At 66.7% G+C, this 54,662-nt stretch carries 56 protein-coding genes (2 of these 56 only partly in view); 26 read left to right on the forward strand and 30 right to left on the reverse strand.

Translation table 11 applies throughout. From position 1 onward, the window contains the following. Together ABLE91_RS19115 and ABLE91_RS19120 are read left to right on the forward strand one after the other, a co-directional pair. Positions 1 to 1,313, forward strand: the 3' portion of a protein-coding gene (locus ABLE91_RS19115) for a xanthine dehydrogenase family protein molybdopterin-binding subunit (protein ID WP_348933389.1). It extends 1,009 nt beyond the left edge of the window; the window shows 1,313 of its 2,322 coding nt (coding positions 1,010–2,322); the start codon falls outside the window, past its left edge; the stop codon is at positions 1,311 to 1,313. A 97-nt stretch (positions 1,314 to 1,410) separates the two neighbouring features. Continuing rightward, positions 1,411 to 2,001 carry a TetR/AcrR family transcriptional regulator gene (locus ABLE91_RS19120; protein WP_348933391.1) on the forward strand — a complete coding sequence of 197 codons (591 nt, stop codon included), beginning with the start codon at positions 1,411 to 1,413 and terminating at the stop codon, positions 1,999 to 2,001. Between the two features lie 65 nt (positions 2,002 to 2,066). On the opposite strand, the gene ABLE91_RS19125 is transcribed toward ABLE91_RS19120, so the two are convergent. The 4 genes from ABLE91_RS19125 to ABLE91_RS19140 form a co-directional block, all read right to left on the reverse strand. After that, a complete protein-coding gene (locus ABLE91_RS19125; protein ID WP_348933393.1) occupies positions 2,067 to 2,771 on the reverse strand; it encodes an SDR family oxidoreductase in 705 nt (234 codons plus the stop codon). Between the two features lie 83 nt (positions 2,772 to 2,854). After that, complete coding sequence (locus tag ABLE91_RS19130) at positions 2,855 to 4,261, reverse strand: TRAP transporter large permease (protein WP_348933394.1); 1,407 nt, start codon at positions 4,259 to 4,261, stop codon at positions 2,855 to 2,857. 1 nt (position 4,262) lies between these two features. Next, complete coding sequence (locus tag ABLE91_RS19135; RefSeq protein ID WP_348933396.1) at positions 4,263 to 4,847, reverse strand: TRAP transporter small permease; 585 nt, start codon at positions 4,845 to 4,847, stop codon at positions 4,263 to 4,265. Positions 4,848 to 4,987: 140 nt separating this feature from the next. After that, positions 4,988 to 5,953, reverse strand: coding sequence for a sialic acid TRAP transporter substrate-binding protein SiaP (locus ABLE91_RS19140; RefSeq protein ID WP_348933753.1), 966 nt, complete (start codon positions 5,951 to 5,953; stop codon positions 4,988 to 4,990). A gap of 246 nt (positions 5,954 to 6,199) precedes the next feature. On the opposite strand from ABLE91_RS19140, the gene ABLE91_RS19145 reads away from it, so the two are divergent. Further along, the gene (locus ABLE91_RS19145; protein WP_348933398.1) at positions 6,200 to 6,823 is read left to right on the forward strand and encodes a glutathione S-transferase family protein; all 624 of its coding nucleotides are present in this window, start codon (positions 6,200 to 6,202) and stop codon (positions 6,821 to 6,823) included. 20 nt (positions 6,824 to 6,843) lie between these two features. Here ABLE91_RS19145 and ABLE91_RS19150 read toward each other — a convergent pair whose 3' ends face one another. From ABLE91_RS19150 to ABLE91_RS19200, 11 genes are all read right to left on the reverse strand, one after another. Next, positions 6,844 to 7,932, reverse strand: a complete 1,089-nt coding sequence (locus tag ABLE91_RS19150) for a 5-(carboxyamino)imidazole ribonucleotide synthase (protein ID WP_348933399.1) — start codon at positions 7,930 to 7,932, stop codon at positions 6,844 to 6,846. 5 nt (positions 7,933 to 7,937) lie between these two features. Then, positions 7,938 to 8,420 carry a 5-(carboxyamino)imidazole ribonucleotide mutase gene (gene purE / locus ABLE91_RS19155; protein ID WP_348933401.1) on the reverse strand — a complete coding sequence of 161 codons (483 nt, stop codon included), beginning with the start codon at positions 8,418 to 8,420 and terminating at the stop codon, positions 7,938 to 7,940. 73 nt (positions 8,421 to 8,493) lie between these two features. Beyond that, positions 8,494 to 9,420 carry a lipid A biosynthesis lauroyl acyltransferase gene (locus tag ABLE91_RS19160; RefSeq protein ID WP_510181980.1) on the reverse strand — a complete coding sequence of 309 codons (927 nt, stop codon included), beginning with the start codon at positions 9,418 to 9,420 and terminating at the stop codon, positions 8,494 to 8,496. A gap of 34 nt (positions 9,421 to 9,454) precedes the next feature. Further along, positions 9,455 to 10,477 (reverse strand): zinc-binding dehydrogenase, encoded by a 1,023-nt coding sequence (locus ABLE91_RS19165; RefSeq protein WP_348933403.1) that lies wholly within the window; start codon positions 10,475 to 10,477, stop codon positions 9,455 to 9,457. Positions 10,478 to 10,492: 15 nt separating this feature from the next. Then, complete coding sequence (locus ABLE91_RS19170; protein WP_348933404.1) at positions 10,493 to 11,248, reverse strand: SDR family oxidoreductase; 756 nt, start codon at positions 11,246 to 11,248, stop codon at positions 10,493 to 10,495. Positions 11,249 to 11,420: 172 nt separating this feature from the next. Next, a complete protein-coding gene (locus ABLE91_RS19175; protein WP_348933405.1) occupies positions 11,421 to 12,698 on the reverse strand; it encodes a beta-ketoacyl-ACP synthase in 1,278 nt (425 codons plus the stop codon). 104 nt (positions 12,699 to 12,802) lie between these two features. Then, entirely contained in the window at positions 12,803 to 13,981 is a 1,179-nt protein-coding gene (locus tag ABLE91_RS19180; protein ID WP_348933406.1) for a beta-ketoacyl-ACP synthase, read from the reverse strand. Continuing rightward, positions 13,974 to 14,447 carry a 3-hydroxyacyl-ACP dehydratase FabZ family protein gene (locus tag ABLE91_RS19185; protein ID WP_348933408.1) on the reverse strand — a complete coding sequence of 158 codons (474 nt, stop codon included), beginning with the start codon at positions 14,445 to 14,447 and terminating at the stop codon, positions 13,974 to 13,976. The genes ABLE91_RS19180 and ABLE91_RS19185 overlap by 8 nt, the downstream gene beginning before the upstream one ends. Before the next feature lie 15 nt (positions 14,448 to 14,462). Beyond that, positions 14,463 to 14,744, reverse strand: coding sequence for an acyl carrier protein (locus ABLE91_RS19190; protein ID WP_348933410.1), 282 nt, complete (start codon positions 14,742 to 14,744; stop codon positions 14,463 to 14,465). Positions 14,745 to 14,940: 196 nt separating this feature from the next. After that, positions 14,941 to 15,999, reverse strand: coding sequence for a histidinol-phosphate transaminase (hisC, locus tag ABLE91_RS19195; protein ID WP_348933412.1), 1,059 nt, complete (start codon positions 15,997 to 15,999; stop codon positions 14,941 to 14,943). A gap of 74 nt (positions 16,000 to 16,073) precedes the next feature. Further along, on the reverse strand, positions 16,074 to 16,805 hold the full coding sequence (locus ABLE91_RS19200; protein ID WP_348933413.1) for a cation efflux transmembrane domain-containing protein: 732 nt from the start codon (positions 16,803 to 16,805) through the stop codon (positions 16,074 to 16,076). A gap of 58 nt (positions 16,806 to 16,863) precedes the next feature. Between ABLE91_RS19200 and ABLE91_RS19205 the strand changes: the two genes are divergently transcribed. After that, positions 16,864 to 17,274 (forward strand): MerR family transcriptional regulator, encoded by a 411-nt coding sequence (locus ABLE91_RS19205; protein WP_348933415.1) that lies wholly within the window; start codon positions 16,864 to 16,866, stop codon positions 17,272 to 17,274. Between the two features lie 61 nt (positions 17,275 to 17,335). On the opposite strand, the gene ABLE91_RS19210 is transcribed toward ABLE91_RS19205, so the two are convergent. Together ABLE91_RS19210 and ABLE91_RS19215 are read right to left on the reverse strand one after the other, a co-directional pair. Then, positions 17,336 to 18,088 carry an SDR family NAD(P)-dependent oxidoreductase gene (locus tag ABLE91_RS19210; protein WP_348933417.1) on the reverse strand — a complete coding sequence of 251 codons (753 nt, stop codon included), beginning with the start codon at positions 18,086 to 18,088 and terminating at the stop codon, positions 17,336 to 17,338. Further along, complete coding sequence (locus ABLE91_RS19215) at positions 18,085 to 18,957, reverse strand: beta-keto acid cleavage family enzyme (RefSeq protein ID WP_348933419.1); 873 nt, start codon at positions 18,955 to 18,957, stop codon at positions 18,085 to 18,087. Before ABLE91_RS19215 ends, ABLE91_RS19210 begins: the two co-directional genes overlap by 4 nt. Positions 18,958 to 19,085: 128 nt before the next feature. Between ABLE91_RS19215 and ABLE91_RS19220 the strand changes: the two genes are divergently transcribed. From ABLE91_RS19220 to ABLE91_RS19245, 6 genes are all read left to right on the forward strand, one after another. Then, positions 19,086 to 19,832 carry a TetR/AcrR family transcriptional regulator gene (locus ABLE91_RS19220; protein WP_348933421.1) on the forward strand — a complete coding sequence of 249 codons (747 nt, stop codon included), beginning with the start codon at positions 19,086 to 19,088 and terminating at the stop codon, positions 19,830 to 19,832. Positions 19,833 to 19,916: 84 nt separating this feature from the next. Further along, the gene (locus tag ABLE91_RS19225) at positions 19,917 to 20,891 is read left to right on the forward strand and encodes a cyclase family protein (protein WP_348933423.1); all 975 of its coding nucleotides are present in this window, start codon (positions 19,917 to 19,919) and stop codon (positions 20,889 to 20,891) included. Positions 20,892 to 21,060: 169 nt separating this feature from the next. Further along, complete coding sequence (locus ABLE91_RS19230) at positions 21,061 to 22,074, forward strand: Bug family tripartite tricarboxylate transporter substrate binding protein (RefSeq protein WP_348933425.1); 1,014 nt, start codon at positions 21,061 to 21,063, stop codon at positions 22,072 to 22,074. A 143-nt stretch (positions 22,075 to 22,217) separates the two neighbouring features. Then, positions 22,218 to 23,237 (forward strand): Bug family tripartite tricarboxylate transporter substrate binding protein, encoded by a 1,020-nt coding sequence (locus ABLE91_RS19235; RefSeq protein WP_348933426.1) that lies wholly within the window; start codon positions 22,218 to 22,220, stop codon positions 23,235 to 23,237. Positions 23,238 to 23,376: 139 nt separating this feature from the next. Beyond that, positions 23,377 to 24,798, forward strand: a complete 1,422-nt coding sequence (locus ABLE91_RS19240; protein ID WP_348933427.1) for an FAD-binding oxidoreductase — start codon at positions 23,377 to 23,379, stop codon at positions 24,796 to 24,798. Between the two features lie 144 nt (positions 24,799 to 24,942). Continuing rightward, positions 24,943 to 25,941 carry a Bug family tripartite tricarboxylate transporter substrate binding protein gene (locus tag ABLE91_RS19245; protein ID WP_348933429.1) on the forward strand — a complete coding sequence of 333 codons (999 nt, stop codon included), beginning with the start codon at positions 24,943 to 24,945 and terminating at the stop codon, positions 25,939 to 25,941. Positions 25,942 to 26,114: 173 nt separating this feature from the next. On the opposite strand, the gene ABLE91_RS19250 is transcribed toward ABLE91_RS19245, so the two are convergent. Both ABLE91_RS19250 and ABLE91_RS19255 read right to left on the reverse strand, forming a co-directional pair. After that, entirely contained in the window at positions 26,115 to 27,272 is a 1,158-nt protein-coding gene (locus tag ABLE91_RS19250; protein WP_348933431.1) for an enolase C-terminal domain-like protein, read from the reverse strand. 4 nt (positions 27,273 to 27,276) lie between these two features. After that, positions 27,277 to 28,125: a fumarylacetoacetate hydrolase family protein gene (locus ABLE91_RS19255; RefSeq protein ID WP_348933432.1), complete on the reverse strand. Its 849-nt coding sequence runs from the start codon at positions 28,123 to 28,125 to the stop codon at positions 27,277 to 27,279. 181 nt (positions 28,126 to 28,306) lie between these two features. Between ABLE91_RS19255 and ABLE91_RS19260 the strand changes: the two genes are divergently transcribed. Together ABLE91_RS19260 and ABLE91_RS19265 are read left to right on the forward strand one after the other, a co-directional pair. Further along, positions 28,307 to 29,179: a polysaccharide deacetylase family protein gene (locus ABLE91_RS19260; protein WP_348933434.1), complete on the forward strand. Its 873-nt coding sequence runs from the start codon at positions 28,307 to 28,309 to the stop codon at positions 29,177 to 29,179. Between the two features lie 9 nt (positions 29,180 to 29,188). Further along, positions 29,189 to 29,911 (forward strand): GntR family transcriptional regulator, encoded by a 723-nt coding sequence (locus ABLE91_RS19265; RefSeq protein WP_348933436.1) that lies wholly within the window; start codon positions 29,189 to 29,191, stop codon positions 29,909 to 29,911. Positions 29,912 to 29,926: 15 nt separating this feature from the next. On the opposite strand, the gene ABLE91_RS19270 is transcribed toward ABLE91_RS19265, so the two are convergent. Next, complete coding sequence (locus ABLE91_RS19270; RefSeq protein ID WP_348933438.1) at positions 29,927 to 31,543, reverse strand: acyl-CoA dehydrogenase family protein; 1,617 nt, start codon at positions 31,541 to 31,543, stop codon at positions 29,927 to 29,929. A 62-nt stretch (positions 31,544 to 31,605) separates the two neighbouring features. On the opposite strand from ABLE91_RS19270, the gene ABLE91_RS19275 reads away from it, so the two are divergent. The 4 genes from ABLE91_RS19275 (at position 31,606) to ABLE91_RS19290 (ending at position 34,659) form a co-directional block, all read left to right on the forward strand. Then, positions 31,606 to 32,373 (forward strand): HXXEE domain-containing protein, encoded by a 768-nt coding sequence (locus tag ABLE91_RS19275; RefSeq protein ID WP_348933439.1) that lies wholly within the window; start codon positions 31,606 to 31,608, stop codon positions 32,371 to 32,373. A gap of 104 nt (positions 32,374 to 32,477) precedes the next feature. Continuing rightward, entirely contained in the window at positions 32,478 to 33,233 is a 756-nt protein-coding gene (locus ABLE91_RS19280) for an HXXEE domain-containing protein (protein WP_348933441.1), read from the forward strand. Positions 33,234 to 33,503: 270 nt separating this feature from the next. Next, positions 33,504 to 33,743, forward strand: a complete 240-nt coding sequence (locus ABLE91_RS19285) for a hypothetical protein (protein WP_348933443.1) — start codon at positions 33,504 to 33,506, stop codon at positions 33,741 to 33,743. A gap of 52 nt (positions 33,744 to 33,795) precedes the next feature. After that, a complete protein-coding gene (locus ABLE91_RS19290) occupies positions 33,796 to 34,659 on the forward strand; it encodes a hypothetical protein (protein WP_348933444.1) in 864 nt (287 codons plus the stop codon). Between the two features lie 196 nt (positions 34,660 to 34,855). Here ABLE91_RS19290 and eno read toward each other — a convergent pair whose 3' ends face one another. Then, on the reverse strand, positions 34,856 to 36,139 hold the full coding sequence (gene eno, locus ABLE91_RS19295; protein ID WP_348933446.1) for a phosphopyruvate hydratase: 1,284 nt from the start codon (positions 36,137 to 36,139) through the stop codon (positions 34,856 to 34,858). Between the two features lie 289 nt (positions 36,140 to 36,428). Here eno and queF point away from each other — a divergent pair, with 289 nt between their 5' ends. The 4 genes from queF to moaB all read left to right on the forward strand — a co-directional run bounded on the left by queF (position 36,429) and on the right by moaB (position 39,448). Then, complete coding sequence (queF, locus tag ABLE91_RS19300; protein WP_348933448.1) at positions 36,429 to 36,881, forward strand: preQ(1) synthase; 453 nt, start codon at positions 36,429 to 36,431, stop codon at positions 36,879 to 36,881. A 3-nt stretch (positions 36,882 to 36,884) separates the two neighbouring features. Next, entirely contained in the window at positions 36,885 to 37,892 is a 1,008-nt protein-coding gene (locus ABLE91_RS19305; RefSeq protein ID WP_348933450.1) for a DUF1835 domain-containing protein, read from the forward strand. Between the two features lie 120 nt (positions 37,893 to 38,012). Beyond that, entirely contained in the window at positions 38,013 to 38,885 is an 873-nt protein-coding gene (gene ypfJ / locus ABLE91_RS19310) for a KPN_02809 family neutral zinc metallopeptidase (protein WP_348933452.1), read from the forward strand. After that, positions 38,885 to 39,448 (forward strand): molybdenum cofactor biosynthesis protein B, encoded by a 564-nt coding sequence (gene moaB / locus ABLE91_RS19315; RefSeq protein ID WP_348933454.1) that lies wholly within the window; start codon positions 38,885 to 38,887, stop codon positions 39,446 to 39,448. Before ypfJ ends, moaB begins: the two co-directional genes overlap by 1 nt. Positions 39,449 to 39,614: 166 nt before the next feature. On the opposite strand, the gene ABLE91_RS19320 is transcribed toward moaB, so the two are convergent. Further along, positions 39,615 to 40,547, reverse strand: a complete 933-nt coding sequence (locus ABLE91_RS19320) for a diacylglycerol/lipid kinase family protein (RefSeq protein WP_348933456.1) — start codon at positions 40,545 to 40,547, stop codon at positions 39,615 to 39,617. A 66-nt stretch (positions 40,548 to 40,613) separates the two neighbouring features. On the opposite strand from ABLE91_RS19320, the gene ABLE91_RS19325 reads away from it, so the two are divergent. From ABLE91_RS19325 to ABLE91_RS19335, 3 genes are all read left to right on the forward strand, one after another. Further along, positions 40,614 to 41,015 (forward strand): hypothetical protein, encoded by a 402-nt coding sequence (locus ABLE91_RS19325; protein ID WP_348933457.1) that lies wholly within the window; start codon positions 40,614 to 40,616, stop codon positions 41,013 to 41,015. Positions 41,016 to 41,075: 60 nt separating this feature from the next. Further along, positions 41,076 to 41,285 carry a DUF1328 domain-containing protein gene (locus tag ABLE91_RS19330; protein WP_348933459.1) on the forward strand — a complete coding sequence of 70 codons (210 nt, stop codon included), beginning with the start codon at positions 41,076 to 41,078 and terminating at the stop codon, positions 41,283 to 41,285. A 112-nt stretch (positions 41,286 to 41,397) separates the two neighbouring features. After that, positions 41,398 to 42,504, forward strand: coding sequence for a polyamine ABC transporter substrate-binding protein (locus ABLE91_RS19335; RefSeq protein WP_348933460.1), 1,107 nt, complete (start codon positions 41,398 to 41,400; stop codon positions 42,502 to 42,504). Between the two features lie 54 nt (positions 42,505 to 42,558). On the opposite strand, the gene ABLE91_RS19340 is transcribed toward ABLE91_RS19335, so the two are convergent. The 4 genes from ABLE91_RS19340 to ispH all read right to left on the reverse strand — a co-directional run bounded on the left by ABLE91_RS19340 (position 42,559) and on the right by ispH (position 45,650). Further along, positions 42,559 to 43,110: a hypothetical protein gene (locus ABLE91_RS19340; RefSeq protein ID WP_348933462.1), complete on the reverse strand. Its 552-nt coding sequence runs from the start codon at positions 43,108 to 43,110 to the stop codon at positions 42,559 to 42,561. Positions 43,111 to 43,230: 120 nt separating this feature from the next. Then, the gene (gene rnhA, locus ABLE91_RS19345; protein ID WP_348933464.1) at positions 43,231 to 43,704 is read right to left on the reverse strand and encodes a ribonuclease HI; all 474 of its coding nucleotides are present in this window, start codon (positions 43,702 to 43,704) and stop codon (positions 43,231 to 43,233) included. Beyond that, a complete protein-coding gene (locus tag ABLE91_RS19350) occupies positions 43,701 to 44,666 on the reverse strand; it encodes a homoserine kinase (protein WP_348933466.1) in 966 nt (321 codons plus the stop codon). Before ABLE91_RS19350 ends, rnhA begins: the two co-directional genes overlap by 4 nt. Positions 44,667 to 44,669: 3 nt before the next feature. Beyond that, a complete protein-coding gene (gene ispH / locus ABLE91_RS19355) occupies positions 44,670 to 45,650 on the reverse strand; it encodes a 4-hydroxy-3-methylbut-2-enyl diphosphate reductase (RefSeq protein WP_348933468.1) in 981 nt (326 codons plus the stop codon). A gap of 263 nt (positions 45,651 to 45,913) precedes the next feature. Here ispH and ABLE91_RS19360 point away from each other — a divergent pair, with 263 nt between their 5' ends. After that, on the forward strand, positions 45,914 to 46,603 hold the full coding sequence (locus ABLE91_RS19360; RefSeq protein WP_348933470.1) for a DUF1013 domain-containing protein: 690 nt from the start codon (positions 45,914 to 45,916) through the stop codon (positions 46,601 to 46,603). A 129-nt stretch (positions 46,604 to 46,732) separates the two neighbouring features. Here ABLE91_RS19360 and ABLE91_RS19365 read toward each other — a convergent pair whose 3' ends face one another. Continuing rightward, positions 46,733 to 47,563: a universal stress protein gene (locus ABLE91_RS19365; RefSeq protein ID WP_348933472.1), complete on the reverse strand. Its 831-nt coding sequence runs from the start codon at positions 47,561 to 47,563 to the stop codon at positions 46,733 to 46,735. Between the two features lie 260 nt (positions 47,564 to 47,823). Between ABLE91_RS19365 and ABLE91_RS19370 the strand changes: the two genes are divergently transcribed. Next, a complete protein-coding gene (locus tag ABLE91_RS19370) occupies positions 47,824 to 48,888 on the forward strand; it encodes a glycosyltransferase family 2 protein (protein ID WP_348933473.1) in 1,065 nt (354 codons plus the stop codon). Positions 48,889 to 48,897: 9 nt separating this feature from the next. Beyond that, positions 48,898 to 49,713 (forward strand): ChbG/HpnK family deacetylase, encoded by an 816-nt coding sequence (locus tag ABLE91_RS19375; protein WP_348933475.1) that lies wholly within the window; start codon positions 48,898 to 48,900, stop codon positions 49,711 to 49,713. A 7-nt stretch (positions 49,714 to 49,720) separates the two neighbouring features. Here ABLE91_RS19375 and clcA read toward each other — a convergent pair whose 3' ends face one another. The 3 genes from clcA to ABLE91_RS19390 form a co-directional block, all read right to left on the reverse strand. Continuing rightward, entirely contained in the window at positions 49,721 to 51,073 is a 1,353-nt protein-coding gene (gene clcA, locus ABLE91_RS19380) for a H(+)/Cl(-) exchange transporter ClcA (RefSeq protein ID WP_348933476.1), read from the reverse strand. A gap of 532 nt (positions 51,074 to 51,605) precedes the next feature. Then, positions 51,606 to 53,351 (reverse strand): ABC transporter ATP-binding protein/permease, encoded by a 1,746-nt coding sequence (locus ABLE91_RS19385; RefSeq protein ID WP_348933478.1) that lies wholly within the window; start codon positions 53,349 to 53,351, stop codon positions 51,606 to 51,608. A 109-nt stretch (positions 53,352 to 53,460) separates the two neighbouring features. Next, positions 53,461 to 54,662: the 3' portion of an acyl-CoA synthetase gene (locus tag ABLE91_RS19390; protein WP_348933479.1), read on the reverse strand. 424 nt of this gene lie beyond the right edge of the window; 1,202 of the gene's 1,626 nt are visible here — the last part of the coding sequence; its start codon lies beyond the right edge, outside the window; the stop codon is at positions 53,461 to 53,463.

Raw genomic sequence — 54,662 nt, forward strand, 5'->3', positions numbered from 1 at the left:
TGGGCGGCGCGCGCATGCTGCCGGGCGTCTACGATATCCGCGCCTTCCACGCCCGTATCCGGGGCATCTACACCCACACCGTGCCCGTGGATGCCTATCGCGGCGCCGGCCGCCCCGAGGCGGCCTATGTGATCGAGCGCCTCGTGGACGCCGCCGCCCGCGAGACGGGTATCGCACCGGAGGAACTGCGCCGGCGCAACTTCATCGCGCCTTCCGCCATGCCCTACCAGACCGCCTCCGGCCGGCTCTATGACAGCGGTGAGTTCGACGGGCACATGACCCGTGCGCTCTCCGTCGCCGACCAGAAGGGCTTTTCCGCCCGCGCGGACGAGGCGGCCAAGGCCGGCAAGCTGCGCGGCTTCGGCTTTGCCACTTATATCGAGGCGTGCGGCGGCGGCCTGCCGGAGCCCGCCTTCCTGCGGCTGGAGAAGGACGGGCATATCCGGCTCAAGATCGGCTCTCAGTCCAGCGGCCAGGGCCACAAGACCGCTTATGCCCACCTTGCCGCCGCGCACCTGAAGGTTCCTTTGGAACAGGTGGAGGTGCTGCAAGGCGACACGGACGACCTGCCCGAAGGCCACGGCACAGGCGGCTCGCGCTCCATCCCCGTGGGCGGCGCGGCGGTGGCGGGCGCGGCGCGGCGGCTTGCCGAGAAGCTGCGCTCGCTGGGCGCCGACGCGCTGGAGGCGGACGAAGGCGATATCGAGTTGGTGGATGGTGGCGTGGAAGTGGCCGGCACCGACCGGCGCCTGGACTTCGCTGACCTTGCCGCTCTGCCCGAGGCGCGGGAGGACAGGATCTCTGCGCAGGACGCCTTCACCCCGCCCGAGGCCACCTATCCCAATGGTACCCATGTCTGCGAGGTGGAGATCGACCCCGCGACCGGCGTGGTGGAGGTCATGACCTATGTGGTCGTGGACGATTTCGGCGCGGTGGTGACGCCGGCCTTGCTGGAAGGCCAGGTGCAGGGCGGCATCGTCCAGGGCATCGGCCAGGCGCTTCTGGAGCGCACGGTTTATGACGAGGGCGGCCAGCTCCTCACCGCCAGCTTCATGGATTATGCGCTGCCGCGCGCCGAGGACATCCCGCACATCCATTTCGAGACCCGCAACGTGCCCTGCGCCACCAATCCGCTCGGCGTGAAGGGGGCGGGGGAGGCGGGGACCATCGGCTCCTGCCCGGCGGTGATGAATGCGGTGGTGGACGCGCTCTGGCGCAGCCACCGCATCGCCCATCTCGACATGCCCGCCACCCCGGCGGCAGTGTTCGCGGCCATTGAGGCCGCGGAAGGCCGGCCCGCCTCCGCGACCTGAACCGGCGTGCTTAACCTATCTTCCGGGCCGTGTTTGCGGCGTGTGCAAGCCTGGAATACATATGTCTCATATGAGATAAAAATCTCATGGGGGCATCGTGGCCGGTCAGAAAAAGTTCGAGCGCGTCGCGCAAAAGCAGAAAACCCGTCAGTCGCTGCTGGATGCGGCGCGCATCCTTCTGGATGAAGGCCATTCGCCCACGGTGACGGAGGCGGCGGACAAGGCCGGCATCTCCCGGGCCACCGCCTACCGTTATTTCTCCACGCCCGAGGCGCTGGCGCAGGAGGCGGTGCTGGAGCGGCTCGGCGCCGAGATGGACAGCATCGTCTTCGCCATGTCCAAGAGCGCCGAGCCTGAGGATGCGGCGGCGGAGGCGATCTCGCGCATCCTCGCCATGGTGGTGCGCAATGAGGCGCTGTTCCGCGCCTACCTCTCCCTGGTGGCGAGCGGGGAACGGGCGTCGAACCGGGATACGCGGCGCGTCCGCTGGCTCACCACGGCTCTGGCGCCGCTCGCGGGCGGCCTGCCCAAGGCCCGGTTCGAGCGGCTGGTGAATGCATTGTCGGTGCTCGCCGGCATCGAGGCGCTGGTGGTGCTGAAGGATGTCTGCGCGCTCGACCCGGAAAAGACCGAGGAGACGGTGCGCTGGATGGTGCGCGCGCTGGTGAAGACGACGCTGGACGAATAAGAGGGCGCCCGCGGATGGATCGGCGAAGCCGCCGATCCCGAAGCGCCGCATCAGACATCCGTCTCTCAAACGGACCGCGTGATGCCCCCGTCCACCCGGATATTCTGCCCGGTGATGTAGCCCGCCCCCGGAGAGGCGAGGAAGGCGATGGTCCTGGCGATCTCCTCGCTCCTGCCGTAGCGCCCCATGGGGATGCGGGAGCGGAATTCCGCTTTCTCCGGCAGGCTGTCGATAAAGCCGGGGAGCACGTTGTTCATTCGCACATTGTCGGCGGCATACTGGTCCGAGAACAGCTTGGTGAAGGCGGCAAGGCCGGACCGGAACACGCCCGACGTGGGGAACACGGGGTCGGGCTCGAAGGCGGCGAAGGTCGAGATATTGATGATCACCCCGGATTTCTGGCCCACCATGATGGGCGTGACCAGCCGGGTCGGCCTGATGACGTTCATGAGATAGACGTCCAGGCCACGGTGCCAGTCCTCGTCTGTGAGGTCGAGGATCGGCCCGCGCGGCCCGTGGCCGGCGCTGTTGACCAGCACGTCCACGCGCCCCCATTTATCGGCCGCCGCATCCACCAGCCGCTTCAGGTCGTCATTGGACTGGTTGGACCCCGTGACGCCGATGCCGCCCAGCTCCTCGGCGAGCTTTTCCCCTTTGCCGGAGGAGGAGAGGATGGCGACCTTGAAGCCATCGGCGGCGAGCTGGCGCGCCGCGTCGGCGCCCATTCCGCTGCCGCCAGCGGTGACGATGGCCACTTTTTCATCAGACATATCAATGCTTCCGTCAGATCATGCGCCGCCCGGGCACGGGGACGGCTACATTAGAGCAACCGTCCGCCGAGACCACCGTGCGCTCACTTCCCCAGCCCCGCCATGCGCGGCAGCCACAGGGTCAGCTCGGGAATGTAGGTGATGGCGATGAGCGCCAGCATCAGTGGCACCAGCCAGGGCAGGATGGCGATGGTGGTGCGCTCCACCGAGAGCTTCGCCACCCGCGCCAGCACGAACAGCACCATGCCGAGGGGCGGGTGCAGCAGCCCGATCATCAGGTTCAGCGTCATCACCAGCCCGAAATGGATCGGGTCGATGCCGAGCTTCAGCACGATGGGCAGAAGGATCGGCACCAGGATGGTGATGGCGGCGATGGTGTCGATGAAGCAGCCCACGAACAGGATGAGCAGGTTCGCCAGCAGCAGGAACACCCATTTGTTCTGGGTGAAGCCGAGGATGGCGTCCGAGAGCAGTTGCGCCGCCTGGCTGGCGGTGAGCAGCCACGCGAAGATGGACGCCGCGGTGACGATGAACAGCACCGAGGCGGTGGTCTCGATGGTGTCGAACGTCGCCTTGGCGAGGGCCTTCATGGTCATGGAGCGGTAGCGCACGAGGCCGAGGAAGAGCGACCAGATCACCGCCGCCACTGCCGCCTCCGTAGGCGTGAACCAGCCCAGCGTCATGCCGCCGATGAGGATGACCGGTGCCATCAGCGCCATCACGGCGGAGAAGTCGAAATACCAGTCCGCCGCCAGCAGCGCGGCGAGCGAGATCATCACCGCCTGATTGGTGGTGAGCCCCAAAGCGGTGAGGATGTAGACGCCCAGCGGGAAGCAGGCGACCACGAGGATCTCGACGCCCGCCCCGCCGAGCCTGCGCCAGGAGAATTTGGCATCGCTCCCCCAGCCGTTGCGATGGGCGAAATAGGCCACGGTCCCCATCATCAGCAGGGTCATGACCACGCCGGGGATCACGCCCCCTAAGAACAGCGCGCCGATGGAGACGTTGGCGAGCATGCCGTAGATCACGAACGGCAGCGAGGGCGGGATGATGGGCCCCAGCGTCGCCGAGGCGGCGGTCACGCCCACCGCGAACTCGGTGGAATAGCCATGGTCCTTCATGGCCTTGATCTCGATGGTGCCGAGCCCCGCCGCGTCCGCAATCGCGGTGCCGGACATGCCGGAGAAGATCACCGAGCCGATGATGTTCACCTGGCCGAGGCCGCCCCGCATCCAGCCCACGAGGGCCACCGCGAAGGAATAGATACGCCCCGTCACCCCGGCGATGTTCATGAGGTTGCCGGCAAGGATGAAGAAGGGCACGGCGAGCAGGGGGAAGCTCTCCACGCCCGCGATCATGCGCTGCGCGATCACCACGTCGGGCGCCGTGCCGGTGACGAGGATGTAGAGGAGCGATGAGCCGGCCAGCGCGAGCGCCACTGGCACGCCGATGAGCATGAGGCCGAGAAAGGCGCCGATCAGGAGCCACATGTCACGCCTCCGTCCCGTCGAAGGCTTCCGGCCGCTCAAGGGCCGAATAGCCGCGCCTGAGGTCGGCGATGGCGACCTGGATGGAGCGCCCCAGCATCAGCACGAAGCCGGCGAAGACGGCGTAATAGAGGATGCTCTTGGGCGCATCGACCATCACCATGGGCTCCTCGCCCACGAGGCCCACATAGCGCCACAGGAGCCAGACCCCGTAGGCGAAGAACAGGATGCGCACGATGTCCACGATGATCGCGAGGCCGCGCCCCACCGGGGCGGGGAGGAAGCGGTAGAGGAGATCCACCTGGATGTGGCGGGAGAGGCGCACGCACATGGACGCGCCCAGGAACACCACCACCACGAGGGAATAGCTGGCCAGCTCCTCGGTCCAGGCGAAGCTGTCGTTCAGCACGTAGCGGGTGAAGAACTGGGTGAAGACCAGCCCCGCCATGGCCCAGAACACAAGCAGCGTGATCCAGTCCTCCGGCGCATAGGGCGAGAGGTCGACGGGGGCTTCCTGATCGAAGGTTTCGGCGAGCTCGGCGCCGGTGACTTTGGTGTGGACCTCTGCGAGGTGCGCCTGTTCGGCCATGGCGTGTCCGGGTGTTGGGGGCATTGCAGGTGACTACAGGCCGTCATCCCCGGGCTTGACCCGGGGATCTCCCGGAGGCCCAGAAGATGGCCGGGTCAAGCCCGGCCATGACGATGTGAGGGCGCGGGGATGCCCGCCGATCACATGGTGCTCTTCAGCGCCTGGATGCGGTCCCAGTCCGCCTTGCGGTAGCCGAGGCTCTCGAAGGAGATGTTCTTCATCACCGTGTCCTTGAAGCCCTCTGTGTCCACCTCGACGATGGTGAGGCCCTTCTGCTTGAAGATGTCGAGCAGCTCCTTCTCGCGCGCGGCCACTTCGGCGGTCGCCTTCGCGGCGGCTTCCAGCGTCACCTCGGAGAAGATCTTGCGGTCCTCCGGCGAGAGCTTGTCCCACAGGCTCTTGGACATGATGGTGTTGAGGTGGTCCACGATGTGCCCGGTGAGAATGATGTTCTTCTGCACCTCGTAGAACTTCTTCGCCTCGATGGTGGTGAGCGGGTTCTCCTGCGCATCCACCGTCCCGTTCTGGAGCGCGAGATACACTTCGGCAAAAGCGATGGGGGCGATGTTGGCGCTGCACGCCTTGGGCATGGCGAGATAGGCCGGGGCGTCCGGCACGCGGATCTTCAGGCCCTTCATCTCCGCGCAGGTCTTGAACATCTTGTTCGAGGTGGCCTGGCGCACGCCGTAATAGGTCACGGCGACGATGTGGTTGCCGGTCTTGTCCTCATAGCCCTTGGCGAGGTCCTTGAAGACGTCGCTCTTGGCATAAGCGAGGAGATGGTTCGCATCCCGGAAGGTGTAGGGATAATAGGTCACGCCGATGGGCGGGTAGGCCTTCGCCGCAAAGCTCGACCCGGAAATGATCATGTCCACGGTGCCCAGCGTCAGGCCCTGGTTGATGTCGCTCTCCTTGCCGAGCTGGGAGGAGGGATAGACATCGATCTGGTAGCGGCCGTTGGTGCGCTTGGCGATCTCGCCGGCGGCCCAGACGGAGGCCGTGTGGAACGGCTCGGCGGGCTCGTAGACATGGGCCCATTTCAGCTTGGTCTGCGCCTCGGCGATCCCACTGAGCGAGAGCGCCGCACCGAGCGCAAGCGCAGCCATCAGGCCGCGATGAAGAGCGGTCATGGTTTTCCTCCACAGTTCCGGCTTTGAGTTTGGCGTGCCGGTTTAAATCGATTTGAACAGGAGCCGGGGGCCGCCTGTCAATCACTGCCATGGTACTATGGAGGGACGTTGGGGCAAGGGTGGAAAATCTGAAGGCACGCCCGCTGGAACAGCCTTTCGGGCGGGCTGGCCTGAGGCCGGTCGATCCGGCTAAGTTCGCCTCGGTTTGATTTCGGGGCGGAAATGATCACGGTTCATCATCTGGATTTCTCACGATCCCATCGCGTGCTGTGGCTCCTGGAAGAGTTCGGCCTCACCTATGAGCTGGTCCGCTACAAGCGCGACGCAAACTTCAAGGCGCCTCCGGCCCTGGCGGCCATACACCCTTTGGGGAAGTCGCCGGTGATCCAGGACGGCGCGCTCACGCTGGCCGAATCCGCCGTCATCCTGGAGTACATCAACACCCGCTACGGGGGCGGGCGCCTCGCGCCGCCGCCCGGAAGCGATGCCTATTTCGTCCATGAGGAATGGCTGCAATTCGTCGAGAGCACGGCGGCCTTTCCCATCATGATGACGCGGATCGGGGCGTTGACGGGCGGCCTCTCCGAGCGGATGGCGCAGTTTGTCAGCCCGGTGCTTCAGAAGACGCTGGATTATATCTCCAGTGCCGTGAGCACGGGCGCGTATCTGTCCGGCGATCGCTTCCAACTCGCGGACATCCAGATGGCCTATCCCCTGGAAATCGCCAGCTATGGCGGGATGCTGGGCGCGTATCCGCAGCTGACGGAATATCTGGATCGCCTGAAGGCGCGCCCTGCTTTTGAGCGGGCCGTCGAGAAGGGCGGACCCATGATGCCGCCGAAATAGAGCCGCGGCACGCGCGGCTCTCAGCAGCCGGAGGGTAGCCGGTCCAGCAGGCGGTTCACATGGCCCATCTTGCGGCCCGGCCGCGCCTCGTCCTTGCCGTAGAGGTGGAGGTGGGCGGCCGGGTCCGCCAGGAAGCGCTGCCAGTTGTCCACGTCGTCGCCGATGAGGTTGATCATCTCCACCCGGCCGAGCCGGGCGGTGTCGCCCAAAGGCCAGCCGGCGATGGCGCGCACATGCTGCTCGAACTGGCTGGTGATGGCCCCGTCCATGGTCCAATGGCCGGAATTGTGCACCCGTGGGGCGATCTCGTTGACGATCACCCGCTCGTTCATGCCGCGCTCGGCCACGAACAGCTCCACCGCCAGCACGCCCACATATTCCAGCGCGCCGGCGATGCGGCAGGCGATGCCGCGTGCCTCCCGGTCCGCGTCCGGCGTGAGGGCCGCGGGCACGGTGGAGGTGTGGAGGATGTGGTCGCGATGGACATTCTCGGTCACGTCATAGGCCGCGAACGCCCCGTCCTCGCGCCGCGCCGCCACCACCGAGACCTCCCGGCGGAAGGTGACGAACCCTTCCAGGACGGCGCTCTGCGCGCCGATGGCCTCCCAGGCGGCCGCAAGGTCGTCTCCGGGGCGGATGGTCATCTGGCCCTTGCCGTCATAGCCGAAGCGGCGCGTCTTCAGCACGGCGGGCAGGCCGATCCGCGCCACCGCGTCCTCGAGCCCGGCAAGGTCGTCCACGGCGGCGAAAGGGGCGGTCTCGATGCCGAGGTCGCGGATGAAGGTCTTTTCCGCGAGCCGGTCCTGCGCCACGGCCAGCGCCCGCGCGCCGGGGCGCACCGGCACCCGGCCTGACAGGAACTCGGCGGTGGTGAGGGGGACGTTCTCGAATTCGTAGGTGACGACATCGCTCATCCGCGCCAGCTCAGCGAGGGCCGCCTCGTCGTCATAGGCCGCGCAGATATGGCCGGCGGCCACCTGGAAGGCGGGGCTGTCCTCGTCGGGGCAGAGGATGTGGGTCTTCAGGCCGAGTTGCGCGCAGGAGAGCGCAATCATGCGGCCGAGCTGGCCGCCGCCGAGGATGCCGATGGTCGCGCCGGGTTTCAACATGAGTGTCAGGACGGCCGCTCCGCGACGCTTTCCGTGCGCGCCAGGCGCCAGGCATCGAGCCGGCTGGCCAGCGCCTCGTCGTGAAGCGCCAGCACGGCGGCGGCGAGCAAGGCGGCATTGATGGCGCCGGGCTTGCCGATGGCGAGGGTGCCCACGGGCACGCCGGCCGGCATCTGGACGATGGAATGCAGGCTGTCGACGCCCGAGAGCGCCTTTGATTCCACAGGCACGCCGAAGACGGGCAGGGGCGTGAGCGCCGCCACCATGCCCGGCAGGTGCGCCGCGCCGCCGGCACCGGCGATGATGACGCTGAAGCCAGCATCCTTCGCGCCCTTGGCGAACGCGAACATGCGCTCGGGCGTGCGATGAGCCGAGACGATGCGCACGTCGCAGGGCACTTCCAGCGCTTCGAGCATTTCGACAGCGTGGCGCATGGTCTCCCAGTCGGACTGGCTGCCCATGATGACGGCCACCGGCCGCGATCCCATTCGTCCTACCCCTGAAAAACGGAAAGCGCGGCTTTATAGGATCAGCGCTGCTACGGCAAGGGGAATGCCGCTTTCACCGCCACCGGCGATGCAACCACAGCCATTGGGCGGGATATTCACGCACCCAATCCTCGATGACCGAGGTGACCGCCTGCATGGCGCCCTGCACGTCGATCTTGCCCTCGCTGTCGCGGGGCAGGGGCACTTCCTCGGTGATCTCGATGCGGAACCGGCCCTTGGGCAGGCGGATCACCCTCATGCCGTGCACCGGGCAGTCGAACTGGCGGGCGAGACGGGCGAGGGTGGGGTTGGTGGCGGCGGGGCGGCCGAAGAAGCGCACCTCGACGCCCTGGCCCCAATGCTGGTCCACCAGCATGCCGATATGCTGGCCTTCTTCCAGCATGCGCGCCATCTGGCGGCCGGCATTGCGGCTCGCTTTCACGAGGCCGGGCATGGTGTCGGCGCGCATCTGGGCGATGAGGTCGGCCGCCTTCTTGATGTTGGGTGCGCGGTAGAGCACGCCGCCCTCCACCCCGAGCTTCCCGCCAGTGATGGCGTTCAGCTCCCAATTGCCGGTGTGGGCGGTGAAGAACAAAGCCGGGCGCCCGTCGTCCCTGAGGCGCGCCATGATGTCGGCGCCGACGATCTCGATGCGCCCGTCGTTCGGATGCTTGGGGTCATAGTCCCAGATGCGGTCGAGATGGGCGAACTCGGCCGCCATGCGCCCGAGATTGTCCCACACCCCCACCACGATCCACCAGATCTCCGCCGGGCTCTTCTCCGGGAAGGCGGCGCGCAGATTGCGCCGCGCGGTGCCGCTGACCACGAAGAACGGGCCGCAGAGCTTCGCGAGGGTCGAGATGATGGTGGAGGACCAGGAGATGGGGAACAGCCGCGACCACCAGACCAGCCCCCGCAGGGTGCCGACGACGATGGTCTCCCACACCGGCGCGAGCATTGCGCGCGCGCGGCGCGCGAACCGCACCCAAGTGGCCTTCAGCGGCGACACGGTCTAATCCCCAGCCCCCGCGCCGTCAGAAGCCGACGACGATCTTGCCGAACACTTTTCGGCTCTCCAGGCGCTCCAGCCCGTCGTTGAACCTTTCCAGCGGCACCACGGTGTCGATCACCGGCTTCACGCCCCGGCCCATCTTCTCCAGCCCGTTCGCCACATTGCGGATAGTGGCGCCGAACGAGCCCATGATGTGGTACTGGCGCTGGAACAGCTGCATCAGGTTCATGTTCACCGACACGCCTGACGTGGAGCCGCAGGTGACAAGCCGGCCGCCGGGCTTCATGCAGAGCAGCGAGCCGTTCCACGTATCCGCGCCCACATGCTCGAACACCACGTCCACGCCCACCTTCTTGGTGATCTTGCGGACTTCGTGCTCGAAGCGGTCGGTGCGGTAATTGATGACGTGGTCGGCGCCCAGCACTTCCGCCTTGATGGCCTTCTCGTCGTCGCCCACCGTGGTGATGACGGTGGCGCCCACATCCTTGGCGAGCCGGATGGCGGCCGAGCCGATGCCGGAGCCGCCGGCATGGACCAGCACCGTCTCGCCTTCTTCAAGCTTGGCATTGTCGAACAGCATGTGCTCGACAGTCGAGAAGGTGATGCCGGCGCAGGCCGCTTCCTCGAATTCAACGCCCGCGGGGGCGGGGATGACGAGGCGCTCGGGCATGTTGATCACGTCGCGGGCGAAGCCGTCGATGTGGAAGCCCAGCACGCCGCCCACGTTCTCGCACAGATTGTCGCGGCCCTTCAGGCAGTTCTTGCAGTGGCCGCAGGTCATGGCGCCGTACATGGCGACCGTCTGGCCCACCTTCAGCCCGCGCACGTCCGCGCCCAGCGCCACGATCTCGCCGGCGGCTTCCGCGCCCACCACGAGGGGCATCTTGCGCTTGGCGAAGGCCATGCCGCGCCAGCCCCAGACATCGATATGGTTCAGGGCGAGGGCTTTGATCCGGACCTGCACCTCGCCCGCGCCGGGGGCGGGGGGCTCGGGCATGTCGACGATTTCGAGCTTGCGGTCGGAGACGAGCTGGAGGGCGCGCATTTTTGTCCTTGGGTCTCAGCGATGGGCGGCGAGCTGGGCCGAAAGGCCTCCGTCCACCGGGATCACGGCGCCGGTGATATAGCCTGCCCCTGGGGAGAAAAGAAACGCCGCCACCTGCGCCACGTCGTCAGGCGTCGCGAATCGGCCGGCGGGAATCTGCGCCGCCATGCGGTCGCGGTGGTCGGCATATTTGGCCAGCATGGCCGTGTCGATGAAGCCGGGAGCGATATAGTTCACCGTCACCCCGCGCCGGGCCGTCTCCACCGCAAGGCCCCGCACATGGGCCAGCAAGGCGGCCTTGGAGGCGGCATAGGCGACATTGCCCTGGTTTGCGAGCAGCGCCGCCACCGAGCCGATGGCGACGATCCGGCCTTCTCTGGCGCGGGTCATGGGGCGCACCAAGGCGCGGGCGATGCGCACGAAGGTGAAGTGGTTCACCTGCATCACCGCCTCGGCCTTGTCCTGGTCCACCATGGCTGCGAGCGTGTCGTAGGACATGCCGGCATTGTGGCAGAAGCCGAAATAGGGGCCGTCCTCGGCCTCCAGTCCCTCGGCGAAGGTCTCCACCGCCGCGCGGTCGGCGAGGTCCACGGGCAGGGCGATGGGATTTGCGCCGGGACGGGCCGCGCGCAGCTCATCCACCAGCGCCTCGGCTTCGGCGCCCGCGCTGCGATAGGTGAAGGTCACGTCGAAGCCCGCCGCACCGGCCGCCCGCACGATGGCCGCACCGAGCCCGCGCCCGCCGCCGGTGACGAGGATGCGCTTGGTCATGCGGGCGCGTTCCCGCGGTGAGAGTTCCCTCCCCCCTTGCGGGGGAGGGGTAGGGAGGGGGGTGAAACGGGATCCGCTAGATCGCTGGCATCAGGAGAAGTGGAGAGGGCATACCCCCCTCCCCAGCCCTCCCCCGCAAGGGGGGAGGGGGAAACCTGATGGGAAACACCCCTCACGCCGGCTCCCCTGCCAGCACGAGGCTCACATTCTGCCCGCCGAAGCCGAAGGAGTTGGAGATCACCCGGCGCACCGTCGCATCGCGGGCGACGTTGGGCACCACGTCCAGCGGGATGGCCGGGTCGGGCACGTTGTAATTGATGGTGGGCGGAATGCGGCTGTTGGCGATGGTGAGCAGCGAGAAGGCCGCCTCGATGGCGCCGGCCGCCGTCAGGGTATGGCCGATCATGGACTTGTTGGACGAGCACGGGATGCCCGCCAGCACCTCCTCGCCGAACGCCGCCTTCAGGCCCACATACTCCATCTTGTCGTTTTCCGGCGTCGAGGTGCCGTGGGCGTTGATGTAGTCGATGTCCTCCGGCGTCACGCTGGCATCGGCGAGCGCATTCTTCACGCAGCCGATGATGGGCTTGCCGTCCGGGCTCGAGCGGGTGCGGTGGAAATTGTCCGCCATCTCGCCGCAGCCTTCCACCACGCCGAGAATGCGGGCGCCGCGCGCCGTGGCGTGCTCCAGGCTCTCCAGCACCAAGGCTGCCGCGCCCTCGGCCATCACGAAGCCGTCGCGGTTCTTGGCGAAGGGCCGGGCGGCCTCCGCAGGCTTCTCATTGTTGGTGGTGAGGGCGGAGAGCAGCGAGAAGCGGATCAGTGCCTCGGGATGCACCGAGCCGTCGGTGCCGAGCGAGAGGGCGACATCACATTCCCCGCGCCGGATCGCCTCGACGCCGAGCTGGATGGCTGTGCCGCCGGAGGCGCAGGCGGTGGAAAGCGAGATAGGCTGGCCCTGGGTGCCGAAGCGGTCGGCGAGCCGGTCCGCCACCGAGCCGAACAGGAAGCGCTCATGCCAGGGGCTGAACTTGCCCGAGGCGGCGGAGGTGAGAAGGTCGCGATAGGCCAAGGGCCGCTCGGGGGCGTTGTCCGCGAGCTTGAACTTTTCCGGCCATTCCATCTCCACCGGCGGAACGGCAGCGAAGAGCGGGCCGGGGAATGAGCCCTTGGAGCCGATTCCCGCCTCGCTGATGGCCTCCTCGGCCGCAAGCGTGGCAAGGCGCTCTGACAGATCAGGCGCGGGCACCCGCTCGTCGAACAGGAAGTCCACCGTGCCGGCGATGGTGGTGCGCATGCCCTCGATGGGGAAGCGGGTAATGGTGTGGATGCCGCTCTCGCCTGCCGTCAGCCGTCGCCAGTTCTCCGCCTTGCCCTGGCCGAGGGAGGAGACGATGCCGATGCCGGTGACGACGACGATGGGGCGTCCGTGCTTGTCCGTATGCGCCATGGGGCAACTCCTGATCCTGCGGCGCCCCGCCCGGCGCGTCCTTCCCGCTCTATTTAGTTTATCGCGCGGAAAACGCGACCCCGGCTAAGGGGTCAAACTTCAGCTCAGCTGATCTTCTCGACCAGCCCGGCACCTTCGCCGCGCCAGTGGCCCACGCCCGTCACGAGGACGCGCTCCACCGGGCCGGTACCGGTCTCGATGGGATCGCCGGCCAGCGCCGGGAACAGGCTGCCGCGCGAGACGGTGAGCGCGGCGAGCGCCAATGCGGCCGGAAACTGGGCCTCGAAGCCGTGGCCGATGCGGTTCGCCACCGCACGGACCGGCAGCCCGGATGCCTTCAGCGCCTTGGCCTCCGCCTCGGTCGCGCCCCGCGCGCCGGTGGCGCCGGAGAGCACGGCAGCATTGCCCGCCTTCTTCACGAAGCCGGCCACCTTCGCGGCGACGCTGCCTTCCTCATCCCGCTTTGCCCGCTCCGACCACACGCCGGAGAGCTTGGCGATGGGCGTCGCGCCACGTGCGGTGGCATGCTCGGGCGATTCCAGCACCAGGAAGGCGCCCATGGAGCCGGAGGGGATGCCCGGCGCGTCAGGTCCCGAGAAGACGGGGCGGAAGCTGCCGGTCATGCAGAAATCGTTGAGCGCGTAGAGGAGCAGCATGTCCTCGCGCTCGGCATTGTAGGCGCCGCCCACGAGGCCGATCTCGCTCTGGCCGGCGGCGATGCGGGAATAGCCGACGCGCACTGCGTCCACGCCCGAGCTTTCCTCGCCCATGAAGGTGCGGGACGAGCCGGTGACGCCGTGGACGATGGAGATGTTGCCCGCCAGCAGGTTGGAGAGCTGCGCCAAGGAGAGGGTGGGGCGCAGGTCCGAGAGCAGGCGCTCGTTCAGCTGCCGCCCGGCATCGTTGGAGGCGATGAGGTCGTTGAGGATCGCCGTGTCCACCTGATGGTCGCGCTCGCCGCCGCCCGCGCCCACCACCATGTCGGTGCGGCCGAGAATGTCGGCATTCTTGGAGATGCCGGCGCTATCCAGCGCGAGGCCCGCCGTATAGGTGCCGATGCGCTGCCAGGTCTCCATCTGGCGCTGGTCGCCCTTCTTGGGGATCTGGCTGTCATAGGTCAGCTTGACCAGCGGGTGCACCACGTAGGGCGCGAAGCGCTCGGCGTCGGTCACCGGCGCCTGGCCGGCCGAGAGCGCCTCCCAATGGGCGTCCAGCCCCTCGCCGAGCGAGGAGACGAGGCCGATGCCGGTGATCCAGACGTCGCGCTTTGTGCCCTCAGGCATCGACATAATCCGCGAGCGGGAACTGCACGTGCTCGGCCACCTTCAAAACGGTGCCCTTCATGCGGCCCTCGGGCCAGGAGAGCACGCGGAAGGTCAGCTCCGCATTGCAGATGGGCTTGCCGTCCAGCATGGCGTGGGTCTTGGCGACCACGAAGCCGGAGCCCTCGTGCAGGATCTCGGAATGCAGGTCGAGATTCTGCCCCGGCACCACGAAGGTGCGCAGCTTCGCTTCCTTCACGGTGGCGAGGAAGGGCATCTTGTCGAAGCGGTTGCGGGCGAGCACCAGCCAGCCGGTGGTCTGGGCCATGGCCTCGATCAGCAGCACGCCGGGCATGATGGGGTAGCCGGGAAAGTGACCTTCGAAGATCGAGCTTTCCTCGGGCACGAGCCCCTGGCAATGAATGGTCTTGAGCGCCGGGTCGATCGCCACGACCCGGTCCACCATCTTGAAAACTTCAGGACGCATTCGCTCCGTCCGGCCTCATGCCGTCTTCGCAGCGACCAATTCGTCGATGCGTGCGCAGAGATTCTTGAGCACGAAATACTGCTCGGTGGTGGCCTTGCCGTCGTTCACTTCCTGGGTCCACTGCTCAAGCGGCAGCTTGATGCCGAACGCCTTGTCGATGGCGAAGGCGATATCCAGGAAGTCCAGGCTGTCGATCCCGAGATCGTCGATGGCGTGGCTTTCCTGGGTAATGGTATCCCGGGGAATGTCGCACGTCTCGGCGATGATATTGGCGACCGTATCGAACGTCGAAGACATGCATGCGCCTCTATGGTGCTCGGCCATGTTGCGCGCGACCGGCTCGCGCATGCGAGGGCTGCGGGCACGGCCGAGGGACGGCCGACCGGCCCCTTCGGATAATCGAGCGCCCCTATAGCGAAGGTGGCCTGAGGTTTCAATGGCAAGGCGGCGCGGCCATTCGTCGAAACGTCACGCAAGCCTGCCGTTTCGGCATTCAGCCGCGCAGGATCTCCCCCAGCGCCTCCACCAGCCGCTCGCATTGCGCGTCCGTGCCGACGGTGATGCGCAGGAAGTCTTCGATTCTATCGCGGCGGAAGTGCCGCACGAGAATCGCCTTGTCCCGCAGCTTCTGGGCCAAGTCCGCTCCTGCGGTGCCGGGATGCCGCACGAACAGAAAGTTGGCGGTGGAGGGGAGAACCTCGAAACCCAGTGTTTCCAAGCGTTCGGCAAGCTTCTCGCGCGAGGCGATGACGTGCGCGCGCGTCTTGTCGAACCAGGCCGTGTCCTCGATGGCGGCGGTGGCCCCCACCAGCGCGAGGCGGTCGAGGGGGTAGGAGTTGAAGCTGTCCTTCACCCGCACCAGCGCCTCGATGAGGTGTGCCTGCCCGATGGCGAAGCCCACCCGGAGGCCCGCCAGGGAACGGGATTTCGACAGCGTCTGGACCACCAGAAGATTGGGATGGCGCGCCACCAGCGGAATCGCACTTTCACCCCCGAAATCCACATAGGCCTCGTCCACCACCACCACCTGGTCGGGGTGATCGGCGAGCAGCGACTCGATTTCGGCGCGGGAGAGACCGATGCCGGTGGGGGCATTGGGATTGGGCAGGATGATGCCGCCGCAGGGACGGTCATAGTCCGAGACGCGGATTCGCAGGCCCTCATCCAGCGGGATTTCCCCATGGGAAATGCCGTAGAGGCCGCAATAGACCGGGTAGAAGCTGTAGGTGATGTCCGGGAACAGCAGCGGGGCGTCGTGCTTCAGCAGCGCCTGGAAGGCGTGCGCCAGCACCTCGTCGGAGCCGTTGCCGACAAACACCTCGTCCTCTCCCACCCCGAAATGGCGCGCGATGGCCGCGCGCAGCACCGTGCCGGTGGGGTCCGGATAGAGCCGCAGTGATTCGGCCTCGCGGGCGATGGCCTCGGCGACGCGCGGGGAGGGGGGATAGGGGTTCTCGTTGGTGTTCAGCTTGACCAGCCCCTCGATCCGCGGCTGCTCGCCGGGGACGTAGGGGGTCAGCGTGTCAACGACGGGGCTCCAGAAACGGCTCATCTTTGGACTCTGAACTTCGCGTGCGCCGGGGGTTTAGCACGGCGCACGCGAAGGGGTGAGGGGCCGCGAGACGACTATTCAGCCGGAACCGAATGCCTCTGGATGCCTTCCGTGCGGTATTCGCCCCACGCCTGCCGCAGGATCTGGACCGATGACGTGAGGAAGATGCCGGCCATGATGGCTGCCACCAGCAAATCGGGCCACGCCGTGGTGGTGCCCCACACGCCTAGGGCCGCAACCACGACGATGACGTTGCCGATCGCGTCGTTGCGCGAGCACAGCCAGACCGAGCGCACATTGGCGTCGCCGTCTTTGTAGGGCCGCAGCAGCAGGACCGAGGCGAGGTTGGCCGCCAGCGCCAGCAGGCCGACCGCGCCCATCACCTCCGCCTTCGGGAGGCCGAGGATAAGAGTGTGATAGAGGGTCGAGCCGAACACCCACAGCGCCATCAGCGACAGCGAGAGGCCCTTGGCGAGGGCCGCGGTGGCGCGCGTCCTCTCGCTGGCGCCGATGACGGCAAGCGAAAGACCGTAGGTCACGGTGTCGGCGAGGAAGTCCAGCGCGTCGGCCTTGAGCGCCTGCGAGCCCGCAAGCTGCCCCGCCAGCATTTCGCCGAGGAACATGGCGCCGTTGATGCCGATGACAGTCCAGAGGATGGCCTTGTACCGAGGGTCCACGCCGTCGAAGACCGGCACGCCCTTGGCGCAGCAGGAATCGACGTGCACGGGCGGCGCGGACTGCTCCGGCAGTTGAAGCGCCGGCGGGGCGCAGCACGTGTCTTCTCTCTTGCAGCAGCTATCAGCCATCGGGTGACGTCCTCCTGTCCAGGAGATACACTCTCTAGTGACTAGAGGTTCAAGGGCCATGGCAGACATTTCCATTGGCGAGCTGGCACGGCGCACGAGCGTGAAGGTGCCGACGATCCGCTTCTACGAGCAGGTGGGCCTGCTTCCCGCTCCGGTGCGCACCGAGGGTCGGCAGCGCCGCTATGGCGCGACGGCGGTGGCGCGGCTGAACTTCATCCGCCATGCGCGCGAGCTTGGCTTCGAGCTACCGGCCGTGCGCGAGTTGCTGTCGCTGAGCGAGCAGCCGGAGCGCTCTTGCATTGAGGTGGACCGCATCGCGCGCCGCCATGTGGAGGACATCAACCGCCGCATTGCCCGGCTCGTCGCCCTGCGCGGCGAGCTGGAAAGCTCGCTCGATGCATGCGGGCACGGGCGGGTTGCCGAGTGCCGGGTGATCGAGGCTTTGGCCGACCAGACCGCGCAGCCCTGACACCAATGAAAAAGCCGCCCGCCTGAGGCGGACGGCCTTGGACGCGAACGCCTGAGGCGTCCTAGAGCGCCCGCCCCCCGTCCACCATGATGATGGAGCCGGTGGAATACTTGAGCGTGGTGGCGCAGGCGATGATGGCGTCGGCCACGTCGCCGGCGGTCGCGATGCGCTTCAGCGGGATGGTGGCGGATACCTTCTCGTTGAAGGAGGCATCGCGGCCGGGCACGAAGTCCGTGTCCACCACGCCGGGGGAGACCGCCATGACACGCACGGCCGGGGCGAGCGCCCGCGCCAGCGACTTGGTCATGACGTCGATGCCGGCTTTGACCGCGCAATAGGCGATGTTCGAGCCGACGCCGTTGGTCCCGGCGATGGAGGAGACGTTCACGATGAGCCCGTCGCCGCTCTCCTTCAGGAGCGGGGCGAAGGATCGCACGGCGGCGAAGCTGCCGCGCCAGTTCACCGCGAACATGCGGTCGATGAGTTCATCGTCCAGCGCGTCGAGGTCCACATGCTTGACGGCCTTGGTGAAGCCGGCGGCATTGACCAGGATGTGGAGCGCGCCGTGGCGCGCCTTCATGGTTTCCGCAAGGCGGGCGAGGGAGGCCGAATCCTCCACCGCCGCCTCTTCCGCGGCGTGACCCGCGCCGGGCAGGCGCGCGACCAGCGCCCGCGCGTCTTCGGCGCGCGAGCGGTAGGTCACGGTCACGCTGGCGCCGAGCGCGGCGAGGCGCTCGGCGGTGGCCGATCCGATCCCGCCGGAGCCGCCCACCACGAGGGCGATGCGGCCGGCAAGGGGGAGGGCGTCGCTCATTTCTTCAGGCCGAGGATGGCGCGGGCCTCATCGGGGGTGGCAAGCTCGCCGCCCAGATCGTCGATGATGCGCGCGGCCTTCTCCACCTGCTGGGCATTGCTCTTGGCGAGCTCGCCGCGGCGGATCTGCACGCCGTCCTCGAAGCCGCAGCGCACATGGGCGCCGAGCGTCCAGGCGGCGGCCACCATGGGGAACATCATGCGGCCGATGCCGAAGGCTGCCCAATGGGCGTTCTCGGGCAGGAGCGACTTGGCGAACACCAGGGTCTCCACCGTGCCGGGGAAGCCGTAGCGGATGCCGGTGACGATCTGGAACAGCGCGGGCTCCTCGAGCACGCCGTCCTTGATCAGCTGCTTGGCGAGCTGGATGTCGCCCGTGTCGAACACTTCCAGCTCCGGCTTGGAGCCGGCTTCCTTCATGGCGTTGGCCATGATGGTCACGTTCTTGGGGGAGTTGATGACGCAGCTGTCGCCCGACCACATGGTGTTGAGGTCGAGGGTGCAGATCTCCGGCTTGAGGGCCAGGATGTGCTCCACGCGCTTCTCGGGGGCCATCAGCGTGGTGCCGGGGCCGAACACCTTCGGGTCTTCCGCGCCGGGCACGAAGCGCTGGCCGGGGCCGGTGGTGAGGTTGATGACGAGGCCGCAGCCGGAATCGCGGATGCGGTCCACCACCTCGCGATAGTGCTCCAGCTCCATGCTCGGCTTGCCGTTGTCGTAGCGCACATGGATGTGCGCGACGGCGGCGCCGGCCTTGCACGATTCGATGGCGGCGTTGGCGATCTGCTCCGGCGTGCAGGGCAGGCCGGGATGCTGAGCCAACGTCGTCTGGTTTCCAGTCACCGCGACGGTGAGGATTGTCTTACCCACTTCCAGCGTCTCCTGCTGAGCTGCTGCCGCGAGGCGTACGGCAGCTTGACATATGTAAACGACTGTTTACGGTAAACATACGTTTGAATACGTCAAGGCCGGATCGCCTTGTGGGGAGCGAAATCGCAATGTCGTCGGAACCGCCGCGCCTCGTGGAAGCGGGCGAAGCACAGCAGGAGGACCGGTTCGCCGACATCCGCCCGGTGCTGGCCGGGCTGACGCCGCGCGAGCGGATTCTGGTGGTGGCCGAGCGCATGTTCGCCGATGAGGGCCTCGCCGCCGTCAGCGTGCGTGGCATCACCGCCGCCGCGCAGGTTAACCTTGCTTCGCTACATTATCATTTCGGCTCGAAGGAAAACCTTCTGGAGGCCATCTTCGAGGCGCGGGCCAAGCCCATCGCCGACGAGCGCATGCGCATGCTGGCGCTGTGCCGCGAGGAGCCCGGCCGCCCGCCGCTGCTGGAGCAATTGCTCGCCGCCTTCCTCCTTCCCGCCTTGACGCTGGGCGTCGAGCCGCGCTTCGGCGGCCCGGCCTTCGCGCGGCTGCGGGCCCGGCTCGGCTCGGAAACGGAGAAAGTCTCCAAGCGCATCCTCGCCAAGGCGTTCGATGAGAGCAGCAAGGCCTTCATGGTGGCGCTGGGCGAGGCGCTGCCGGAGCTGACCCCCGCCGAACTGGCGTGGCGCTTCCATTTCCTCTTGGGCACCATGGTCTACACTATGGCCTATAGCGGCCGCATCCAGAGCCTGACCGATGCCTGCGACCCGAGCGACGGGCGGGCGGCGCTGGCGCATCTCGTGCCGTTCCTCGCCGCAGGCTTCCGCGCGCCCCTCGTCAACGACACCGCCCAACCGCCGACCGGGGACATCCTTGGCTAGTCCTGCCGGACGGCGGGCGGGGGCAAGCGGCGGCGCGCCCAAGATTTTCGACCAGTGTTGAGTTCAACGAAGGACTGCTGAAGCATGACTAAGACCGTTGCGAAGCCGATCACCATGAAGGCCATCGAAGAGGCCGCCGAAGAGCTCAAGAACTGGGGCAAGTGGGGTCCGGAAGACCATATCGGCACGCTCAACTACGTGACGCCCGAGGACGTCAAGCGCGCCGCCACCCTGGTGCGCACCGGCAAGGTGTTTTCGCTGGCCATCGACTTCGACAATAAGGGCCCGCAGGGCGGCAAGACCAAGTTCCCGCCGGTCGGCCGCTTCAACCCCGTCCACACCATGCTGCGCACGGGCACGGACGCCTATTCCGGCATCCTCGACAAGCGCGGCATCCGCTCCGCCGACGACCTCGTCCTGCTGCCGCTCCAGGCGGCGACCCATTGGGACGGCCTCGGCCACATCTTCTACAAGGACTATATGTGGAACGGCTATGATTGCCGTGAAGTGTCGTCCTTCGGCGCGGCCAAGGCCGGCATCGAGCATGTGCGCGACAAGATGGTGGGCCGCGGCGTCCTCCTCGACATCGCCCGTCATCTCGGCGTCGAGTGCCTAGAAGACGGCTTCGCCATCACCAACGAGATCCTCGACGCCGCCTGCAAGTCGCAGAACGTGACCGTCGGCCGTGGCGACTTCCTGCTCATCCGCACCGGCCAGATGGCCAAGCAGAAGACGCTGGGCCACTGGGACGGCTATCCCGGCGGCGACGCGCCGGGCCTCGCCTTCGAGACCCTCTACTGGCTCCACGAGAAGCAGGTCGCGGCCATCGCCACCGACACCTGGGGCGTGGAAGTGCGTCCCAATGACAGCGATGCCAACCAGCCCTGGCACTGGATCTGCATCCCCATCATGGGCCTGACCATGGGCGAGATCTTCTTCCTGGACGAGCTTGCCGCCGCCTGCGCGGGCGACAAGACCTACGACTTCATGTTCGTGGCGCCGACCCTGCCCATCACGGGCGCCGTGGGCGGCCCCGTGAACCCCATGGCGATCCGCTGATCGCCCGAGCCCGCCCGGCGTGCGGTGCGGGCTCCAGGACAGCCAGGAGTAGTACGGACATAATGTCCGTGCTGCTCCTCCGGAAAGACTGTCATCGAAGGAAGAAACGCGCCCCGGAGCACGCGCAGAGACAGATGTGCCCCATGAATTCACTCTGAGGAATGACGACATGTCTGACGCTTCAAACGGCTCCGATGCCAAGAAGGGGATTAGCCGCCGCAGCGCCCTGACCCTGGTCGCCGCTGCGCTGGCCACGCCCGCTCTGGTCCGCTCCGCCCACGCTGCGGGATATCCCGAGCGCTTCATCACCTTCATTGTGCCGTTCGCCCCCGGCGGCCCCACGGATGTCATGGCGCGCGTCGTGGCCGCCGCGCTCGGCGAGAAGCTCGGCCAGTCCATCGTGATCGAGAATCGCGGCGGCGCCGGCGGCAATATCGGCATCGGCATGGCGGCTCGCTCCGCGCCGGACGGCTACACCATGCTGCTCACCTCGAGCGCCTATGTGGTGAACCCGAGCCTCTACAAGAATGTCCCCTACGATTATAAGAAGGACTTCCTGCCGATCTCGAACCTCGGCTCGTCGCCGAACGTGTTCGTCGCGCACCCGCAGGCCGGCATCAAGACGCTGGCTGACCTGATCAAGCAGGCGAAGGCCGAGCCGGGCAAACTCTCCTATGCCAGCCCCGGCGCCGGCACCACGCCCCATCTCGCCATGGAGCTTCTGAAGAAGCGCGCGGACATCGACATCCTGCACGTTCCTTACACCGGTGCCGGCCCGGCCATGCAGGCGGTGCTGGGCAACCAGGTGCCGCTGGCCTCCACTGCGCTGCCGCCCGCCCACCCGCAGATCAAGTCGGGCAAGGTGATCGGTATCGCCGAAACCGGCGCCGAGCGCTGGTTCGACCTGCCGGACCTACCGACCGTGATGGAATCCGGCTTCCCCGATTTCGAATCCGAGACCTTCCAGGCGCTGTTCGCCCCCGCGGGCACGCCCCAGGCCGTCATCGACAAGATGTCGACCTCGGTGATCGAGGTGCTGAAGCGCCCGGACGTCAAGGACAAGCTGGCCAAGGCGGGCTTCGGCGTGCTGGCGCAGGGCCCGGCCGAGCTGCAGGCCGTGGTCGACAAGGAAGTGCCCATGTGGGGCGCCCTCATCAAGTCGAGCGGCATCGCCCTCGACTGAGGCCGATCGAAACGAGCCGGGCGCCTGAGGGCGCCCGGTTTTCTCTTTGCACGACGGTTCGGCCCCTCCGGAAAGAAGACCAACAAGCCGGGCGCAACGCGCGGGGCAGGGGCGGTTTGGACGACAATCAGGAGGAAGGCGCCATGAGGACGGTTACGGTGACCGCCGAGACACGCATGTTTGGAAAGATCTACCGGCGGATAGCGTCCGGTATCGCGGCTGGGGCCTTCGCGCTGCTCGCTGGTGCTGCGCCCACGCTCGCCGCGGATTTTCCCACCCGCCCCATCACCATCATCGTGCCCTTCGCGCCCGGCGGCCCGACGGACCTCATTGCCCGCGTGCTGGGCGAGGGGCTGCAGAAGCGACTGGGGCAGGCGATCGTCATCGACAACCGGCCCGGCGCGGCCGGCAATACCGGCATGGGCGTTGCCGCCCGCGCGACGCCGGACGGCTACACGCTGCTGCTCACCTCCACCTCGATCTCGGTCAATGCGGCGATCTTCGAGAAGATCCCCTACGACCCCATCAAGGATTTCATCCCGATCTCGGAGCTGGTGAACTCGCCCAACGTGTTCATCGTGAAGGCGGATGCCGGCATCAAGACGCTGCCCGAGCTGGTGGCAAAGATCAAAGCGGCGCCGGGCACCTTCAATTATTCGAGCCCGGGCGCCGGCACCAAGTCGCAGATGTCGGGCGAGTGGCTGAAGCTGCTGGAGAAGATCGATTCCACCCATGTGCCGTATCGCGGCGCGGGGCCGGCCACCACCGCCGTGCTCCAGGGCGACGTGCAATATGCCTGCGTGGCGCTGCCGCCGGCGGAGCCGCTCATCAAGTCCGGCCGCCTGGCGGCGCTGGCGGTGACGGGCGCCAAGCGCTGGTTCTCGCTGCCGGATGTGCCGACCATGCTGGAGCTGGGCTATAAGGGCTTCGTCTCCGACACCTTCCAGGCGCTGTTCGCCCCCACCGGCACGCCGGCCGACATCGTGGCGCGCATCACCAAGGAAACGCGCGAGGTGATGGCCGAGGCCTCCACGCTCGAGCATGCCCACAAGCTCGGCTTCGAGATCGTCAACGGCACGCCCGAGCAGCTCGCCAAGCGCGTGGCCGACGAGATCCCGGCGGTGAAGGACATCGTCACCCGCGCCAACATCAAGCCGGAATGAGTTTGATGCCGTCATGGCCGGGCTTGTCCCGCCATCCACGGGGCTCCGCTTGGTTGGAGCTAACGAAGAGACGTGGATGCCCGGGACAAGCCCGGGCATGACGGCTGTGTGATTTCGAAGTTGAAAGCAGGCAAGCGCGATGAGTGCCAGGGAAGGTTTGGATGCGTTCCGCACATTGCTCGGCGAGGCCGGCGTCCTGACGGACACGGACCTCACCGCCCGCTATGTGGTGGACCATCGCGACCTGATCCGAGGCGTGACGCCCGCCGTCCTCAGGCCGAGGACCACCGAAGAGGTTCAGGCGCTGGTGCGCCTCGCCCGCATGCTCGGCTTCGGCCTCGTGCCGCAGGGCGGCAACACCTCCTATGTGGGCGGGGCCACGCCCGATACGAGCGGGCGCCAGCTCGTCGTCAGCCTGGAGCGCATGACGCGCATCCGCGCGGTGGATCCCGCCGGCTTCACCCTCTCGGCGGACGCCGGCGCGGTGCTGGCGGATGCGCAGGCGGCGGCGGACACCCACGGCCTCATGCTCCCGCTCAGCCTCGGCTCGGAGGGGAGTTGCCGGCTCGGCGGCAATGTGGGCACCAATGCGGGCGGGCTCAACGTGCTGCGCTTCGGCATGGCGCGCGACCAGGTGCTCGGCATCGAGGCGGTGCTGGCGGACGGCTCGCTGCTCTCCGACATGCGCACCCTGCGCAAGCACAATGTGGGCTATGACCTCAAACAGCTTTTCATCGGCGGGGAGGGGACGCTCGGCATCGTCACCGGCGTGGTGCTGAAGCTGGTGCCGAAGCCCGTGGCCCACGCCACGGCCTGGGTGCAGATTTCCGACCAGAACGCGCTGTCCGGCATGCTGGCCGAGGTGCGGCGCGAGAGCGCAGACCTCGTCTCCTCCTTCGAATTCATCACCCGCAACTCGCTGGAGCTGGTCTCGGCGCTGGGGCAGGGGGATGCGGGCCTCGCCACCGGCACCGGCGGGGCGGTCATCATCGAACTCTCCGCCTCCTCGCACCGCGTGCCGCTGGACGACCTGCTCGGCTCCATCATCGAGGTGATGATGGAGAAGGGCTGGGTGGAGGACGCCTTCCTCGCCCAGTCCGACCGGCAGCGGCTCGACATGTGGCGCATCCGCGAGACCATCCCGGAAGGTGAGAAGCATGCGGGCGGCTCGGTGAAGCTCGACATCTCCGTGCCGCTCTCAAAGCTCGCGGATTTCCTGGCCCTGGGCGGGGAGGCGGTGCGCCGGCACGATCCCGCCCTCGTGCTCTCGGTCTACGGGCACGTGGGCGACGGCAACATCCACTACAACATCATGGTGCCTAAGGGCGCCGACCGGCTCGCCTTCACCCATGAGGTGGGGGAGGGGCTCGCCCACGAGCTTTACGCCATCGCCGCTTCGCTCGGCGGCAGCTTCAGTGCGGAATACGGCATCGGCCGCATCAAGCGCGACCTTCTGGAGCGCTATGCGGACCCGGTGCGCCTCGGCCTGATGCGGCAGGTGAAGGGCGTGTTCGACCCGGACAATGTGATGAATGCCGGCGCCATGGTGGACCCGGCCTGAAAGGTTCGGTGACGGGAGAAGGGGCCGGCACAAGCCGGCATCGTCTTTCGCACCTTTATTGAGTTCCGGCTCAATGGCGACGGAAACATCCGCGCCCGAGACGGGAAGACGGTTTTCCGAGGAAACGCCAAGAGGAGACGATTCATGAAAAAGCTTTTGTCCGAGCACGCCGTTACGCGACGTCAGACGCTGGCGCTGTTCGGCGCCGGCCTCGCCACGGCGGCGTTCGCCCGCCCTGCATGGGCGGCGGGTTATCCCGAGCGGTTCATCACCTTCATCGTCCCCTTCGCGCCCGGCGGGCCGACCGACGTGATGGCACGCGTGGTGGCCGGGCCGCTGGGCGAGGCGCTGGGCCAGTCGGTGGTGATCGAGAATCGCCCCGGGGCCGGCGGCAATATCGGTATCGGCGTGGCGGCCAAGTCGGCGCCGGACGGCTACACCTTCCTGCTCACCTCTACCGCGTTCGTGGTGAATCCGAGCCTCTACAAATCCGTGCCCTACGAGATCAAGGACTTCGTGCCGATCTCGAACCTCGGCACCTCGCCCAACGTGTTCGTCGCCACGCCCGCCAGCGGCATCACCAGCGTGGCCGACCTTGTGAAGAAGGCAAAGGCGGAGCCGGGCAAGCTCTCTTATGCGAGCCCGGGCGCCGGAACGTCGGCGCACCTGTCGTTCGAGCTGTTCAAGAAGAATGCCGGCATCGACATCGTCCACATCCCGTATTCGGGGGCGGGGCCGGCCATCCAGGGCATCTTGGGAAATCAGGTGCAGCTTGCCTCCGCCGCCGTGCCGCCGGTTCTGCCGCACATCCGCGCCGGCAAGCTCGTCGCCATCGGCGAGACCGGGGCCAAGCGCTGGCCGGACCTGCCGGATACGCCGTCTCTGGTGGAAGCGGGCTATCCTGCGGTGGTGACCGAGAACTTCCAGGCCCTGTTCGCGCCGAAGGGCACGCCGCAGCCCGTCCTGGACAAGATCCTGTCGACGGCCACCGAGGTCCTCAACCGCCCGGACATCAAGGACAAGCTGGCGAAAGCCGGCTTCGGCGTCATCGCCTCGACGCCTGCAGAGCTGCAGGCCATCGTGGACAAGGAAGTGCCCATGTGGCGGGAGCTGGTGAAGAGCACGGGGACTTCGGCGGATTGAGGACGAGGCGAACCTTCTCGTTCATTCCCTCCCCCCTTGCGGGGGAGGGCTAGGGAGGGGGGTGACGCCCTTTCCCCCTGTTGAAGAGGTGTCGATCCAGGCGGCAGCCGTATCACCCCCCTCCCCAACCCTCCCCCGCAAGGGGGGAGGGGGCACCCGAAGTAAAAGGTGGATCAGCCCGTCACGCCCTCAAACAGCTTGAACAGCTCGGCCTGTCGCTCGAAGCCCATGCCGGGCCAGTCGCCGGAGGTGATGTAGCCATCTTCCACCTTCAGGTCGTCGCAATAGCCGGAGAACACGCCGAAGGCGTCCGGATAGGCCTCGCACATGCCGTAGCCGAAGCCGGCACTCTGGTTGAAGGACATCTGGTTGCCGCCATGGGGCAGGACGGACGAAGCCGACCAGCCGTGCGCCTCCAGCATGGCGAGCACCTTGGCGGCGGTGCCGATGCCGTAGGACTGGGGCACGTCGGTCTGGATGATGTCCGTGCCCGGCCGCATGCCGCCGTGGCGGACGAGGTTGCGCACGTCTTCCAATGAGAACAGGTTCTCGCCGGTGGCCACCGCATTGCCATAGGCCGCGATGAAGTCGGCATTGCCCTGATAGTCGTTGGGGTGCGCCGGCTCTTCGAACCAGCGCAGGCCGAGGGGCTTTAGGGCCGCTGCATAAGATGGCCGCAGGGAAACGGGAATGCCGCAATTGGCGTCCACCGCGACGCGCGAAGCATCGCCCAAAAGCCCGATCACCGCTTCCAGTCGCTGGAGGTCCTCAGTGAGCGGCGCCCCGCCGACTTTCATCTTGATGAGCGTATAGCCCATGTCGAGATAGCGGCGGACTTCGTCCAACAGGTCCTGGATGGTCTTGCCGGGCGCATACCAGCCGCCGCCCACATAGCAGAACACCTTTTCCTGGACCTTGCCGCCGCGATAGCGGTCCGCGATGAGCTGGTAGACCGGCTTGTCGGCGATCTTGCCGACAGCATCCCACAGCGCATGCTCGATGGTGCCGATGGCGACCGAGCGCTCCATGTCCCCGCCGGGCTTCTCGCCGAACATCATGGCGGAAAGCCACAGGTCCGGGTCGAAGGCGGCGGGGTCGAGGGTCAGGCGCTCCTCGCGCATCAGGCGCGGGATGAGGCGGTCACGCATCTGCGCGCCGCAGGCATAGCGGCCGGTGGAGTTGAAGGCATAGCCGATGATGGGCTTGCCCGCCCGCACCACGTCGGTGACCACCGCCACGAGGGAGGTGGTCATCTCGTCGAAGGAGAAGGCAGCGTTGCGCAGCTTGCTCTGAAGCTTCACCGCCTTCTCGCGGATCTCCACCACCCGCATGGGATCACGCCTCGTCGACGACGGGATTGACCAAGCGGCCGATGCCGTCGATCTCGATGACGATCTCGTCGCCATTCTTCATGAAGATCGGCGGCTTGCGGGGATAGCCGACGCCGGCGGGGGTGCCGGTGGCGATCATGTCGCCGGGCTCAAGGGTCATGATCTCCGAGATGGTGGAGACCACATTCGCCACGGAGAAGATGAAGTCGTCCGTGGTGCCGTTCTGCAGCACCTGGCCGTTCAGGATGGAGCGGATGCCGAGGCCGGTGGCGCCGGGGGGCAGCTCGTCCGAAGTCACGACCCACGGGCCGACGGGGCCGGTCTTGTCGAAATTCTTGCCCGCGGTCCACTGGGTGGACTTGCGCTGATAGGAGCGCACGCTGCCATCGTTGAAGATGGTGTAGCCGAACACGGCGTCGAGCGCCTTGTCCTCGGGGATGTGGCGGCCGCCCTTGCCGATGACGATGGTGAGCTCCGCCTCATAGTCGAACGTGTGGGACGCCTTGGGGGCGACCAGCGGCTCGCCATGGGCGATGAGGGAGGAATGCACGCGCAGGAAGAGGGCCGGATAGTCCGGGATGGGATTGCCGCCTTCCTTGGCGTGATCGGTGAAGTTGAGGCCGACGCAGATGAACTTGCCGTGGTTGAGGAAGGGCTGGGCGGCCTTCACCGAAGCGAAGGGGTGCTTCGCGCTCGCGGGCGCCGCAGCGGCGGCCTTCGCCACGTCTTCCAAAGCGGCCGCGCCGCCGGCGGCGACCTCGCGCAGGGTCTTGCCGGGGAGAAGCGTGACCTCATCGCCCTTGACGACACCAAGCACGTCGCCCTCAGGCGCCTTCACCATCATCAGCCGCATGCGTCGTCTCCTGTCGGTTTATTAAAATCGATATTGATGAAGCTCATAGTGCTCCGCCGCGAACCTGTCTATATTCGGCTGGTTGAGCCCAAGGCTGTGCACAAGGATAATCGATTTTCTATTGACGATCCGGCCCGGACATGGTGAGCGAAGGCATACATCGTCCCCTGGGAGAAACGTCATGACTTCTGCCTCGTCCTTCCCCAAGATCCGCAAGCCGGGCCGGGATTTCCGTTGGCCGGGCGGCCAGCATGTGGCCGTGGTCTTCAATCTGGCCTACGAGGCGTGGTCCGACGGCAAGGCACCGGGCATCGGCCCCATGGGCAATCCGCTGCCCCCCGGCACCTTCGACGCCAATGCCCTTTCCTGGGGCACCTACGGCGCCGTCACCGGCATCGAGCGGCTGCTGCGCATCCTCGACCGCCAGAAGGTGAAGGCCTCCACCATGGTGAGCGGCGTGTTCGCCGAGCGCAACCCCGACCAAGTGCGCGCCATCTTCAATGCCGGCCATGAGATCGTCGCCCATTCCTATGCGCAGGACATCATCCCCGCCGGCCTCACCGAGGCGGAGAACAAGGACAATGTCATCCGCACCACGGAGGCGCTCGCCTCCATCACCGGCGCGCGGCCGAAGGGCTGGATGAGCCCGCGCGGCACCGCCGGCCTCGACACCATGCGCGTCCTCGTGGACCAGGGCTATGATTGGCAGGGCGACGTGCTGGACACGGACGCGCCCTATCTCCAGACCTTCGAGAACGGCGACATCATCGCGGTGCCCTTCAACATGGAGATCAACGACCTACCGCACGCCATGCGGTTCGGCCGCACGCCGGCGCAGTATCTGGCGCTGTTCGATGATTTCCTGTCGCACACCCTGAAAGTTAACGATGGCGCCCTCATCATCGACGTGACGGCGCATGCTCATTGCTACGGCCGCGCCGGCGGCGCCTGGGCCTATGAGGAGATCGCCAAGCGCGCCTCCGGCCGCGATGATGTCTATGTGGCGACGCGCGGCGAGATCGCGGCGCACACCCGCGCCATTCTCGGCGCCTGAGGAGGCAAGATGCGCAAGCCGCTGACGACGGAGAGGCGCCTGCCGCCGGGGCTCAATGCCCCGGCCGCTCCCGTGCGCTCGCTCACCTCGGCGGTCCATGCCTCGCTGCGGGCGGACATTCTCACCTGCCGCCTTGCGCCGGGGGAGAAGCTGCCCGTGGCGGTTTTGGCGAAGAAGTTCGATGTGAGCCTGTCCGCCGTGCGCGAGGCGCTCTCGCGGCTCGTCGCGGACGGCTTCGTGATGAGCGAGGACCAGCGCGGCTTCCGCGTGACCCCGCTCGACATTGAGGATCTGGAAGACCTCACCAACACCCGCATCGAGATCGAGGTGCTGGCGCTCCGCCGCTCCATGGCCCACGGTGACGCGGCCTGGGAGCAGGGCCTGCGCGACGCATGGGATACTCTGCGGCAAGTGCCGTATGCCCTGGCACGCCAGACCCCGCCCCATGACGGCGGCTGGGCGGACCTGCACTTCGCCTTCCACGAAGCCCTGGTCTCCGCCTGCGGCCTCACCTGGCTGATGCGCTTGCGGCGGACCCTGTTCGAGCAGTCCGAGCGTTATCGCGCCTTGGCGCGCACCGTGCCCGCCGGGGCGGAACGCGACGTGAATGCCGAGCACCTCGCCATCTTCGAGGCCACCATCGCCCGGGATGCGGAGACGGCGTCGGCAGCCATGGATGCGCATTTCCGGGTCACCATGGAACTGGTGCGCGAGGCGGTGCAGCGGGGGTAGGGCGCCGCGGCGCTCTCACGTCTGATACGCCCGCTCCAGCAGCGCCCCCGCCACATCCTCCAACTCCGCCGTGCCATAGAGCCCATGCCGCTCGGCGAGCCGCGTGCGGGCATAGGCTTCCGCCACCGGCGCGGGGCCGCCTTTCGCAAGCGCCGCGGTCGCGGCCAGGGCGGAGAGCCGGTCGGCGGCGCGGCGGGCATGGGCATCGCCCTCGCGGATCGAGAGCAGCCGGAGGACCTCTTCGGCGGTCTCGACAACGCCCGGCAGGCCGGCGGCCTCGTCCCGCAGCCCCTCCACCAGCGCCTGCGCCGCCTCAGGTTCCCGCCCGGCGGCGCGCAGGAGGTCGAGCGCCACCACCGCGCCCGTGCCCTCCCAGATGGAATTGACCGGCGCCTCCCGATAGAGCCGGGGGAGGGGGCTCTCCTCCACATATCCGTTGCCCCCCAGCGCCTCCATGGCCTCGTAGATGAAGCCGGGGGCCGCCTTGCAGACGGAGAATTTCACGCTCGGCGTCAGCAGGCGCGCGCGGGCGGCCTCGGCGGGGTCGCGCGCCATGCCGTCGAAGGCGCGGGCGAGGCGCATCACCAAGGCGGTCGAGGCTTCCGCCTCCAGGGCAAGGTCGGCCAGGAGCAGGCGCATGGCGCCGTGGTCCACCAGCCTCTTGCCGAACACCTTGCGATGGCGGGCATGGTGCAGCGCCAGCGTCAGCCCCAGGCGCATGAGGCCCGCGGAGGAGACGGCGCAATCGAGCCGTGTGAGCTGCACCATCTGGATGATGGTGGGAACGCCGCGTCCTTCCTCGCCCACGCCCCAGGCGAAGGCGCGCTCGAACTCCACTTCGGAGGAGGCGTTGGAGCGGTTGCCCAGCTTGTCCTTCAACCGCTGGAACCTCAGTCCGTTCACGGCGCCGTCCGGCCGGAAGCGCGGCATGAGGAAACAGGACAGCCCGCCCTCCGCCTGCGCCAGCACGAGGAAGGCATCGCTCATGGGGGCGGAGAAGAACCATTTGTGGCCGGTGATCTCGTATTCGCCCCCGCCCACCGCCGCTGCGCGGGTGAGGTTGGCGCGCACGTCCGTGCCGCCCTGCTTCTCGGTCATGCCCATGCCCAGCGTGACGCCGGACTTCTCCCAGAAGGGCGCGAAGCGGCCGTCATAATGGCGGGAGCGGATGCGCGGCAGCCATTGCTTCGCCAGCTCGGGCGTTGCGGCGAGCGCTGCTGGGGCCGCATGGGTCATGGTCATGGGGCAGACATGGCCCGCCTCCACCTGGGAGATGAGATAAAGGCGCGCGGCGCGCTCCACGTGGCTCCCGCCGCTCCAGGTGGAGGCGGAGAGGCCAGCTGTGGTGCTCTCGCTCATGAGCGCATGATAGGCGGGGTGAAACTCCACGAGGTCGAGCCGCCGGCCTTGCGGGTCATGGGTGCGCAGGCGCGGCGGGTTCTCGTTGGCAAGCCGCCCCAGGGCCATCCGGTCCGCCTCGCCCCAGGCGGCGCCCAGCGCCAGCAGCGCCGTGCGCTCGCGCCCGCCGAGGCCGGAATATGCGAGCAAAGGGGCCTCGATGGCGGCGAGGTTGGCGTCGCAGAAGGCCGGCGTCTGGTTCAGGATCTCGCCGGTGGACGGGCTCTCTCCCATATGGCCTTCTCCCGAGGCGGGTTTCTTCTTCTGAAACCATCTGCCCCTTAAGCTGAGGCTCCATGCCGCTGTTCGCAACCACCTGGCCCTGGATCGCTCTCGGCGCCGCCGGAATCCTTCTGATCCTCCTCGCTGTCGGAGATGCTCTCCAGACCGATCGGCGCGTCCCCCGCTTTCAGGACATGACGTGGCTCACCTGGCTCGGGGTCGCGGCCTATCTCCTGCACCAGTTCGAGGAGCATGGGGTGGACCTTCTCGGCCATCCCTATGCCTTCCGGGGGTCCATGTGCGCGGCGCTCAGCTTCCGCGATGCCGTGTCCTGTCCGGTCCCGCTGTCCTTCATCACGGCGATGAATGTGGGCTCGGTCTGGGGCGCGGGGCTGATCTCGGTGCTCATGGCGCCGCGCCGGCCGCTCATCGGGCTCAGCTTCTTCGCCCTCCCGCTGGTGGATCTCGTCGCCCAGGTGGGTGGGGCAATCACGGACCAGCGCTACGCCGCCGGCCTTCTGACGGCGCTGCTGCTGTTCCTGCCCTTGTGCCTCTGGGTGCTGGTGGTGGCGGTGCGGCGCTATGGGGCGGGCGTCCGGGCGGTGTTGATCGTGCCGCTGGCCGGCATCGTGGTGCATGCCGTGCTGCTGGGCTCGCTGTGGGCCTATCTGAATTTCTGGTTCGGCGATGCGGTGCTGGCGGCGATCCAGGTGCTCAACGCCCTGGTGCCGGCGGGGCTGATGCTGCTGGTGACGCGCCCGCGTGCCGTTGCTCAGCCCACGCCCGCGCCCGCACCCACTCCGAAGCGCCGGCGGACGCCGAAAACGGCGGGGCAGACCTGAGCGCCGTGATGCCCAAGCGTAACCTCCCGCAAGGTGCTCTCAGGCGGCTTTCTGTGGCGGTGGTTTCTTGTTGCAAAACCAATCTGTCGCTAAGCTGACGCTCCATGCCGCTGTTCGCAACCATCTGGCCCTGGATCGGCCTTGGCGCCTGCGCGATCCTCATCCTCCTGCTGGTCGCCGGGGACGGGCTGCAGGCCGACCGGCGCATCTCGCGCTGGCAGGACATGGCGTGGCTCACCTGGCTCGGGGTCGCAGCCTATTTGCTCCACCAGTTCGAGGAGCACGGCATCGACCTGTTCGGTCATTCCTACGCCTTCCGCGGCGAAGCCTGCATGGTGCTCGGCTTCCGCGACGCGGTCTCCTGCCCCGTCCCGTTCTCCTACATCACTGCGGTGAACGTGGTCTCGGTCTGGGGCGCGGGGCTGATCGCGGCGCTCGCGGCGCCGCGCCGGCCGCTCATTGGCCTCAGCTTCTTCGCCATCCCCTTCGTGAACCTGTTCGCCCATCTCGGGCCGATGCTCATGCAGCGCCACTATAATCCCGGCCTGCTCTCTGCCGTGCTCGTCTTCCTGCCGCTCAGCGTCTGGGCGCTGCTGGTGGCGGTGCGGCGCTACGGGGCGGGGATGAGCGGGGTGCTCGCGGTGGTGCTGGGCGGCCTCATCATGAACGGGGTGATGATCGGCTCGCTGGTTGCCTATGTGAATGGCTGGTTCAGCGAAGCGGTGCTGGTCGGCATCCAGATCCCGAACACCTTCGTGCCGGCGGGGTTGATGTGGCTGATGACGCGGCAGCGCGTCGTTGTTCCGCCAACGCCCGCGCCGGCTTCGAAGCCCCGGCGGGCGCCGAAAGCGGTGGGGTAGACCTCGTCGCCATCACGCCCGGGCCCGACCCGGGCATCCCCTGTCAATGCTGGTGCTACCGGTCTCCTGGGAGATGGCTGGGTCAGGTCCGGCCATGACCATTGGAAACGCGCTTCCGCCAGCGCCCCTACCCGCGCCGTTTCGGGGGCGAGGGTGGAGTGAAGCTTGGAGCTGCCTCAGGGCGGAAACCCTTTCGTTGGTGGTGTGGCCGCGAAGCCTGGACTTAGCTTTCGGCGTGCGCAACCATAACGCGATTAAGGGGAGGCAAGAATGGAAGCGCGTGCACCTACGGTTCCTTCAGATTTTAGGGAACGTCTCATCGATCTCGCAAAGCGTGGGGTTCAGAACGCACCTCGCTGTGCGAATGAAGAATCCACGAAGATGTTCCTCGTTCTGCCGCTTATAGGGTTTCTAGGTTACGATCATTTGGATCCTAACGAAGTGTTTCCTGAACATCATTGCGATTTCTCAGAGAAATATAAGAATAAAGTTGACTTTGCTATATTTTAGAGATGGATCTCCTGTCATTGCCATCGAGTGCAAGCAGGCGGGTGCGACAACTATGAGGGATGATCGCGGCCAATTGAGAAGTTACTTCAACGCAGCGAAGACTGTAAAAATGGGCATCCTGAGGGATGGCTTAATTTGGGAGTTTTATGCGGATTCCGATTTGCCTAACATGATGGATGAGAATCCATTTCTCCGCTTCGATATGAAAGACTTGGCTAAGGGCCAAGCGGAAGACTCTGCAGTCGAAGGGCTTTTTTCTCTTGGGAAAGCTGCATTTGATCCCGAAAATATAGGGGCAGAAGCGAAACGGAAGCACGTATATAATTCGGTTATCAATCAAATTACGGCGCTCGCGGAGGAGCCGTCCGACGCATTCATTCGCGATCTTTTAAGCGCGGCCGGTTTCCAGCGCGTGTCGCAAAAGGCCGTGGAGGAATATCGCCCCACCGTGAAGGCAGCATTTCGCGACTTCATCAGTCGGCGCATTCTACAACGTCTGGACCTCCCGCAGATGGAAATAGCAGCGAGAGCACCCGAGACCGTGACCCCTCTGCCGACATCCACATCTTCCGCTCCCCTTGATGAGCGAGTTCAGACCACCGAAACGGAATTAAGGGTCTTTGCTTGGGTAAAGCAGCGCCTAGCCTTCCTTGTCCGCGAGGACGCTTTGTTCAAAGAGATAGAGCATATTGCCTATCAGGATTTCCAAGGCAGCTTCGTCGTTTACTATAAGCGTCTGCGTGCGGGTCGGTTACTTGAGCTATATGAACCGCGTACGGGATCAAAAGAAACCCGCCTGAAAGTCGCCTTTCCCGCAGAGTCTGGCGCGCCCGAGCTTGAGATGTTCATAAGCGATCTGGCTGAGATGGATGAACCGCTTCTGGCCATCTTCAAAGCACGCGCATCAAAGGCGTGAAGACATAACAAGCGCCGTCATGCCTGGACTTGATCCGGGCATCCACGCCTCTCCCTTAAGCACCCACCCAGCGAAGCCCCGTGGACGGCCGGGACAAGCCCGGCCATGACTGTGGTGTTGGCGGAGAGGGTCGGCACGAACGAAAAATCCCCGGGTCAAGCCCGGGGATGATGAGAGACGTAGCGGTCGAAACGCCTCAGGCCAGCGCTTTCAGCGCGGCCTTGCCGGCGTACTTCGCCGCATCGCCCAGTTCCTGCTCGATGCGCAGGAGCTGGTTGTACTTGGCGGTGCGGTCGGAGCGGGCGAGCGAGCCGGTCTTGATCTGCCCGCAATTGGTCGCCACCGCCAGATCGGCGATGGTGGCATCCTCGGTCTCGCCGGAGCGGTGGGACATGACGGCGCGATAGCCCGCCTTGTGGGCCATCTCGACCGCGTCCAGCGTCTCGGTGAGCGAGCCGATCTGGTTCACCTTCACGAGGATGGCGTTGCCGGTGGCTTCCTTGATGCCGCGCGAAAGGCGGGTGACGTTGGTGACGAAGAGGTCGTCGCCCACCAGCTGGCACTTGGAGCCGATGGTGTCCGTGAGGAGCTTCCACCCCGCCCAGTCGTCCTCGGACATGCCGTCCTCGATGGTGACGATGGGATAGCGCGCGACGAGGTCGGCGAGGTACTTCACCTGCGCCTCGATATCCCGCACCTTGCCCTCGCCCTCATAGTGGTAGGCGCCGTCCTTGAAGAATTCGGTGGCGGCGCAGTCGAGGCCGATGAACACGTCCTCGCCCGGCTTGTAGCCGGCCTTCTCGATGGCCTTCATCACGAAGTCCAGCGCGGCTTCCGCCGAGGCGAGGTTGGGGGCGAAGCCGCCCTCATCGCCCACATTGGTGTTGTGGCCGGCATCCTTCAGGCCCTTCCGCAGGGTGTGGAAGATCTCGGCGCCCGTGCGCAGCCCTTCCGCGAAGGAGGGGGCGCCCGCCGGCAGGATCATGAATTCCTGGAAGTCGATGGGGTTGTCCGCATGGGCGCCGCCATTGATGATGTTCATCATGGGCACCGGCAGGGTGCGGGCGTTCACGCCGCCGACATAGCGGTAGAGGGGCAGGGAGGTGGCGAGCGCCGCCGCCTTCGCCACCGCCAGGGAGACGCCGAGAATGGCGTTGGCGCCGATGCGGGCCTTGTTGGGGGTGCCGTCCAGCTCGATGAGGGTGGTGTCGATCCTCACCTGGTCCTCGGCATCGAAGCCGCCGATGGCGTCGAAGATCTCGCCGTTCACCGCATCCACTGCCTTCTGGACGCCCTTGCCGAGATAACGGCCCTTATCGCCGTCGCGCAGTTCCACCGCCTCGTGGGCGCCGGTGGAGGCACCGGAGGGCACCGCCGCGCGGCCGAGCGAGCCGTCTTCCAGGAGAACGTCCACCTCCACCGTGGGATTGCCCCGGCTGTCGAGGATTTCGCGGCCGATGATGTCGACGATGGCAGTCATGGAGCGTCCTTCCCTTTACGTTCGGCGCCTTCTAGCGCGATCGGTGCTGCCTTAGAAGGGGCGGAGGCAGCGGCACCTTGCCCTCGCGATGGAGGAGAGTGATCTTCAGTGCCGTTGCGCCGTGCCAAAGGGCCATCGTCATGGCCGGGCTTGTCCCGGCCATCCACGGGGCTCCGCGAGGTACCGCTTCGTGGATAGACGTGGATGCCCGGGACAAGCCCGGGCATGACGAGTGTAAAGGGGTGGAGATCATCTGCCCCCGTTTGCGGGCACCAGGAGAACAGACAGAATGACGGACGAGAAGCTCCAGCTCGGGCGCGAGACGTCGCTGCCGGCGGGACCGGAGGAGGCGGTGCTCGACCGCGTGCCCAATCCCCATCCCGACACGGATTATGTGGCCCGCTTCACCTGTCCGGAATTCACCTCGCTTTGCCCGGTCACCGGGCAGCCGGATTTCGCGCATCTTGTGATTGATTATGTTCCGGCTAATTACCTTGTGGAATCCAAGTCGCTGAAGCTCTATCTCGCCTCCTTCCGCAACCATGGCGCTTTCCACGAAGATTGCACCGTTGCCATCGGCAAGCGTCTGGTGGGGCTGCTGGAACCCCGTTTCTTCCGGATCGCCGGCTACTGGTATCCGAGGGGGGGCATCCCCATCGATGTTTTCTGGCAGACTGGCGTCCTGCCGAGCGGCGCCTGGCTCCCGGACACGGGCGTCGCGCCGTATCGGGGGAGGGGTTAGCGCATGCCCAAGCTCATCGTCACGAACGGGGATTCCGCCGCCGGCAATATCAGGGAGGCCGGCATCCATGGGCATCTCCTGGAATGGCGGGACATGCTCCATGACGGGCCTGTGCCGGCGGACGACGATCTGGAGGTCGTCTCCGACACGCGCGCCGCCTACCTTGCGGAGACCTTCGGCCTGGAATTCGATTCCGTCCGCTCCGACTTCGCGCAGCGGGACGGGCAGATCGGCGCCCACATCGCCTATCGCGATGTGGAGCTTTGGTTCGAGCATGATCTCTACGACCAGCTCCAGCTCATCCAGCTTTTGGCCTTCTTCGCGCACGAGCCGGAACGCCTCGGCCTGAAGCTGGTGCAGGCGGACGATTATCTCGGCGCCATGGGGCCGGAGGCCATCTGCGCGCTTGTGCCCAAGGCCGCGCCCATCACCGCCATGCAGCTTGAGGCGGGGCAACACGCCTGGGCCGCCTTCACGGCGCCGACGCCCACGGCGATGGCCGGGCTTGCCGCCGCGCCCATTCCCGAGCTTCCATTTCTTGCTCCCGCCTTCCGGCGCTCCCTCTGCGAGCTGCCGGCGCCGGGCAACGGCCTCTCCCTCACTGAGGAACGCATCCTGCGCGCCCTCGTGGACGGACCCCGGAAGGTCGGCCACCTGTTCGGGGCAGTGACGGCGCAGGATGAGGCGAAGTTCCTCGCCGATCTGCCCTTCTTCCAGCGGGTGGACGCTTTGGCCTTTGCCCGCGAGCCCCTCATCACGGGCGTGCCGTTCCGCGCCAATGAATGCCGACCGTTCACGCCCGCGGAGGAGCAGAGCCCGCAGGAGCGGACCTATCGTGCTTTTGCCGGGACGGAAATCGCGCTGACCCCGGCAGGGGAGGCGGCGCTGAAGGGCGAATTCGACCACGCCGCCGAGAACCGCGTCGACCGCTGGCTTGGCGGAACCCACATCCGGCCGAACGCGCTCTGGCGCTATGACCGGACGACGCAGCGGCTTAAAGACCCGAACTGAAGGGCGCGAGCTTCGCCGTCATAGATTCTGCCCGAACCGCGCGCATTCTGGCTGGTAACGAACCCGAAGCGCCGCTGTTGCGTTATGGCAACGCCGAATGTCGCGCGAATGGAGGCAGTCATGAAATGGGAGGATTTCCGCTCCAGCGGCAATGTGGAGGACCGGCGCGGCATGGGCATGCCGGGCGGGGCCGGCGGCCTGGGCATTGGCACGATCATCGTGGTGGGCCTCGTCGGCTGGGCGCTCGGCATCAATCCCCTGGTCCTGCTCTCCGGCCTTGAAAGCCTCCAGGGTGGCGGCTCGGGCTACGAGCAGAGCGCGCAGCCCCAGGGCAAGCAGGGCGCCCCGTCCGACCAGCTCGGCCGCTTCGCCTCGACCGTCCTCGCCCAGACCGAGGATGTGTGGACCGACATCTTCCGCCAGCAGGGCCGCACCTATAAGGACCCGACCATGGTGCTGTTCTCCGGCGCCACGCGCTCGGCCTGCGGCGGGGCGTCCTCCGCCATGGGGCCGTTCTATTGTCCGCTGGACCAGAAGGTCTATCTCGACCTCACCTTCTTCCAGGAGATGAAGACGCGCTTCCGCGCGCCCGGCGATTTCGCCAATGCCTATGTAATCGCCCATGAGGTGGGCCACCATGTGCAGAACCTCATCGGCATCCTGCCCAAGGTGCAGGAAGCCCAGCGCGCCGCCGGCAACCGTGCCGAGGCGAATGCGCTGTCCGTGCGCGTTGAGCTGATGGCCGACTGCTTTGCGGGCGTGTGGGCCAACCACGCCAATGAGCGCTTCCGCATCCTGGAGCCCGGCGACGTGGAGGAGGCGCTCAATGCCGCGAGCGCCATCGGCGACGACCGGCTCCAGAAGCAGTCCCAGGGCACGGTGGTGCCGGATTCATTCACCCACGGCACCTCGCAGCAGCGCGTGACCTGGTTCACGCGCGGCCTGAAGACGGGCTCCATGCAGCAATGCAACACCTTGCAGGGGGCCATTTGATGCCCGGTATCGATGAGACGCGCCCGTTCGTTGCGTTGAAGATCGCCGTCCTCACCGTGTCCGACAGCCGGGACCTCGCGAGCGACAAGTCCGGCGCGACGCTCACCGAGCGTATCGCCGGCGCCGGCCACGTCCTGGCCGCCCGCGACATCGTCCCGGACGAGGTGGAGCATATCCGCGAGGTGGTGAAGGACTGGATCTCCAACCCCGCCATCGACGTGGTGATCACCACGGGCGGCACCGGCTTCACCGGGCGCGACGTGACGCCCGAGGCGCTGGAGCCCTTGTTCGAGAAGCGCATGGAGGGCTTCTCCACGGTCTTCCACATGATCTCCCACGCCAAGATCGGCACCTCGACGCTGCAGAGCCGGGCGACGGCCGGGGTGGCGAACTCCACCTACATCTTCTGCCTTCCCGGCTCTCCCGGTGCCTGCCGGGATGGGTGGGACGAGATCCTCGCGAACCAGCTCGACCTGCGCTACCGCCCCTGCAACTTCGTAGAGATCCTGCCGCGGCTGGACGAGCACCTGAAGCGCGAGAAGGCGAAGGGCGCGGTGGTTTAGGGGCGCCCGGCTCTGCCGCACAGCGCTGTCATGCCCGGGCTTGTCCCGGGCATCCACGTCCATCCCCTAGCTCGTACCTGGCGGAGCTCCGTGGATGGCCGGGACAAGCCCGGCCATGACGACGGGAAAAGTGGCGAAGCCGCTCATTTCTGAGTGTCGATTGGCTCTAAGCTGCGCTCTCCGGCAGCGGCACCTCCCGCTGCCACTGCACCGCTCCGGGCGGCACCAGCAGTGTCAGGGCCTTGGGCTTGATCTCGAAGCGCAGCGGCATGGCCTCGCGGGTGATCTCCCCGTCGGTCGCCACCCATCCGCGCTTGCGGTGGATGGCGTTGATGGTGATGCTTTTCCCGGAGAAGGAATGGATGCCGGGATTGTCGCGCCACGCCTGGATCAAAAGGTCCGCCCCCGCCTTCACGCGGGCCAGCGCGCCGCGCTCCTCGGCGATGTGGACCTCCAGTTCCCCCGCATCGAGGCGCGAGCGGTGCCAGCCGGCGCCGTCGAATGCGTTATTGGTCACCAGCGCCGCATAGGCGTCCAGCGACACGCGCCGCCCGTCCACCTCGATGTCGAGGCACAGCCGGCCGGAGCGCGCCAGCGCCTTGCCCAGCGCCAGGAACCAGCCGGAAACGCGGCCGTGGGTCTGGCGCATGGCTTCCCGCGCCAGCGCCATCTGGCTGAAGAAGCCGATGCCTGACACCCCATGGAAGGCCCGGCCGTTGAGTGTTGCGAGGTCGATGCGCATGGGCTCGGCCTCGTGCAGCGCCTTCAGCGCGCCGGGCAGGTCGCGCGGCAGGCCGATATCGTAGGCGAGCAGGTTCATGGTGCCCAGCGGCAGGACGCCGAGGGTGACGTCGGTACCGCACAGCACCGAGGCGGCATAGCTCACCGTGCCGTCGCCGGCGCCGACGATGAGGGTGTCGTAGCCGAGTTTCGGCGCGGTGCGGATGGCATGGGCCATGCCCTCGCCCTCGCGCACCATCACGTCCACATCATTGGACGGCCCGGTGAGCGCGGCGTCCACTTCCGTGCGCACGCGCTCCGAGCCAAGATCGAGGATCGTTCCGGCTTTGGCGTTGAGGATGACGAGGATGCGGCCCATCTTCACGCTCCAGGATGCGGCAGGGACGAGGTTGGTCTAATGTTTCGGCCCGTAAGGAGCGTTGAGATGGCATCCGAAACCGCACCCGTTGGCAAGCCTTCCATCCTGCGCCTCCGCGCGGGCCTGCTCCTGCTGGCGGCGCTGCTGATGTTCTGCATATCGTCCGGCCGCTTTGTTGCAGTGCAATTCGGCCTCGGCTGGATCTGGGGCACGATCTGCGCGCTCGTGGTGGCGGCGCTGATCGGGTTCGGTCTGACGCAACTGACCCGCAAAATCTATTTCCTCCTCGCCGCCGTGATCACGCTTGTGACCACCTATTTCGCCTTCGACTTCCTGCGCGGGGCGCTCGGATGGTCCGGCACCACGGCTTTCATCTTCGCGCTTGTGCCTTTCGTGGTGTTGGCGGCCGCCTTCTGGGATTTCCGGCGGCTCAAGCTGGAGGTGACGGGCTGGCTCAACAGCCCTTAGGTCAAGTGGGAACCCGAGCGTCGCCATTGGGGTTCCAAGCCCGAAACCGGAGCTTGGACCATGCTGAAGTATGCGGTGATCTTTCTCATCATCTCGATCCTCGCCGGGGCGATGGGCTTCATGAACATTTCGGCCGTCGCGCGGCGCGTCTCCTTCGTGCTGTTCGGCGTCTTCCTGGCCATGGCGGCGCTGGTGCTGCTGTTCTTCGTTCTTTTGGACAAGGCCACCAGCCAGAGCGTGCTCATGTACGCCCTTCCGATGCTCGCCTGAGGCGAATTGCTGCTCCGCCGAAAGACTGTTGAGCCTCGCGAATTCCCGTCCTAGCCTGCTTTAGGTGAAGCCGAACGAACGGCTTCCCGGGACCTTCGAGAGGAGAACTGACATGCGTCGCCTTGCCCTTGCGGCCGCGGCTGGATTGATCGCCCTCGGCACTCTGCCGGCGGCGGCCCAGCAGAAGGTGGTGAACGTCTTCAACTGGTCGGACTATATCGACCAATCCGTGCTTGAGGACTTCACCAAGGAAACCGGCATCAAGGTTCGCTACGACGTCTTCGACAGCAACGAGGTGCTGGAAACCAAGCTTCTGGCCGGCAAGACCGGGTATGACGTGGTGGTGCCCTCGGGCTCCTTCATGCAGCGCCAGATCAAGGCCGGCGTGTTCCAGAAGCTGGACAAGTCCAAGCTGCCGAATCTGCAATATGTCTGGCCTGAGATCGCCCAGCGCCTCGCGGTCTACGATCCCGGAAACGAATATGCCGTGAACTACATGTGGGGCACCACGGGCATCGGCTACAATGTCGACATGGTGAAGCAGCGGCTCGGCGAGATCCCCATGAACACCTGGGACATCGTCTTCAAGCCGGAGAACCTGTCCAAGCTGAAGGATTGCGGCGTCTATTTCCTCGACGGCCCGGAAGAGGTGATCCCCTCCGCCCTGCGCTATATCGGGCTTGATCCCGACTCGAAGAACCCCGACGACATCGCCAAGGCCGGCGAGATGCTCATGAAGGTGCGGCCCTTCATCCGGAAGTTCGATTCGGGCGGCATCATCAACGCGATTGCGCGTGGCGATATCTGCATCGCCGTTGCCTGGTCGGGCGACATGTTCCAGGCCAAGGCCCGCGCCGAGGAAGCAGCCAAGAAGAGCAAGAAGAAGCCCATCAACATCAACTATGTCATCCCCAAGGAAGGGGCGCTGATGTGGTTCGACAACTTCGCCATCCCGAAGGATGCGAAGAACGTGGATGAGGCGCTGGCTTTCATCAACTATATGAGCCGGCCGGAAGTGGCGGCGAAGAACACCAACTTCATCTCCTATGCCAACGGAAATCTTGCCTCGCAGAAGTTCGTGGACAAGGAGATCCTGGACAACCCGTCCATCTATCCGGACAAGGAGACCTTCTCGCGCCTGTTCACCGTGACCACCTACCCGCAGGACGTCCAGCGCGTGGTGACGCGCACCTGGACGAGTTTCAAGCGGGGGAAGTGAGCGCGCACGCCCAAACGGCAATGGCCCGGCTGCACCGGGCCATTGCCGGCACGATCAATCCTGCGGCGCTCCGGGCTGGCCCGTGATGGTCACTTCGGCCTCGGCGAGGCGCCTGTAGAGGTTGCGTTGCCGGACCAGCGGCCACCAATCATAGAGAAAGATCTCGAGGGGCCGCCAATTGGCGACCCATCCCACGATGATCAGGCTTTCCTCGACGAAGCTCCCGAAGGTTCCTTCAAATCGTCCCGACACGATTTGCGCCAGCAGCATGCACAGGGCCAGCACGGCGAGGCCGACCAGCAGCGAGAGGCGCCCGATGCGGAGAAGTTCCTTCAGCTCCCGGCTGACGGCCTGGGATCTCTCGCTGAAGAAATGGTGGAGCGTGGCCGGGAAGGCCTGGGCGCTCGCGGAACGGGCTTCATCCTCCGGCAGGTGAACCACGATTGAGATCGGACGCGTGCGCGGCAGCTCGCGTGCCCAGCCGACGATATAGTCCTCGGCCTGAGGGTCGAGATCCCGCTCCCGGAACGGGAAGGGATCCAGCATATTGATGAGCTGGGACGTCCGCTCGACGCGAATCTGGATGGTGGTGGAATCGTCGGGCATGGTCCGGTGGGCCGCTTCTCTGGTTTCATTAGAGGATAGCGGCTTTCCACCCTTTGCACCCGTCGTGCCCGGGCATGACGGGGGCTCTTGAACCAATTCGGGGGGGAATGTCGAAAAAGCCTAAACCTCGCCGCTCACCGGCATTCCCGGCCGGCGCTGCTTGAAGGGCGCCATGCCCTCGCGGGCCAGCTCGTCCGCGCGCTCGTTCAGCTCGTTGCCGGCATGGCCCTTCACCCAGTGCCATTCCACCTGATGGCGCTTGAGGGCCTCGTCCAGCCGCTCCCACAGATCCTGATTCTTCACCGGCTTCTTGTCCGCCGTGCGCCAGCCATTGCGCTTCCAGCCGGCGAGCCATTTCAGGATGCCGTTGCGCATATATTCGCTGTCCGTATGGAGATTGACGGCGCAGGGCTTCTTCAGCGCCTCCAGGGCACTGATGGCTGCCATGAGCTCCATGCGGTTGTTGGTGGTGTGCGGCTCCCCGCCGAGAAGCTCCTTCTCGTGCGTGCCGGAGCGCAGGATGGCGCCCCAGCCGCCGGGGCCGGGATTTCCCGAACAGGCGCCGTCGGTCCAGATCTCCACCGGCGTGGTCACGCGGCGAGACCATATTCGGTGGGGCACATCACGGCGCGGTGGAAGCGCAGCTTGCGCAGGTATTCCAGTGGGTCCTTAGGCTTCACCAGCGCGCCTTCGGGCACGTTGAGCCAGTCCACCAACCGGGTCAGCAGGAAGCGCAGCGCGGCGCCGCGGGCGAGGCGGGGGAGGGCGTCCGCCTCCTCGGGCAGGAGGGGGCGCACCGCGCCATAGCCCGCCAGCAGGGCACGGCCCTTGGTGGCGTTGAAGGCGCCGTCCTGCTCGAAGCACCAGGCGTTGAGGCACACCGCCACGTCATAGGCATAGAGGTCGGTGCAGGCGAAGTAGAAGTCGATGATGCCGGACAGCTTGTCGCTGAGGAAGAAGGCGTTGTCCGGGAACAGGTCCGCATGGATAACGCCGGCCGGCAGCCCGGAGGGCCAATGGGCTTCCAGCTCGGACAGCTCCTCATTGATGGCGGCGGCAAGGCCCGGCGCCAAAGTGTCGGAGCGCCCGTCCGCCGCTTCATAGAGGGGGCGCCAGCTCGCCACCGACAAGGCATTGGGCCGGCGCATGGAAAAATCCGCGCCGGCAAGGTGCAGCCGGGCCAGCGCTTCACCGAGCTGCCCGCAATGGGAGACCGTCGGCCGCCGCACCGAGACGCCCGGAAGGAAGGTGACTATGGCGCACGGCCGCCCCGCAAGGTTGCCGAGCATGGCGCCGTCACGGTCCGCCACCGGCTGCGGGCAGGAGATGCCGTTCTTCGCGAGATGCTGCATCAGGCCGATGAAGAAAGGCAGGTCTTCCGGTGAGACGCGTTTCTCATAAAGCGTGAGAATATAGCTGCCGCGCGTGGTCTGGAGGAGGAAGTTGGAATTCTCCACCCCCTCCGCGATGCCGTGATACGACACCAGGGTGCCGATCTCGTAGCGCGTGAGAAAGACATCGAGCTGCGAGGACGTGACGTCCGTATAAACCGCCACACTCTACTCCGCAGCGTCGGGGCGCAGGGCCCGGGGCAAGGGGAAGAACACATCCTCCTCGGCGGCCGTCACCGTCTCCACATCCAGCGTGAAGCGCTCGGCGAAGGCGTCCAGAATCTCCTCCACCAGCACTTCCGGGGCAGAGGCGCCGGCGGTGACGCCAAGCGAGGTGATGGCCGAGAAGCTATTCCAATCGATGTCGGCGGCGCGCTGGAGCAGCACGGAGAGGGAGCAGCCGGCGCGCTCGGCGGCTTCCCGCAGGCGCTGGGAATTGGAGGAGTTGGGCGCGCCCACCACCACCATGGCATCCACCTTGGGCGCCACCTTCTTCACCGCCTCCTGGCGGTTGGTGGTGGCGTAGCAGATGTCTTCCTTGTGCGGCGCGGCCATGCCGGGGAAGCGCTGGCGCAGGATCTCCACCATCTCGGCGGTGTCGTCGAGGGAGAGGGTGGTCTGCGTGACATAAGCGAGGTTGTCGGGGTTGCGGGGCACGATGGTGCGCGCATCCTCGGCGGTCTCGATGAGGGTGACGGCGCCCTCGGGAAGCTGGCCCATGGTGCCGATGACTTCTGGGTGCCGGGCATGGCCGATGAGCAGGATCTCGCGGCCCTTCTTGAAATGCACCTGCGCCTCGCGGTGCACCTTGGTCACCAGCGGGCAGGTGGCGTCGATGGCGAACATGTTCCGCGCCGCCGCCGCCTCGGGCACGGATTTCGGCACACCATGAGCGGAGAAGATGACGGGGGCGTTGCCCGCCGGCACCTCGTCCAGGTGCTCGACGAAGATCGCGCCCTTCTTCTTCAGGCCCTCGACCACGTATTTGTTGTGCACGATCTCGTGGCGCACATAGACCGGCTGCCCGTAGAGGGCGAGCGCCTGCTCCACCGCATCGATGGCCCGCACCACGCCCGCGCAGAAGCCGCGCGGCGCGCACAGGAGCACGCGCAGGTGGGGCTTCGAGGAGGAGGCGGGGCCGGACTGCATGGGTCATGAATGGGGGCGGGCGCCGAGACGTGTCAAGTTCAACGTGCCGCGACACGTTTGAGCCGGGATTCCAATGCCCCCGGCGCGCCGCGTTGCCAATGCGGCGCCCAATGCCCATTTGCATCGGATCGCCGGGATGCTTATGTTGTTGTCATCCCGGACATTGCGAGATCCGCGGTTCGCCCGAAAAGAAGGGCGAGCGACGGACCCCTCGTGCCAGCGGCCCTAGAGCCGAAGACCAACAACACGCCGAGAGGCTGCCCATGTCGAACACACCCCTCATGCCGAAGGCGACCGCCGTGTGGCTGGTCGAGAACACGGCGCTGACGTTCGAGCAGATCGGAGACTTCTGCAAGCTCCACGCCCTGGAAGTGAAGGGCATCGCCGACGGCGAGGTGGCGCAGGGAATCAAGGGGCTCGACCCCATCTCCACGGGCCAGCTCTCCCGCGAGGAGATCGACCTTGCGGAGAAGAATTCCGACCGCCGCCTGAAGCTCCTGGAATCCAAGGTGCGGCTGCCGGAGAAGAAGACCCGCAAGGGCCCGCGCTACACCCCCGTCTCGCGCCGCCACGACCGGCCGAACGCCATCCTGTGGCTGATCCGCAACCATGGCGAGCTGAAGGATGCGCAGATCATCCGCCTGGTGGGCACCACCAAGGCGACCATCCAGTCCATCAAGGAGCGCACCCACTGGAACTCGGCGCAGCTCCAGCCCATGGACCCGGTGACGCTCGGCCTGTGCAGCCAGATCGACCTCGACATCGAGGTGCAGCGCGCCTCCAAGGACCGGCCCGCCACCCCGGTGGAAGAGAAGGGCGCGACCCTGCTTCCCGCCGACCTCACCACCCGCCATCGGGAAGATGCGCCGGCCCGCAAGGAATCCCTCGACCTGGAAACCGTGTTCGCCAAGCTCGGCGGCTCGAAGAAGGGCGAGGAAGAGGACGACGAATAAGTCTGTCCGATCCCATTCGCCGTCATGGCCGGGCTCGACCCGGCCATCTCTCGCGGGACCTAAGGGGCCAAGAATAACGGGAGATCCCCGGATCACGTCCGGGGATGACGCCGATCCCGGCCGGTGCGCCTAGTGCGCCATCAGCACCGGCACGGTCATGGCCGCGAGGATTTCGCGGGTGACGCCGCCGAGCACAAGCTCCCTGAGGCGGGAATGGCCGTAGCCGCCCATTACCACCAGATCGGCGCCCTGGTCTGACACCTCGTTGAGAATCGCCTGGGCGACGCTGGTCTCCCCCGGCCCGAGATGCAGGGTGCGCGTGCGGGCGCTGAGGCCATGGCGGGCGAGGTGGCGCACCACGTCGTCCCCGCTGACATCAGCCTCCGAACCCCGCAGCACGCGCAGCACTTCCACCACCTCCGAGCGATGGAGCAGCGGCAGGCCTTCCGCGAGCGCGCGCGCCGCCGCGCGGCTGCCGTCCCATGCGACGACGGCGCGGCCGCCGCCATAGGACGCCTTCTGCACATAAGGCACGAGCAGCACGGCACGGCCGGAATCCAGCAGGACCGTCTCCGCGATCACCTCTTCCGGCCCGGGCCGGTCCGGATCGGGCTGGGCGACCACGGTGAGGTCGAACAGCCGGGCCATCTGCGCCAGATTGTTTGCCGCAACGCCCAGCGAGGCATTCAGCGTGCGCACGTCGTAGGCGACGCCCGCATGCGCCGCGAGATGGGCGAAGCGCTCCGTCGCCTTGGCGGCGGCCGCCTCGTTCTCCTGCATCTGGGTTTCGAGGAAATCGGTCGGCACCGCGCCCATGTAGAAAGGCGGCACGTCGATCTCGTAGGTCACGGCCAGACCGGTGAGGTGCGCGGAGAAGGTGGCTGCAAGGCTCGCGGCGAAGGTGGCGGCGGTGTCGTTCTCCGCGCCTTGCGTCAGGTTAACAAGAATATCCCGGATCATTTGGTGTCTCCCCCACGCCGTATCGACGACACCACTTTACCCTAATGGGCGCCTCAAATGGCAGCATTGATCCTGCACAAATCCCCAACGGCCGGCCCAAACGAAAACGCGGCCGCCCGGGGGAGAGGCGGCCGCGTCGCATGGGACGATCAAGGGGGGAATTGATCGTGCCGACTGAGAAACGTACCGCTCGAAAAAGGGTTCCCGAAAAAAATGAAAAAAAATCCGATCCTCTCGTTTCCCATCGGCAAGGGCGCTAAATGGACGTTCGGCCCGCCGAAAACCTGGGGCGTCCTGCGGTGACACCGGACCTGAGCATCGTCGTTCCCCTCTACAATGAGGCGAGCGGCATCGCGGCCTTCCACCGGAGGTTGAGCGCTTGCGCCACCACGGTCGCGGCCGCGCGGGGGCTTCGCATCGAGATCGTCTATGTGGACGACGGCAGCCGGGACGAGACCGCGCAGATGGCTGCTGACCTGCCCGCGCTGGGCGTGGACGTGCAGACCGTCGCGCTGTCCCGCAATTTCGGCAAGGAAGCCGCCCTTCTCGCCGGGCTGGACCACGCCCGGGGCGATGCCCTCATGTTCATGGACGGCGACGGGCAGCATCCGCCGGAAATGATCGAGACCTTTGTCGGCCTCTGGAAGGACGAGGGCTACGACGTCGCCTATGCCGTGAAGGCGGACCGGTCCGACGAGCCCACATCCCGGCGCATGTTCGTGCGGCTGTTCTACCGGCTGCTGAATTTCGGCGCCTCGACGCGCATTCCCGAGGATGCCGCGGATTTCCGCCTCCTCTCGCCCCGCGCCGCCGCCGCGCTGCGGCGCCTGCCGGAGCGCAACCGCTTCTTCAAGGGCCTCTCCACCTGGATCGGCTTCCGGCAGGTGGCAGTGCCCTATCGGCCCCAGGCCCGCATGTTCGGGTCCAGCAGCTGGAGCTTCCTGCGCCTTTTGAGCCTGTCCATGGAGGGGCTCACCTCCTTCTCCCCCGCGCCGCTGCGCATTGCCGCCCTCGCCGGGGCCATCCTCGCTGGGGCGGCTTTCGTCTATGGCAGCTGGATCACCATCGAGCGGCTGGTCTGGGGCATTCCATTGCCCGGCTATCCTTCCGTGGTGGTGGGTGTCATGGTCATCGGCGGCATGCAGCTTCTGGTGATGGGCGTCATGGGCGAATACATCGCCCGCATCCTCTCGGAGATCAAAGCGCGGCCGGTCTATTTCGTCGCCGGCCATGTGCTGCACCATGCCGAGCCGGCGCAACCGCCGCAAGGAATGCAGCCGCCGGTCCAGGCACCAGCCGCCCCGTCACGGCAACCGGCATCCTGAGCTGGCAAAATGGAAAAGCGCATCCGCATCTGCGCGGACGATTACGGGATTGCTCCAGGCGTCTCGCAGGCGATCCGCGCCCTGATCGAGGCGCGCCGCATCAATGCCACCTCGGTGATGACGCTGTTTCCGGGCCTGAAGGAAGAGGCGGGACGGCTGAGCGAGGCCGCGCAGGGCTCGGGTGCCAGCCTCGGCCTGCACCTGACGCTCACCGGCGGCTTCGCCCCGCTCGCTGCGGCGCCTTTGGGCGGAAGCGTCCTGCCTTCCATGGGCGGACTGACGGCTGGCGCCTTTTCAGGCCGGCTCAGGCGCGCGGCGGTGGCGGCCGAGGTGGAGGCGCAGTTCGCGGCCTTCATCGAGGCGTTCGGCCATGCGCCCGACCATGTGGACGGCCACCAGCATGCCCACCTCCTGCCCGGCATCCGCACCATTCTCCTCGAGGCGACGCGCCGCCACGCCCCCGCCGCCTGGGTGCGTGATTGCGTGCCGGCACCGGGCGCACGCCTGGGCTTCGATCTTAAGGGGCGGATCATCGGGGCGTTCTCCACGGGCCTCAAGAAAGCCGCCGCCGAGAAGGGCCTGTCCGTGAACAAGGGCTTTGCGGGGGCCTATGCCTTCCGAAAGGGCGTCGCGTTCGAGCCGCTCCTCGCCCGCTTCGTCGCCGGCCTGCCGGACAAGGGGCTGATGATGGTGCATCCCGGCTTCGTGGACGAGGTGCTCGCCACGCGCGATTCCCTCGTGGTGCTGCGGGAAGCCGAATATGAAGTGCTCGCCGGCCCGGCTTTCCCCGAAATCCTGAAGACGGCCGGCGCCCGGCTCATGTGAGTCCGGCTCAGTTCTGGCGCTTGCGCTCGTCCCAGCCACCGATCTGCTCCGTGCCGTCCGCCGCCTTGGCATCGGAGGGCGTCACGGTCTGGCCGGCAAGGCGCAAGGTGCGCTCCAGCAGAACCTCATAGATCGGCCTGCCGCCCAGCGCCTCCGCCACCACATTGGCGAAGACGCAGGTGAGGATGACGGGGATCAGCACCTGGTAAGCGCCGGTGAGTTCCGCCACCAGCACCATGCCCACCAGCGGCGCGCGCACGGTGGAGGAGAACAGGCCGCCCATGGCCGCCACCGCCAGCGCGGTCAGCATGCCCTCCGGCAGGGAGAAGACGGTGCCGAGCGCCGTGCCGTACAGGACGCCCACGGCGGTGGCGAGGGCAAGGATGGGCGCGAAGATGCCGCCGGGGGTCCCGGTGGAATAGCTCGCCATGGTCATCACGAAACGCACCACCACGACGCTCGCCAGCACCAGCAAAGGCAGGTGCTCGCCCGCCAGGGTCACCGCCAGCACTTCGCCGCCCAGGGTCGCCTCCGGGCGGACGATGAGCAGCACGCCGATGATGAGCCCCACCGCCGCCGGCACGATGTAGAAGGACCAGAGCAGGCCGATCTCGCGGGCGAAATCCAGCGCCCAGATGAGGCTGCGGTTGAACAGCACCCCCACTGCCCCCAGCACCAGCCCAAGGCCGATGAAGGCCGGCAGCGTGGCCAGAGGCATTTCCGGCACGTTCAGCAGCATGTCCGGCCCGACGCCGGCAATGCCCTCCGTGACGATGGCGCTGGTGACCGAGCAGAGGATTACGGCGGTGTAGGTGCGCAGGCCGTAGGGAAACTGGCGGCGCGTCTCCTCGATGACGAAGAGGATGGCGGCGAGGGGCGCATTGAAGGCGGCGGCAAGGCCGGCCGCGCCGCCGGCGGCCAGGAGGCCGCGCATGTCGCGGGTCGACAGGCCGAGCCATTCGGACGCCGCCTGCGCCACCGAGGCGCCCATATGGATGGTGGGGCCTTCGCGGCCCGCGACGAGGCCGGAGCCCAAGGCGAGGACGCCGCCTACGAACTTCACCGGCAGCACCCGCTTCCAGCGGACTGGCCGGAGGCCCTCCAGCGCGCCCTCGATCTCCTGGACGCCCGACCCTGCCGCCTCCGGCGCGAAGGTCCGCACCAGCCAGACCGACGCCAGGACGAGCGCGGCCGCGATGAGGCCCATGAGGGGCAGCAGCAGGCCCTCGCTAAGGCCCAGCCCGCGCATCAGGGAAGGCCAGTGGGATGCCGCATCGGTGCCGAGATGGAAGGCGGTGCCGATGGCGCCGACCACGCCTCCGACCAGGATCGCGACGCCATAATAGGCCGCATCGCTCATGCGGCTTTCGCCGGTTTCGCCGGAAGGTGCCACGCCCGATCCCCCGCTGCCGGCTGCGCACGTGCGGCACAGCATCCTGACTTAGCGGGCCGGAGGCCGATGCTGCAAGTGCGCTGGCGCCTTTGGGGCGGCGCGCCCCATCGAGCTTGCCCTGGCCTGATCGTGAGCACGATGCTCCCTCTCCCGCTTGCGGGGGAGGGCTGGGGAGGGGGCCCTTCAAGCAGGACAACCCATCCGGATCTGCGGCGCGCGCCTTTTCCCCCTCCCTAACCCTCCCCGCAAGCGGGAGAGGGAATGATGCGGCGCTCCTAAACGGGGCGGACCTCAAACCGCGAACGACACAGATGAGCTTTTCACCTCTCCCCGAGGGGGAGAGGTCGGCTGCGCAGCAGCCGGGTGAGGGGGCTCCGCCGCTCCAGGAATTGAGAGAGTGGTTCCCCCTCACCCCAACCCTCTCCCCCGCGGGGAGAGGGCGCAACTCACCGGCGGTGACGGCGCCTTTCGTGTTTGGCGGCCCCGCAAGGGGCGGATCTCAAACCGCTGCCGGGGCGGGAATGCCCGGCGCCACAAGGCGGCGCGGGGCGGCGGCGCCTTCCAGAACCAGTTGCCGGTCGTGCAGGTCCCTCAAGGTGCGGCGGTGGCCGATGGAGAGGATGGTGGTTTCCGGCAGGCGCGCGTGGAGCGCGGTGTACAGCGCCGCTTCCGTGGGCTCGTCGAGGGCGGCGGTGGCCTCGTCCAGCAGCAGCACCCGCGGGCGCACCAGCAAGGCGCGGGCGAGCGACACGCGCTGCTGCTCGCCCAGCGAGAGGATGTCGGGCCACAGCGCCTCATCCCCGAGGCGCGGCTTGAGCGCCGAGAGGCCGACCGCATCAAGGGCAGCGGAAAGCTCCCCCTCGCCATAATCCTCCGGCGCCCGCGGATAGGCGAGTGCGGCATCGAGCCGGCCGACCGGCACGTAGGGGCGCTGCGGGAGGATCATCACCCGGCCCTCGTCCGCAAGGCTCACCTCGCCGCTGCCGAACGGCCAGATGCCGGCGATGGCGCGGAACAGCGTGGTCTTGCCGGCGCCGGACGGCCCCATCACCAGCGCCCGCTCCCCGGGCTTGAGGCTGAGCCCGTCCACGGTGATGAGCGGTTCGCCCTTCGGCAGACGCACGTCCATGCGCGCGAGGCGCAGGGGGGCGGTGCCGTCCTGGGTGTGGGTGAAGGCGGGCGCGGCGGCTGCGGCCTTGGCGGTGGCCATGGAGCGCTCGAAGCCCGTGAGCCGGTTCACCACGGCGGCCCATTCGGCAAGGTCTGAGTAAGAGGTGATGAAGAAGGAGAAGGCGCTCTGCACCGAGGAGAAGGCGCTCGCCGTCTGCATCAAGGGACCGAGCAGGATGGCGCCGGAGAAATAAGCGGGGGAGACCACCACGTACGGAAAGATGGAGGAGATCTGGCCGTAGCCGGCGGTGAACCAGGTGAGGCGCTTCTGCATGCGCATCAGGTCGAAGAAATTGCCCCAGATGCGGGAGAAGCGGCCATCCAGCCGGCGCTCCTCCGCCGCCTCGCCCTTCAGCAGCGCGATCTGCTCGCTGTTTTCGCGGACGCGGACGAGGTCCACGCGGAAGTCCGCTTCATAGCGCTGTTGGTTGAAATTGAGCTTCACCAGCGAGCGGCCGATGAAATGGGCGATGAGTGTGCCGACCCCGGCATAGATGAGCGCTGCCCAGAAGAGGTAACCGGGGATGACGATGTCCGTGCCGAACAAGGTGAGGTCGTAGGTGCCCGAAAGGCCCCACAGGATGACGCTGAACGAAACCAGCGAGACGATGGTGCCGAACAGGCCGACGCCGATGCCGATGGTCTGGCTGACGAACAGGCGGATATCGTCGGCGAGGCGCTGGTCCGGATTGTCCGCCGCATCCCCTTGAAGGCGCAGGCGGTAATAGGTGTCGTCGGAAAGCCATTCCGAAAGGTAGCGCCGCGTGAGCCAGCGGCGCCAGCGGATCTCCAGCCACTGTTTCAGGTAGATCTGGTAGACGGCCACCACGATGGCGCCCACCGCGATGCCGCAGAAGATCAGCAACTGGTGTTTGAACGCGGCGTAATCCTTCTCCTGGATGGCGTTGTAGAAGGTGCTGTTCCATTCGTTCAGCAGCACCGTGGCGTAGACCCACGCCAGCTCCAGCACGATGACCGCGCCCAGCAGGCCGAAGGCGATCCATCGCTCCTCGCCACGAAAGTAGGGAACGGCGAGGCGGCGGATGTCGCCGAGTAGTTTCAACAATGCGCGCATGCCTTCGTCCGGTCCGGTGCACCCCGGCGAACCATAGCCTGCTTTTAGGTGGACGGACGATGTCCGTCCCCTTACCGCTTTGTCATGTAAGCGCCGTTGGGGAAGACCCTCAGACCGCTTTCGCCATCTCGCGCAGCTTGAATTTCTGGATTTTCCCCGTGGAGGTCTTGGGGATCTCTTCAAACACGATATGGCGAGGGCATTTGAAACGGGCGAGGTTCGCCTGGCAGTGAGCGATCAATTCCTCGGCGGTGGCGGAGGCGCCCGCCTTCAGTTCGATGAAGGCCACCGGGGTCTCGCCCCATTTGTCGTCGGGCCGCGCCACCACCGCCGCCGCCGCCACGGCGGGGTGCTTGTAGAGCGCATCCTCAACCTCGATGGAGGAGATGTTCTCGCCGCCAGAGATGATGATGTCCTTGGAGCGGTCCTTCAGCTGGATGTAGCCGTCGGGATATTTCACGCCGAGATCGCCGGAATGGAACCAGCCGCCCGCAAAGGCCTTCCGCGTGGCGGAGGGGTTCTTGAGATAGCCCTTCATCACCACATTGCCGCGGAACATCACCTCGCCCAGGGTCTCGCCGTCCGCCGGCACCGGCTCCATGGTATCAGGGTCCATCACGTCAAGCGCCTCGAGGGCGCCGTAGCGCACGCCCTGGCGGGATTTCTTCTCGGCCTGCTCGGCGGGGGACAGGGCGTTCCATTCAGCGTGCCATTCGTTCACCACCGCCGGACCGTACACCTCGGTGAGGCCGTAGACATGGGTGACGTTGAACCCGGCCTCCTGCATGGCCGCCAGCACCGCGGCCGGTGGGGGCGCGGCGGCGGTGATGAATTCCACGGTCCGGGGGAGGGGGCGCTTCTCGCTCTCGGGCGCATTCAGCAGCGTCGACATGACGATGGGCGCGCCGCACATGTGGGTGACGCCCAGATCGGCGATGGCATCGAAGATGGGCTTGGCGCGCACCTGCCTCAGGCACACATGGGTGCCGGCCACGGCGCAGACCGTCCAGGGGAAGCACCAGCCATTGCAGTGGAACATGGGCAGCGTCCACAGATAGACCGGGTGCCGGCCCATGCCGCAGGTGAGCACGTTGTCGTGCGCCAGAAGGTGCGCGCCGCGATGGTGATAGACCACGCCCTTGGGGTCGCCCGTGGTGCCAGACGTATAGTTGAGGGCGATGGCGTCCCATTCGTCGGATGGCATCTTCCAGTGATAGGCGGGATCGCCGGTCAGCAGGAACTCGTCATAGCCCATCTCGCCCAGGCGCTCGCCGGGGCCGGTATATTCCGGGTCGTCATAGTCGATCACCA

Origin of the sequence: Aquabacter albus (assembly GCF_040049275.1) — a bacterium.
In the GTDB taxonomy this organism is placed as follows: domain Bacteria; phylum Pseudomonadota; class Alphaproteobacteria; order Rhizobiales; family Xanthobacteraceae; genus Aquabacter.

Bases quoted from the DNA above. Each gene is read 5' to 3' on its own strand.
- ABLE91_RS19210 (WP_348933417.1), bottom strand. From the start codon at position 18,088: ATGAGCGACGCCCTCCCCCTTGCCGGCCGCATCGCCCTCGTGGTGGGC.
- ABLE91_RS19305 (WP_348933450.1), top strand. From the start codon at position 36,885: ATGCCCAAGCTCATCGTCACGAACGGGGATTCCGCCGCCGGCAATATC.
- ABLE91_RS19325 (WP_348933457.1), top strand. From the start codon at position 40,614: ATGGCATCCGAAACCGCACCCGTTGGCAAGCCTTCCATCCTGCGCCTC.
- moaB (WP_348933454.1), top strand. From the start codon at position 38,885: ATGCCCGGTATCGATGAGACGCGCCCGTTCGTTGCGTTGAAGATCGCC.
- ABLE91_RS19255 (WP_348933432.1), bottom strand. From the start codon at position 28,125: ATGCGGCTGATGATGGTGAAGGCGCCTGAGGGCGACGTGCTTGGTGTC.
- ABLE91_RS19250 (WP_348933431.1), bottom strand. From the start codon at position 27,272: ATGCGGGTGGTGGAGATCCGCGAGAAGGCGGTGAAGCTTCAGAGCAAG.
- ABLE91_RS19270 (WP_348933438.1), bottom strand. From the start codon at position 31,543: ATGGGAGAGAGCCCGTCCACCGGCGAGATCCTGAACCAGACGCCGGCC.
- ABLE91_RS19190 (WP_348933410.1), bottom strand. From the start codon at position 14,744: ATGTCTTCGACGTTCGATACGGTCGCCAATATCATCGCCGAGACGTGC.
- ABLE91_RS19220 (WP_348933421.1), top strand. From the start codon at position 19,086: ATGTCGTCGGAACCGCCGCGCCTCGTGGAAGCGGGCGAAGCACAGCAG.
- ABLE91_RS19240 (WP_348933427.1), top strand. From the start codon at position 23,377: ATGAGTGCCAGGGAAGGTTTGGATGCGTTCCGCACATTGCTCGGCGAG.
- ABLE91_RS19180 (WP_348933406.1), bottom strand. From the start codon at position 13,981: ATGCCTGAGGGCACAAAGCGCGACGTCTGGATCACCGGCATCGGCCTC.
- ABLE91_RS19175 (WP_348933405.1), bottom strand. From the start codon at position 12,698: ATGGCGCATACGGACAAGCACGGACGCCCCATCGTCGTCGTCACCGGC.
- ABLE91_RS19340 (WP_348933462.1), bottom strand. From the start codon at position 43,110: ATGCCCGACGATTCCACCACCATCCAGATTCGCGTCGAGCGGACGTCC.
- ABLE91_RS19185 (WP_348933408.1), bottom strand. From the start codon at position 14,447: ATGCGTCCTGAAGTTTTCAAGATGGTGGACCGGGTCGTGGCGATCGAC.
- ABLE91_RS19365 (WP_348933472.1), bottom strand. From the start codon at position 47,563: ATGATCCGGGATATTCTTGTTAACCTGACGCAAGGCGCGGAGAACGAC.
- ABLE91_RS19290 (WP_348933444.1), top strand. From the start codon at position 33,796: ATGAGGGATGATCGCGGCCAATTGAGAAGTTACTTCAACGCAGCGAAG.
- ABLE91_RS19330 (WP_348933459.1), top strand. From the start codon at position 41,076: ATGCTGAAGTATGCGGTGATCTTTCTCATCATCTCGATCCTCGCCGGG.
- ABLE91_RS19285 (WP_348933443.1), top strand. From the start codon at position 33,504: ATGGAAGCGCGTGCACCTACGGTTCCTTCAGATTTTAGGGAACGTCTC.
- ABLE91_RS19275 (WP_348933439.1), top strand. From the start codon at position 31,606: ATGCCGCTGTTCGCAACCACCTGGCCCTGGATCGCTCTCGGCGCCGCC.
- ABLE91_RS19225 (WP_348933423.1), top strand. From the start codon at position 19,917: ATGACTAAGACCGTTGCGAAGCCGATCACCATGAAGGCCATCGAAGAG.
- ypfJ (WP_348933452.1), top strand. From the start codon at position 38,013: ATGAAATGGGAGGATTTCCGCTCCAGCGGCAATGTGGAGGACCGGCGC.
- ABLE91_RS19385 (WP_348933478.1), bottom strand. From the start codon at position 53,351: ATGCGCGCATTGTTGAAACTACTCGGCGACATCCGCCGCCTCGCCGTT.
- ABLE91_RS19235 (WP_348933426.1), top strand. From the start codon at position 22,218: ATGAGGACGGTTACGGTGACCGCCGAGACACGCATGTTTGGAAAGATC.
- eno (WP_348933446.1), bottom strand. From the start codon at position 36,139: ATGACTGCCATCGTCGACATCATCGGCCGCGAAATCCTCGACAGCCGG.
- ABLE91_RS19360 (WP_348933470.1), top strand. From the start codon at position 45,914: ATGTCGAACACACCCCTCATGCCGAAGGCGACCGCCGTGTGGCTGGTC.
- hisC (WP_348933412.1), bottom strand. From the start codon at position 15,999: ATGAGCCGTTTCTGGAGCCCCGTCGTTGACACGCTGACCCCCTACGTC.
- ABLE91_RS19245 (WP_348933429.1), top strand. From the start codon at position 24,943: ATGAAAAAGCTTTTGTCCGAGCACGCCGTTACGCGACGTCAGACGCTG.
- ABLE91_RS19170 (WP_348933404.1), bottom strand. From the start codon at position 11,248: ATGACCAAGCGCATCCTCGTCACCGGCGGCGGGCGCGGGCTCGGTGCG.
- ABLE91_RS19320 (WP_348933456.1), bottom strand. From the start codon at position 40,547: ATGGGCCGCATCCTCGTCATCCTCAACGCCAAAGCCGGAACGATCCTC.
- ABLE91_RS19130 (WP_348933394.1), bottom strand. From the start codon at position 4,261: ATGTGGCTCCTGATCGGCGCCTTTCTCGGCCTCATGCTCATCGGCGTG.
- ABLE91_RS19140 (WP_348933753.1), bottom strand. From the start codon at position 5,953: ATGGCTGCGCTTGCGCTCGGTGCGGCGCTCTCGCTCAGTGGGATCGCC.
- clcA (WP_348933476.1), bottom strand. From the start codon at position 51,073: ATGAGCGATGCGGCCTATTATGGCGTCGCGATCCTGGTCGGAGGCGTG.
- ABLE91_RS19265 (WP_348933436.1), top strand. From the start codon at position 29,189: ATGCGCAAGCCGCTGACGACGGAGAGGCGCCTGCCGCCGGGGCTCAAT.
- ABLE91_RS19135 (WP_348933396.1), bottom strand. From the start codon at position 4,847: ATGGCCGAACAGGCGCACCTCGCAGAGGTCCACACCAAAGTCACCGGC.
- ABLE91_RS19125 (WP_348933393.1), bottom strand. From the start codon at position 2,771: ATGTCTGATGAAAAAGTGGCCATCGTCACCGCTGGCGGCAGCGGAATG.
- ABLE91_RS19370 (WP_348933473.1), top strand. From the start codon at position 47,824: ATGGACGTTCGGCCCGCCGAAAACCTGGGGCGTCCTGCGGTGACACCG.
- ABLE91_RS19145 (WP_348933398.1), top strand. From the start codon at position 6,200: ATGATCACGGTTCATCATCTGGATTTCTCACGATCCCATCGCGTGCTG.
- ABLE91_RS19230 (WP_348933425.1), top strand. From the start codon at position 21,061: ATGTCTGACGCTTCAAACGGCTCCGATGCCAAGAAGGGGATTAGCCGC.
- ABLE91_RS19375 (WP_348933475.1), top strand. From the start codon at position 48,898: ATGGAAAAGCGCATCCGCATCTGCGCGGACGATTACGGGATTGCTCCA.
- ABLE91_RS19335 (WP_348933460.1), top strand. From the start codon at position 41,398: ATGCGTCGCCTTGCCCTTGCGGCCGCGGCTGGATTGATCGCCCTCGGC.
- ABLE91_RS19150 (WP_348933399.1), bottom strand. From the start codon at position 7,932: ATGTTGAAACCCGGCGCGACCATCGGCATCCTCGGCGGCGGCCAGCTC.
- ABLE91_RS19260 (WP_348933434.1), top strand. From the start codon at position 28,307: ATGACTTCTGCCTCGTCCTTCCCCAAGATCCGCAAGCCGGGCCGGGAT.
- ABLE91_RS19200 (WP_348933413.1), bottom strand. From the start codon at position 16,805: ATGGCTGATAGCTGCTGCAAGAGAGAAGACACGTGCTGCGCCCCGCCG.
- queF (WP_348933448.1), top strand. From the start codon at position 36,429: ATGACGGACGAGAAGCTCCAGCTCGGGCGCGAGACGTCGCTGCCGGCG.
- ABLE91_RS19205 (WP_348933415.1), top strand. From the start codon at position 16,864: ATGGCAGACATTTCCATTGGCGAGCTGGCACGGCGCACGAGCGTGAAG.
- ABLE91_RS19280 (WP_348933441.1), top strand. From the start codon at position 32,478: ATGCCGCTGTTCGCAACCATCTGGCCCTGGATCGGCCTTGGCGCCTGC.
- ispH (WP_348933468.1), bottom strand. From the start codon at position 45,650: ATGCAGTCCGGCCCCGCCTCCTCCTCGAAGCCCCACCTGCGCGTGCTC.
- purE (WP_348933401.1), bottom strand. From the start codon at position 8,420: ATGGGATCGCGGCCGGTGGCCGTCATCATGGGCAGCCAGTCCGACTGG.
- ABLE91_RS19165 (WP_348933403.1), bottom strand. From the start codon at position 10,477: ATGCGCGCCCTCCAGCTCGTCTCCGACCGCAAGCTCGAAATCGTCGAC.